Genomic DNA, 57671 nt, shown 5'->3' on the forward strand with positions numbered 1-57671 from the left:
ATTCAGGCTCATATTGGCCAATAACTTTTGAAACGAGTTTAAGGCAACTCCCTTTTCCAGAGGCAACTCCTCCAGTAGTAAATACAGCTACAGAGCGCTCTTTTTCAACATACTCTAATCCCTCTAAAGCACCCTGCTCACAAAGGTCATTAATAGATTCTGCCACCACCGGTTCAATTATTGCTCGTGCTCTCTGAGTATAAATCAATGCCATGCCTCGCTGAACACAAACCGCTTTAAGTAATTCTTTATCTGTACTCCATGGCTCTTTTCCTGAAATGGTCGCATGGAATGATTGTAGAGCTTCTAACTCCTCGGATGAAAAAGGATACACCTCTCTTGATTTTCCATGAGATAAGTCATTGAAAAATTCAATAACATCTATATTGGTATTCGCATGCATTGAAGCTACTTTGGACACTAATCCATCTAGCGACTTCTCTTCCAACTTTTTTTGTACCATCGTAAAAGCATGCCCAAATGTATCCATCTCATCATCAACATCCTTATCCAATTTGATTGTCGCTTGTAATTGTGCAAGAATCTCATGCTCAACAAGGCGTACAGGATACAAACATACTAAATTTCTAACCATGTCCTTAGGGAAAGCAACCGTGGTCTGCTCTAATAAAGCGATAGACTCCTCACTGCCACCAGTGCTTGAGTATGCTATTATCGTAAAATCTTCCGGGCTAACTTCCTGTTTTGATCTTATTCTTTCTTTTAGCTCAACAGTTGGAACAAAGAATCGTCCTTCATATGACATTTTGACCGCCTTTGATTTGACTATGTTTTTAACATATAGATCCACAAACAAACATAGTCAAATAAATAGTAACTCGTTGCGTCTCTGTTTCTCACTCATTATCTAATGACTGACCAGTGTTGAGTAAAAAATTAAAAAGATATCGATTTCCTATGGAATTTATTCTCTTTGTCGTATAGCTCAAACATCAATTGAATGGCGGCCATCACAAGATTAAAAAACATTTGCTTTATCGGGTTAGTCAGTACTAGCGTTTAATAAATTAATTGATATCCAATTAAAAATATTTAGTGCTTTAAAAATTACTCAAAGGAAGAATTATCATTAGAGGTTAGCTATCTACCATTAATTAGCACAATAAGTAATTCTCATGGTTTTGCAGTGATTCGGTTTGTAATTTACTTGACAGGTGACATTTTAGACCTGGCAGATACCAGTCATCCAAATTTACCCAAAGATCAGCAGTTCTTTTTCTTTTATGGAAAAAATTAGTTTCAAAATGAGTGGATTCTCTTGTGACACTCTTCTGTATAAAATATGCTCATTCAATATATTTTTATATCGATTTGTTTTGTATACACATATAGCGAGGAAATATCATGTCTTTTGAAAAGTTACCGGTGGAATTACAAGCTATAATTCTATCTAATCTTAATTCTTCAGATTTACAAAAAACAGCTCAGGTTTCAAAAATAATAAGGCAACAAAGTACAAAGTTATTAAATACACTTCATGCAGGATATCAGGAAGAAAAAATCTTACCCAATACGTCTGATTACTATGCTGTTGGAGAGAAAGTAATGGTCTCTCAACCTACAAATCCTTGGGACAAAGGTTTTCCTTATCGAAAAGAACGGAAGTCGATTCCTGAAAATGAAATAAAAAATGCCATACCAAAACAAGGTACAATGAAATTATTCCGCACCCAAAAAGAAGCACAAGACTATGCAATATGCACTTTAGATCAAGTTCATACTATTGATCGTATAGCGGCTGTTTTTCACGTGCAATTAAAAGAACCAATACTGAGCACCATTATAAAACAAGAAATCACACCAGTTGCATATCATATTTTTCGTTCGGGACCTAGGAGAAAAACAATTGAATATGTACTGGCAGATGTTAATAATCTCGAGTTCATTTCAGGTCAGGTTTCTGACTATGCTGAAATATCATTAGAAAATAAGAAGGAAGATAACTGTGCGTGTTTACTAATGTAAACTTTAAACCTCATTAATAGCCGAGGTTTTAAATAACCTTAAAAGATAAAGTTTTATTGAAACAAACCGCTACATGCACACAAATATCTTGATGTAGCGGTACCAAATTGTTGTAAGAATTATTAGAAAATAAGTAATATCAGTTAATGATTCTCATCGTTAGGCCCTGAAAGGATGAAGGATGAATTTACCTTCGCTTTTAATAGTTAAAATAAAGAATAACCCTATCATAATTAGGTTTAGCACTCCAAACTTGACGAAAAATCCACGATCTCCGCTCGGAAAATCTCCTATAACCTCATATAATAACAATACTTTAACGCTATGACAGAAATTAATTGTCAAAATGATTGATACAATGCAGAGTGAACTCAACAAGCATTTCACATATAATTACAAACAACCCGACGAATATCGTTTCAGTCTTGATTCAATTCACCTTGCAAAATTTGTCGCAACACAATTGAAATCCTACACAGATCTTGGTTCATTAAGAGTATTAGATCTCTGTGCAGGCTGCGGAGTCATTGGAATTGAACTATCGTGGCATCTTCCAGCAATCCGGCAGATAGATTTTATAGAGATCCAGGATATTTATACTGATTATTTCTATCAAAACATAGCTCATGTCAATCGACCTGAATTGCAATTTCGCTGGCATCTCTTAAATTATGATGAATTACATGAAAAAAAATGGGAAGGCAAATTTGATTTAACTATCAGTAATCCACCCTATTTCCAAGCAGGCCACGGAATGCTTTCCCCTTCCAAATTTAAAAATCGTTGCAGATTTTATTTAGATAGCTCTTTTCAGAGTTATATTCGAGCGCTAGAAAATTCACTTGCAAACAAAGGTAAAGCTTATTTTTTATTACGCCCATTAAAACATCATGGTCTTGATTTATTTTCTGATATGCAAAAAATACTACAGAAAACATCAGTAACAGTAAAAAAAATAGCGCATATCCGTGGTACGGATATTATTTTATTGGAAAAACTGATTTGAAATATTTAGTCTTGCAAAAAGATAAAAAATTCGTTCTTTATTGTCCCCACCATGAGATGTCTACCTTGGATTTCGCTGTTGTTCTATAATTTAAAAAATGGATTTACTTTTTGGTACTTATCAGAATGTTCACGTTTAAAAATACTTTTCTAACATTCATAATGGCAATTTTCTTATTTATTAATAATAATGTATTTGCCTGTCAGTGCTTTAATTCATTTTTTTTGAATTCAATTTTTTCAAATAACCAGGGAATTACATGTTCCCTTTCTACTGATTATGGCCGAGTCGTGAGAATGAGTCTTTCTGACGGAAGAAATAGTGCCGTTTCCTCAATTTATGGCTGTTCGTTAAATTCTGTCAGTAGTAACATCAGAAGAGACTTTTTTTATTATTCTAATAATAATGAATTGTGTGTTGAGGAAATTTTAAATGCTTGCCGCATGCTCAATATTGAAATTTATTCTTACTAATATTGACACGCTTGCTCAGAATATAGCAGTGAACACTTTTAAAAAGTATTGAGGCAAAATACCCAACTGAAGGAAAGGCTGCAACCCGTTAGAAACCCGTTTAAATTCCATACCTGATTTACTTGATCTTTTAAAAGCCCCGTCAGAACGAACTGACAGAGCTATTTAAAAGTCATTTACTATCTTAGGCCATAGCTGCCGCTTTCTTCTCTTTTTCTTTGGCAATTACTGTTTCAGCTACATTGTTTGGGCAAGCAGCATAGTGCGAGAATTCCATTGAGAATTGACCACGACCAGAGGTAAGGGTACGCAATGTACTGATGTAACCAAACATTTCTGAAAGAGGAACATCGGCTTTAATGCGAACACCAGCAGCACTGGGTTCCTGACCCGAGATCATCCCGCGACGACGGTTCAAGTCACCAATCACATTACCTACATCCTCTTCTGTACTATAAACGTCAACCTTCATGATAGGTTCAAGCAGTTGTGGAGCAGCTTTTGGTATGGATTGACGAAAAGCACTTTTTGCCGCAATTTCAAACGCTATTGCTGAAGAGTCAACGGCATGGTAAGCACCATCGGTGAGGTTAACAACAACATCCAATACAGGGAAACCTGCTAAGGTACCGGTATCCATCATTGAGCGGAACCCTTTCTCGATTGCCGGGAAGAATTCTTTAGGAACGTTTCCACCTACAACGGAAGTGATGAACGTGAATCCAGTGTTCGGTTCTCCTGGGGAAATAGTGTAATCAATCTTACCGTACTGACCAGCACCACCTGATTGTTTCTTGTGAGTATAGCTGTCTTGAATCGTTTTGGTTATTGTTTCGCGATAAGCAACTTGTGGCTGACCTACGATCAACTCAACATCGTATGTACGCTTCAGAATATCTACTTTAATGTCAAGATGTAATTCACCCATACCACGAAGAATAGTTTCACCTGAATCTTGATCTGTTTCTACTCTAAACGTTGGATCTTCTGCAACCATCTTACCAATAGCAATAGCCATTTTCTCGGTGGCGCCTTTATCTTTTGGCGTCACGGCAATAGATATAACTGGCTCAGGGAAAACCATCGCTTCAAGCGTACACTCATGATTAGGATCGCAAAGAGTGTGGCCAGTTCGAACATTTTTCATGCCTACTATCGCAATAATATCGCCTGCTTCAGCACTTTGTAATTCATTGCGCTCATTCGCCTGCATCTCCACCATACGACCAACACGTTCCGTTTTACCAGTAAAGGAGTTAAGAATTGTATCCCCCTTATTCAATTTTCCTGAGTAGATACGTACGAACGTTAGAGCACCAAAACGATCATCCATAATTTTAAATGCTAAAGCGCGGAATGGTTCATCTGGAGAAACAATAGCGAATTGGCCATTTGGCTCACCTTCAGCGTTAGTCAAAGGTTGCGGATTAACCTCATGCGGAGCAGGCAAATAGTCAACCACTGCATCCAATAACAGTTGCATCCCTTTATTTTTAAAGGCCGAACCGCAATAAGTAGGGAAGAAAGCTAATTCAAGCGTACCTTTACGGATACAACGCTTAATTTCTTCTATTGAAGGCTCCTCTCCTTCCAAATAAGCCATCAGCAACTCATCATCCATTTCAAGTGCTGTTTCAATTAATTGTGCACGATACATTTCAACGTCGTCATGCATATCGGCTGGTACATCAGTAATTTTGTAATTTTCTGGCTGGCCAGATTCGTCCCAAACATACGCTTTACGTGTTAATAAATCGACAACACCTACAAAGCTGTCTTCAAAACCAATGGGCAAAGTCATAATTAAAGGATGTGCACCCAATACTTTTTTAATTTGCTCAGTCACTTTCAAGAAGTTCGCGCCGATACGATCAAGTTTGTTTACGAAAATCAAACGAGATACTTTTGAGTTGTTTGCATAGCGCCAGTTGGTTTCTGACTGAGGCTCAACGCCGCCAGAACCACAGAATACCCCGATACCGCCATCGAGTACCTTCAGTGAACGATATACCTCTACAGTGAAGTCAACGTGTCCTGGGGTATCGATGACGTTAAAGCGGTAACCTTTCCAGAAGCAACTTACTGCTGCTGACTGGATGGTAATACCACGCTCTGCTTCCTGTTCCATGAAGTCGGTTGTTGATTCACCATCGTGAACTTCACCTATTTTGTGGATTCTACCAGTGAGTTTAAGAATACGTTCGGTAGTTGTAGTTTTTCCGGCATCTACGTGTGCGAAGATACCAATGTTTCTATAAAGGTTTAAATCAGTCATAGCGCTCTTATAAAGTTAATGGATAAAAAATTGTCACATATTGTACAGTATTTTATCCGGATTTGCAGCAAAAACTTCTTCCATTAACCTTTTTTTTTATGATTACTATACCTGGCAAACATTGTAGCCAACACTCGCGGCAAAATTAAGCGTGGCAGAATATCAATAGGAAGGATAATCGGATAGAAGCTGATCAAGGTAAGGACATTGTCGTTAATTTTTATTTTTTTACTATTCTTACTTGAGATATGGTGATACTCGTTCCTCATAAATCAATTCAAAACATTTTTTATACAGAAGGATTGTATCTCAAAATTATAAGAAGATAATCATAGAACCAAAATCAATTAACGAAATAATTAGGACGAGACAAAAAAAGATCCCAAATTTTTCCACTCTCTCGTTTTTTTGATCCTGAAAAGGTGCTAGCTATACTCGATTATTTAGACAGACAAAGACATCGAAACATTGTGTCTACCAACTTACAAGAATTTTTCTCTTAACTATTTAGCTTTTAGAGATATGCGAGTTGTTCTGATTAAACAATGAGTAGAGTTGAAACTGGAAAAGTAAATAAAGCAATGTATTTTTCACAATTGCGAGAATCTAAAGATAGTTGTAAGTCTACTACCTGCATGTATACTTTTGGTAGAACCGGTGGGAGCACTTGCAGTCTTTTTACCATCCTTCATCTTTAAAAAAAGATCTGTTATCAATACTAAGTAAGCTATTTTTACCCAATTAGCCCATGCTATTTTACCTGTGTACTTAACTAATGCGAAGATTGGACTTGCTACTCTAGAAATTTCATATCCCATGATAGAAATTAGATAAAAATAATTATAATTAATTACAGACCAACACTTATGCAAAATTTGTAACTTGAGGAATAGACTGATACCCTCCAAATCATAAAATAACCAAATGCCGAAATCTGCATTAAGTTGTTATCTTTTCCGAAAGATTTTTTTCAGCCCATTTTTGAAATAAACCAAGCAATTTTATACTTCCATACTCAGAAATATGGAGTTGATCACGATAGAAAGGAAGGCCGTTGGCATCTATCATTGAGCATTTTTTACTATCACAAAATAAATCATTCGGATCAAAAAAAATAACACTTGGGTTGGTTTTTGATATTGCTTTAATTACTGCTTGATGAAATGGAATGAGAGTGTTCCTTTCTTTCAAATCGGATATACATCCTTCAGCGCTGCTAAACGGTCTCATACAGCTTTTAACATCTTTTTTATTAAAAATAAGATGAGGTAAAAAAACGATAACTTTTATATGATTTTTTTCCAGGAAATCTATTCTGCTTTTCAAGCGAGCCAAGTACTCTTCTGACGCTCCGTATAAGCCTGCAATTATTGCATATTTCAAAGAGCCAACATTTTGTTTAATAATGTTATTTATAAACTTTTCTTGATGTAGGGGCCTATCCCCTGCACAAGGAAAAGCTGGATCTGCTGGCATATCGACTAAAGGAGTTGTCCCAACTTTTGCTGCATCGCAAGTGCCAATAGAAAGTATGGTCTCATTCGAGAATAGCTTATTATGTAATAACCCTGGATAAAGCTGGTTTGCAAAACTATTCCCAAGCAAAATAACAGTCGGCTTCTTGCTTTTATTGATCATACAAAACCACCATTGATAATCTTTTGCTTCATCAAAAGGATAGCGCTTTAAGCAAAGATCATTTTTTGTGTATTGCCAAGCAGGGCCAACAAACTGGGCGTTGACTTCATTAAAATTTTTCCAGAAGGGTCTATTTAAAAATCCCTCTTTGCTTTTACAATAAAACCCCACTAAAGCGATCACCAACATGATTAAGATCAATAAATACACAATAAATTTTTTTTGATTTAAGCGTATTGGCTTCTCAACAAAAGAGTAGGTTCCCCAGGCGAACAACATCGAGATTAAAATAATAATTAGTCCCGCTTTTATTCCTACATGTTCCCCCTTAAGAATGAATGCGAAAGAAAGGAGAGGCCAATGCCATAGATATAATGGGAAACTTATTAATCCAATCCAGATCAAAATACGACTGGATAAGACGGCTTTGTTAAACCAAGCTTTAGGCCCTGCTAGAATAATCAACAAGGTTCCAAGATTGGGTAAGATTGCCCACCATCCTGGGAAAATTTTTGTTTTATTAATAAATAAAAGGCTCATACCGAGTAATATAAAACCCGTTAGCGAGCTAACGTTTTGCAAAATAGAGTGTTTCTCATTTATATAAATCACGTTCTGAAATAGGGTTTTTCCTGATTTTAAGCGATAATTATTCAGTGCAGCTGGCTTTTGGGCGTTAACGCCCCCGCTGGCAAGTCTGTGCTCTGCGTCTTGTCCGTAGCGTGTAGTAGTGGCCGGAACGGCGGTCGAAGTTTGCTTTTTAAAGATAAAATACGCTAAAAGAGACCCTGTTATTAATTCCCAGAAACGTGTTTGCGGCGAGTAGAACGCAGCTACCAAGTCATAATGCACCACTTTAATATTTATGATTAAGGAAGCCATGAAAATGAGTAGCAAAACACCAGGGATAATAGCTGGCTTCTTCCAGATAAACCATAACAATAATGGCCAAATAATATAATATTGTTCTTCAACTCCTAAAGACCAAAGATGGAGTAACGGCTTTGTTTCAGCCAGATTATCAAAATACCCCGCTTCAAACCAAAAAGTAAAGTTCGAGAAAAAACCCGCACCACTCAAAACGTGCTTACCTAGTTGTGCGTACTCGTGTGGAAATAAAATGAACCATCCAACTATTAAACAGGCAAATAATGTAATTAGAAGAGCTGGAAAAATTCTTTTAATGCGTCGACTATAGAATTCAAAGATACTGAAATGATTATTAGTTAAATTATTAAGAATTATGCTGGAAATTAAAAAACCCGAGATCACAAAAAAAATATCAACACCGATGAAGCCTCCTTTTATCCAAGTTGGAAAAACATGGAACCCAACTACTGACAACACAGCGATTGCTCGCAAACCATCAATATCAGGTCGATAGTTGAGATGATAATTAGACATTCTAACTTCCTTTCAGAATCAAGGTGCTTTCATCATGTGCACATAACTAGCAGTAGATTATTCGAATTTTCAAGTTATTGATAGATGGATCATTAAAAAAATTACCAATAAGCCCTCACTTGTTTTCCTGTTCCCGCCAAAAAATGCAACCAAAGAAACTCCTTCTTTGTGTTCGGATTCTTGTGACTCAGAAATTATCGCAGGTTTTTCTCCTTGCAGTAAACTTGTGACTCTTTCTACTACCTAGCGTCATCAGGAGTAAAATCAATCTCATAAACCTTATGAGATGTAAAAGCATTGTTAGCAAAAACCCGCCAATCAATAGAACACTTTAACTGATCCGTATTGATTGAATAATAACTATTTTTTCCATCTTTAGTACGTAAACATGATGTTGAACCAGCGTGCAGGAATACACATTGTTCACCTTGGTTTTTGGTAACTAATGTTAAATTGGCATAATGCAGATGTCCTGTACAAACGATATGAATAGGGCTTTCTTTTAAATAATTTATAAATTTTTCTGCATTATTTAAGGGATGATGCATCCCTGAAAAATGTTTAAGGTTATGATGAAAAAATAAAATATTTAATTGTTTCGAAGTATATGAAAAATGATTTCTTATGCGACCTAATGTTTTATGGCTTAACCTCCCATCTTTAACTTGATATGGAGTGGCACTATTAACCCCAAGAATATTCACTTCTTTATTATTAAAACTTACCTCCAGCTGAGTAGAAATGTAGTTTTTGTAGCGTTTAAATGGATGTAAAAAACGGTAAATGGGATTATCAAATGGAATATCATGGTTGCCTGGAACAATGAGCAGAGTCATAGTTAAGCGCTGCAAGAATCCTAATAATTGTTTATATTGACCAGGACGGGCTCTCTGTGTTAAATCTCCGGATATAATAATAACATCAGGATCCAATGAGGTTAGATCTTCCAGAAGCGATTCAATAATTATAGGATTATGCATTCCAAAATGAAGATCTGAAATGTGTATTATTTTCATGATGAACGCTTCAAAAGAGTTAAAGAGCGAGATAATGTTCGATAATACAATGGAGTTTTTGTTTTAATGGTATCGCCATCTACAGAGATAGTAATCTCTTTCTCGTTATTAAAATGAATTTCAATAGGATGTTTTGATTGAGTTCTTTCAAAGAGATTTTTGCTGCAAAATATACTTTGGATTATTTTAAATATTTGTATCTTTCCCTTTTTAAAATAATAAAGTCCTAGCAACTCCTTGTGGAAACTCTCTCTTTTAATTGTTGCTGGAAATTTATAAGAATATAGATTATTACTGATCATCAAAAAAGAAGTGTGTAACGATAAATCTAGATTTTTGCTTTTTACAGTTAAAGTAAAGACTGGATGTTTTTTTAAACTCTCAATAAATCCGGGTATATAGCTTAACCATTTGTTATATTTTTTATTATACTGTTCTCGTTTGTCAGCAAATTTTGGATAAAAGCCAATGGAAGAGTTATTAATAAAAATAATATCATTGACCTTTGCTAAGTCGATTTTAATTGTATGAGGTTTTTTCAAACTAGCAACTATCTCATTAACACTGCTAGGTAAACCGAGTTCGCTAGCAAAATGGTTAAGTGTTCCTAAAGGAATGACCCCTAAAATTATTGGCTTATGGGCGCAATAATGAGCCGCCGTCCGTATCGTCCCATCTCCTCCACCTGCTAAAATAACTTTATGTATAGTAATACATTTTTTTATCGTTTTCGGCAAATTTCTTGGTGTAGTCTCATAGAGAGTATAAGAAATATCCGCAGCTTTTAAACCATCTAAATAAAGTATGGCATTAGCAGAATTTTTAGCCTTTTTATTTATGATAACAGCAATAGTATCCATCTATTCTCCTTTCGCTGTTAGAAAAAGAAAAATATCACCTGTCTAATTTCTCATAACAGATTGTTAAAATCTGAAATAAATGATCCTTTATAAAGTAATAGATTTCTTTTTGAATTAGTCAATAATTTTGTGGCAAATAAAGCATATCAATAAAAGATTCGCCTTTAATTTGCTGCGTCGACTGTCCTGGTTTGTACACGACAACTACTCTTCTCAGCAGTTCAAGTTATTTTTCTTCTTTAAGTTTTTTACGACGAGCAAGTTCTGCTTCTGATGGTTTATGTTGTGCAAATGACCCGGTCTTGACATCCCCTGCACGCACGTATACCGCGGCGATGACTCCACTTGGTGAAACCATACTTTCCAGCAACTTGAATCCAGCAGGCATTGTCCCTTTGGCAAACAGACGTTTACCGCCACCAAGCGTAATGGGAAATATTTTTAGCCAAAGCTCGTCAACCAGATCTTGCTTCAGAAGTGTTTGAATGAGATTAGCGCTACCATATACTTGCAACTCAGGTCCGTCCTGCTCCTTAAGCTTCCCAATTTCTTGCGTGATATTGTCAGTGATAAGCACAGAGCCAGTCCAACTAAGTTCCTTAAGAGTTGTTGAGACAACGTATTTTTTCACACCATTAAATTTATCTGCAATCAGATCATCTTGTACATATGGCCAATAAGCAGCAAATATTTCATACGTTTTTCTCCCCAGCAATAAATCAAAAGAACGAGACATTTGCTTGTCCATCACTTTGCCCAAAGAGTCATCAAAATAAGGGAAGGTCCAACCGCCGTATTTAAATCCGCAAGTGGGATCCTCTTCGGAACCACCTGGAGCCTGCATTACCCCGTCAAGAGTTATAAATGGTAGAACAATTAATTTTCGCATATTATTTTCCCTCATAAGCTCGCTTAAGCGTTGCGATATCGAATTTCTTCATCGGTAAAAATGCTTTCGTTACACGATCAATCTGCTTACGAGTGCCATTTCTCATCATTTCGTCCAAAGCTTTAGGTGCTACCTGCCATGAGAGGCCGTATTTGTCTTTGAGCCAACCACACTGCTCGGCTTCCGGAACAGCAGAGAGGCTTTCCCAATAATAATCAATCTCTTCCTGAGTTTCGCAATTCACTATAAATGATAGCGCTTCGTTAAAAACAAAATCATGATTTTGAGCGCTCTCCATTGCAGCGAACCATTGACCTGAAAGCATAAAATCTGCAAATGAAATTGTTCCTTCTTTTTCCTGATCCTGACCCGAACTATAATAAGTAAGATTGCCCCATCTTGAATTTTTGAATATCGACATATAGAAATTGATAGCCTCTTCTGCTTTACCGTACATACTCCCAACGAACAGAAGCGACGGAATGATATGAGAGTGTTCTTCATTCCCACTATCTGCAAGAATAAGTTGCCATGAAAGACCGAATTTATCCTGCACCCAACCATAGCATTTGCTGAAAGGATATTCTTGCAGCGGCATAAGCGCCGTGCCAGTGCTAATCAACTTGCTCCACAGAGTCTCGAGCTTTTCTTTCGCATTCTTTTCCTGTGCCCGATTGAAAGTTACGAGAAACGAAACAGAGGGATTGAGTTTGAAAAGGGGTCCTGCGCTAATTGCTATAAAAGACTGTCTTGAAAGCTCGAAAGAAACAATGTCACATTGTCCCGATGGTGTGTCATGAAGTGTTGTACTATTCGTAATTTTTGAGTTAGGAAACAAAGAAGTATAGAACTCTACAGCTTCCCTGGCTTCCTTATCGAACCATAAATGTGGTGTTATCTTATCCATGTATATGTCCTTTTAACTGATTTACTGCAGATCATTCATCGCCCTAACTTCAGTAGACTCTTCTTAATTAAATTTATACTACTCTGAGTAAATTATCCTAAGCAAGCATAGACCATTTGCAAGAAAGATTAGGGTCGTTAGCGATTCAGAATTAAAAAAACAAGGAGGGCGACAAAAACGAAGATCAAAAATAACAACCTATTGAGAACTTTTCAAACTACCTCGATTGAACTAAGAACCCCTATTTATATCTAAGTTTGGTCATAGCTAACTGCGGAACTCACATTTTCCTGTGTATCACACCAATCTAAATAACTCCTTTTTATTTCCTGAAATTGAGTTAGAGCTTTTTCAAACAGTTCTAACTCCTCGACACTCGCAATTGATAAAAGCATTGCTGTATCAATATTAGGCGTTACCATCTCATCACTTGAAATATATTGTGGAAAATCTAGAATTCGCTCCATTTCTTTTTCTGCTCGTAAGTATTCATCTACAAGTTCTTTTACGGAATAACCTGGAATTATGTTTGAATTAAGAATTAAAACTGGCAAAAGATTTTCACGCATAAATAAATATTGCGATAAAACCATGGAATATGTTCGGCCTACTCCATCTTGAAAAGGATGATGTAGTACAGCGTGTTTTAAATAAGTAAATAGAGCAGTCAACTTATCATGTTTCGTTCTGGCATTATCTAATGCTTCTTTTAGTTGTTGGATATGTTCTGAGCCTATTGCATGTAAAAATTGATCGGAGTCAATATGTTTTTTTTCTCTGGAATTAAAAAAAATGACAGCGCCATTATTTAAACTGCTCCATATTTTAGTAGCTAAAGAATGAGTGTCCTCTGTAAGAAAACTTGAAATAATTTCATGACAGTCCTTCGTTTCAATTGAGATATCAAAGCCAGCCGTTCCCATTTTTGACTCTACTGATTTTAGGTAATCAATCGTTTCGATTAATCCCTCTGGTGAATCATTTTTAAGATCCATTTGCCAAGAGGCACCGCTACTACGAAACTCACCCGGAGTTTGAGTCAGCATGTTCCTCACACCTTGGGTACAGGTTTTATGTAGCTTTTTAATAAAATCCAATGTAAAGGGTTTATCAAGTAATATATGTTCTACAGCGAGGCAAAAACCATTGGTAACATTCAATAAATAGCCTGGTTCATTATCCTCAAATCCCAACCAGCCTTGGTGTTTATTAAAAAGTGAGGTAATGCGTTCACCTTTCCTATCTTGGACATGAAATAAATTGTTTAGACCAGTTAAAGCTTCGTGGTCGCCTAAGTGCTCTGCAAGCTGGTATACTTGTCCTATAGTGACATCTTTTACAATATCTTCAATGACAGAAACTGGGATTGCTTTTACTTGTTCCTCAGGTATTCCGTTCATTTTGGCATGTAATTTTCGATATAATTCCTGTCTATAGTCATACCGCGCTCTCTCCACAAAAAATCTCCAAAACTCCTTTTCTGGAAAATTATTAAAAAACCGTTTTAGATTATATTCTCTAGATCTTTCTGAATCTTTCGAACTAAAAAATCTTTCATGCATAATACTCAATATCGTTTAAAGGAAATTAAGATTATTATAGATTAATTTATGAACAACTCGATCACAATATTTTCTTTTGCCGCATTTAGAAAAGAATTTTTAACCGATAAGCCTATTTAAAACCAAAATTAATCGTGAAAGCGAACGGTTCTATGCGTTTCTGGCCCTCATGAGGAAAGAAATAATTATCACTATCAGCCTCATTTGCCTGATTTTCTTCTTTATCTTGTTTTTTTAATCTAAAGTAGGGATCATTCTTGGATTTGCCTAGCTGGGACACCACTGATATAAAAAAACCGTTGTACGCTGAGTAAATTGTTAAGAAATTATTTAAGTTGCTTTCAATTATTGAAAACATGAATCGGATTATCTATGATTAAATAGTTATCACGATTTAAGGATTTTTGACATGCCAAACAGTATTGTTCCCTTCCGAGTAGATTTTGAGAAGAATGGAACCTCAGTTTCATCTAGGGATCAGGCAATTAAAATTCTGGATGAAGTAGCGAGATTACATGCTAATGGGGCTAAAACGGTTGGGATTACTTATTCTGCCAATAAAGGTCAAACAGATAAAATTATAGATACCTACAACAAAGGGGGGTGGAAAACAGGTACAGGTGGATCCAATCAGGCAACTGTAATATCCGAAATCGAGCAGCTACTCACAGAGCCAAAATATAAACATTTACAGAGCGTATACCGGACAGTTCCTATTACCACGATGGAATACGACAGCAAAGGAAAAGCTGTTCCAGCTAATGATACTGCGGTAAAGAAAAGTCTTGACCATGCTTCTCAATTTATGGAGAGTGGAGGCGTGTTACTCGGCTGGACTAATCAAAAAACACCTCCAGGAAAATTAGCAATTGGTGGTGGTGTTGCTGCTGGTTTGCAAACGCCAAGTCAAAAACAAATGATAAACAATTGGGTAAAGAACAATCTACCACCACCCTCTTTAGAAGACGATATACCATTAACGCCTCCTAAGAAAACAGTATCCGAGACTTCTCAGCTACATGCACTACAAACTCTCGAAAAAGAAGAATCTGCACGCAAGAAAAAGAGTACTACTGTTCAAAGTGAACAAAATGAAGCCTTGCTAGATGCCTATAAAAAACATTGTGGCGATGAATGGTTTAAAGATAACCCTCCTAAAAAAGATGATGAGGGTCGACTAAACCTATCTTTTAAATCTGATGAAGACATGGCTAACTTTTTTAAAAAGCAAGCTGACTCAGGAAAAAGTTTTATTATGATTGATGAAAAAACCAATAAAGTCATTGCTTTTTCTAATGGCGATGGAAAGCTCTATAGGCCAGGAAAAGATGGTCCGCAAGAGATTACAGATAAGTCCATTATGCCCAAAGAAAGTGACATGAAGGATCTTCCTGATCTTGATAATTTTAAAATTCCTGCAAAAGAAACAACACAAGAGTCCAATACTCAGCTTCAACAAGCCTAATACGTTCAGAGCCATTTGCTTTGCAAATGGCAACGCTATATTTTCATTCAACTCATCTGCATGAAGAGCACAGATGTTCCTTAGCTGTGGCTGATTAAAATTTGAATTAGGAGTCAATGTCTAGTTCGCAGAGGTTCTCTAAAAGGAATGACTCCTGTGACAGCAATGAACTATTATGGTTGTTATATCCGACTTTAAATAATAGTTATATTTTAACTACTGAGGAGAGTAAAATATGATTAATCCATCAAAAATACTGATGTCCTCAATTTTTTCGTCGCACAAGATTGCTTGATACGAATGATAGGATAGGCTCCTGATGCAACAAAAATAATTGAAGCCATTGAAGAAGTTAAAAAATGATGTGTCATCTATTGTCTTCAGAAAGTATCTCCTGGCTGCTTGCAACCTAATATACTGATCTTTTCCACAAACCAAAATGCAGAATAAAATCCTTGATGGCACACACTCATTCTCTTGGAAATGCATTAGTTACTAAGTTTAATTAAGAATTAATTAATATTTAATTGATATAGTTTAATGAGTTTTACAGGAGTCAATTATGATGAAAATATTAATTACTTATCTTTTTTCTTTAATGTTTTTTTCCCTATCTTTTGCAGCAAAGCCAACAGATCTTGTTTTGCTACTACGTGTCAATTCAGTTGATAGAACAAAAATTTATGATCAATTTGTAAAGGATACAATTATTGCAAAAGATAATAATACAGATAAAAAGAACATGCCTAACTATCATGTTACGGTAGGATGGATTGCAAACGGAAAAAGTGATAAAAATTTAGAAAAAATGATGACAGATGAGTTAAAAACTGAATCATCTATAAACTATTATTTTGGAGAAGCTGGTATTTACCAAGTATCTCCATCATGTCCTAAACCGGCACCAAACAATAAAAAATGTACTCGTAATGCTATTGTATTGTTTCCAGATGAATCAACTAAAGATGATTTAAAAAGCATTAATTTGAAATTGAATTTATTACTTAAAAAATACAATCAGGATTATCATACAAATTTTAAAATGTATGCGGATATTATTCCAGAAAACTATACCCCGCATATCTCTTTAGCAGCTACTAACCAAGTTCTTCCTAAGAATAGAGGGAATGCAGTAATTCAATTAAATAATAAAATAAAAGACAGTAGCTTTAAATATACTAAATTAAAATGAATTCCTTAAACAACATGAAGGCACGATGACTTCAGAGCTCAGGATGCTTTGAACAAAATTTGCTCCCCCTCTCTGAGTCTAAGCTATAATCTTTATTACTGGAAAAAATTCCACATCTCATGGAGTTATGATGAAAATTTCCCGGAATATGATCAATAAGGCCATTGAAGCCAAAATCATCACAGAAAAACAAGCCAATGATTTAATTGAATTTATAAAGACTCTCCCTGAACAAAGTCCAGGATTTAATCTCACTAATGTTCTTTATTATTTTGGAGGGCTTATAGCTATAGGTGCCATGACATTATTTATGAATTTGGGGTGGGAAATGTATGGAGGCTGGGGAATTTTATTTCTATCCGTGTGCTATTCCATTCTGGGTGTCGCACTGACTCATAAACTACATGATACTGGTTATAAAATACCCGCCGGAATATGTGCCACCTTTGTAATCTGTCTTACTCCCTTAGCCATTTACGGACTACAACAGGGCATGGGTTGGTGGCCACCAGATAATAGTGTGTATCAAGATTACCATGTCTATATTAAATGGAACTGGATCTTCATGGAGCTAGGGACTCTTATCGTAGGAATTATAATGGCCTGGATCTATCGCTACCCCTTTATGATTATGCCCATTGCAGTTACCCTCTGGTATATGTCTATGGATCTTACTTCAATCCTTGCGCCAGAAAATTACACCTATGAGCTAGGAGCTATGGTTTCTATGTATTTTGGCATAGTTACCATATTAATTGCTTTTTGGGTGGATGTTCGATCCAGTCATTCTGCAGACTTTGCTTTCTGGCTTTATATATTTGGTGTTATGACTTTTTGGGGAGGCCTCAGCGCACAACACTCAGATAGTGAACTTTCTAAATTTATATATTTGTGCATCAATCTTTTAATGATTTTGATTGGAGTTATTTTAAATAGAAAAGTATTTGTACTATTCGGCGCTTTAGGCAGTTGTTTCTATTTAGGGTATTTAGCATTCAAGGTATTTAAACTCAGTTACTTATTTCCTGTGGCATTGACTATTATCGGTTTTGGTATTATCTACCTCGGTTTGCTTTGGCAAAAAAATGAAGCGTTACTGACGCATAAAATTCGCTCAGTATTACCTCAACCGCTACAGGATTTATTACAGTCCAGGGATCAAATGGAATAAAGAGCCCTTTGAACCCTGTTAGCAATTTTTTTAAATTAGTGATGCATCGCAATGCATTCTTGGTCTTGTTTTAGGAGAATGATTTTCTCAGCAACTTCATTAATAAAGTCCTTTAATTTTTCAGGTTGTTCTACATTATTTTGTCGAATTTCAACTAATTTATCTTTCAAACCGAAAGTAACCTTATATTCAACCGTTGCACCACTTAATCGTTTAAACGGTCAGCATCAGTTGCTGTTATTCTAGCCTCAAGAAGCTTTCATTTCATAAATACTCTTAAAGTTGATTTATCACAGTTCAAAAATTGAGTATCTATAATTATTGTACAAACCACTTGTGTGAAGCTTATTCAATTAAGACTATTTTTTAAGCTTTCTGATGTCATGATTTATTAAGAGATTGCAGTTCTCTTATAAAATTTGTTGCAAGTCTCAAGCCTTCAGCTAATTTATTATGAATTTCTGGATGCATATTTTGATCTTGGGCTTCCATTTCATTATGTAAATCAAGGGCAATTTCTTCAAGTAAATGAATTTTTTCTTTTTTACTTATATTTCGATGATAAATTTCTAATACTTCTGCGTCCCTGTTCATATTTGCACCCTTTATGTTTATTGATTCCAATCAATTATAGTACAAGGAGTTCAATAGCATGCATAGCCATGATATTGCATACAAGACTATCAGCCACCCCAGAGCGTATACAGCATCACAATGTGCCCAGGCAGCACATATTAAAGGTAACTGTTTTGCCAAATCTATAGTGGTCAAGTTGGATGGAAAATTTGCACTAGTAGCAATTCCCGCCAATATTCGTCTGGATTTAAACCTTTTAAAAAAGAAACTCATACAAAGCGCGCCGAAATCGCTAAAGAATTTGAGTTTCAAGACAGGTTTACCGACTGCGAAGTTGGAGCGATACCATTGTTTGGCGAACTTCATGGTATGGATGTTTATCTTGCTGAGAGTCTTACACATAAAGAATGGTTTGTTTTTAATGCCGGCAACCATACCCAACTTCTAAAAATCAAAAGTGGTGATTTTTTAAATTTAGTGCATCCAAAAACATTATCGCAGTGTTAAGCAATAAAACCTATAGGCTGCATGTTAAGTAAACACAAGCAGGCCAGGAGGTGCAATTGGATCTCCGCAAGGCGCAGGGCCAAATAATGGCTATAATTAATACAAAGTAACTTATAAAAATATGACCGCTCTAATTACTTTTGATTTTTGAAGTATATTATTATTTGGAGTGTCAGCATGAGCATTGGGAATTTGCGCTTTTTTAGCACAAAACCACAAAGTATTAGTGGATTAGCATCAACTATAGAGCGTAACGCGCCCTATTATAGAATTCATAGCACTTTTCCAGCAGATGGCTTGCCAACAAGGGGCAATTTTGACAGAGTAACTATTGAGGCATTAACTCAATACTTATCAGAAAACAAACCACTAATAACATATGGTGGAGCTATTGTTCTTGATGATTTATTGACAGGCTTTTTAAAAGATAAAGAAATTGAAAATGGGAAGAGTGGATTAATCGTGGGAGTTGCGGAAAGATTAATTGTATTATCTTCGCTGGATTTAATACCAGAAGAATATACTCACGAAGCAATCATCGAGAGTTTACCTGCTGAGCGTATTGTTGCTTACATCACAGAGTTAAAAGACCTGCTTCATGGAGAAATTGTAAGAAATCACTTCGCAGAGGTGAACTCTTCATTGCCCCCAACAGTTACGTTGCCTGAAATAGAAGATTCTGACTTTGTGCACGATGTATGGGAATCTGCATCTACCAAAGATACATTGAAGAAATGAATTTAATGTACATTCACTAGCTTTCATTTAATATTTTCTTAATCTTTTGTCTATATATTTATCATTTCAATTAATAAAAGGATAAATATGAAATTTCAAAATTCCTGGTTTGAAGACCGCTACAATGAATACTGGAACAAGAATGTAGTAACATTGGATGAAACGATTCGCAGCACTTCTTTAGGTCTTAATCTATTTGAAAATCGAGCAAATGTAACTCAATTAATAGAAGCATATCAACAACATGTTTTAAATATTTTAACAAATTTAGACCGTCAGTCTTATCTGTTCGAAGATAAAGAATACGTGCAGACATACATGAAAAATACCGTGAGTCAAACAGGCGAAGATTTTTCAGTTTATGCCAAAATATTTCCTGAATCTAAAGATGTTTGCTCAAAATTTTTAAAAACCCTGGGTGTAAACTTACCATCAGAAACTGAAGAAACCTCATATGTTCCTATGCTGTAACAATTGATACTCATGGGTTTTCGCCTGTACCTAAGTCCAATTTAATACAGGCTAACCCTGGTTGATTGCAGTAATTAATTAAATGATTCTGCAGAGTATCTTCTTTGAGGCAGATCCAGATGATCAGAATCTTCTACATGATGCAGTCTACTTGCCTTATCTTCATCAAAGAAATAGGGAGAATACGCCAACTCAGTTCGTGAAGGTTGTTTTACAAAACAGAAAAATGTTGCTTTTGCTACATCTGTTGGAGAACGAATTTCTTCTTTAGCCAGAGTAAATCCAAGTTGATTGGTAATCCTATCAAGAATATTTTTTGAAAAATAAAGAGACTGATACTCAGATTTAAATTTTAAAACAGCCTGCATAGCCTCTTCAGGGGTAAGAACTTGCTTTTTATCAATGCTATACCTTAGGTTTAATAAAATATGAGATAAATCCAAGATATCCTCATCAAAACAATTTGCATGCTCCGATAAAAAGAGAATTCCTCCGGGCTCTAAAACTTGACTTGCCTGTTTTAAACTGTTGACTTGTGCTTGAAACGATGGGAAATGATGTAATGAATGATTATACATAACCACTGCAAATTTTTTCCCCTTAAGTGCGCCTAATAGATCACTGCCATCATACTCATAATAGTTATGAAGTTGTGCCATATAGTGATTTTTTCTCTTTTTATCACTGCTATTTTCACCACCCCAGTCAATCTCAGTTTGAATATCAATTGCATTTCCTTCCATGCCTAAATGCTTGCTTACCAAATAGGTCATTGCACAGTCACCAGCACCTATATCAAGAAGGGCTTTTCCCTTCAATTTTTCCTTCTGTTGAGGCGAAAAATGGGAAGTGATGATACGAGCTATGTTTGCAGATTTATAATGCTGATACTCAGTATCGGTCATTGAAAACTCTTTTCTATTCTGCATGCCAGCTGAAAGATACCATTGATGAATTAATGCAGCGACCTCAAAATCAGGGGTTGTCGAAGGTAATTCCCTTAGTGTTTTAATAAAATCTAATACCGTTTGCTTCTCTATATCTAAAAATGCATATAAAAAAGCTTTTTCTGCTTGTTTTTGGCGAGACCTCGATTTTAATAGTTTAATTATTTGATTAGGTTGAATAATTTGTTGCGGGGCTGAGTCTAGTGCTTTTTTTGTAACTTCAACCCCCTCATTATTATTCCTGTTCGTATTTGTTGGCATATCACCTCTATAATTAATTCCAGAAGTGTTCATTATATGTTAATTATTATTATTTTCAATACATACTGCTTCTTATTTTTTCATAGATCCGGGTTAATATTATTCATGTGAAAGAATTGGCGGAGACGCTAATTATGAAAGAACCTTATTTCCATTTCGCTACCTCTTTAGGATTATTATTTGTGAGTTTTCTCATATTTTTTATTCTTCTATGAATTTGGGATATACTCCAAAAAAGAGCACACTTTATTAAGAAACTTTCCCCTCATAAGTTATATATGCTTTATTTCTGAATCATTCGGTGTCTATTTAAGACGCTTTTTCTTACTCGAGACAGGGAAGAGTTACCTTTTAAGAACTCAGTAAAAAAGGCACATGCCAGCCATAAGATAAAAATTGCTCATCGGGAAGCGCGCTGAAAACAAAAGAAATATAGTGATTGAATTTACCAACCCTAAAGTAGCTCCTGCCTTTGTCCAGCCCGAGTAAAATCCTCTTTCCTTTCCCCTGCTAACTCCAGCAGACATCACTACAGCATCAGCCTATCCTCCTCCAACAGCGATACCTTGCATACATCGCAAAATCACTAATAAAATCGGGGCAAAATCCCTATTGTCTGGTAGGTCGGATGCAAACCGATTAAAAAGTGGATATCATACATAGTGTAATAACAAGCATGCTCTTTCGACTTAATAAGTCACCATAATGACCAAAAATAACACCACTAAGAGGTCTGGCAAAGAAACCAACTACATAGTCGTATATGCAGCCATAATTCCTTCTATAGGGCTGATTTCAGGAAAAAAAGTTTATTGAAAAATAGAGCTGAGCGGTACCAAAGAGATAAAAGTCATACCACTCGATTGTAGTTCCAACCATACTTGCGAGCGAGACTTTTCTTGATGCTTTAGATTGGGGATCTTGTCGTATTACTGCCATAATTCTTAATAGAAACAATAGGATATTATATTGAACCCCATACGAGTTATTTTCAGAGTGCGAGATTACTTCTATAACCTTGATTATGTTGGCAACCAAGTTTTAATTTTTTACACTGAAGCAACAAAGCCTCCAATCACATAGTTTATCTGGATCATACTAATTACTTTCTTTCAATTTTTTTTGCTACACTACAATTGATCTGAGTCAGAGTCTTTATATTATCGCAAATTGATAACTGTTCGGTAAATAACTAGAGTAGAATAAGGAAATTCGATATGAACTATTTAGAGCTTATTCTAAAAACTCTAAATAAATTTGCGCAAAATCTCATTGCGCTTATTCCCAATATCATTATTGCCATTGTTTTTGCTTTTATTACTTATTTTCTTGCTAAATTAATTAGTCGTATTGTGAGTTCGCTTTTACCGAGAATAGCGATTCGTGCAAATTTAGTAATAATTTTTCATAAGCTAACCATTATCATAGTGTGGTTTTTAGGAATATTAATTATTTCTGCCATCTTAATTCCTTCAGTAACAACCGCAAATATTTTGGCTACTTTAGGATTAACCTCTGTCGCAATCGGCTTTGCATTCAAAAATGTTTTTGAAAATTTTTTTACTGGTATTTTAATCTTGCTCAGAGAGCCTTTTAGTATTGGCGATTTTATTGAGGTCGAGTCACAACATGGGGATGCTAAAGGCTATGTTCATCGTATTTCTGTTCAAAATACTCATTTGCGTAAAACGGACGGTTCACGGGTATTTATCCCGAACTCTAAAATGTATGCTAGTATAGTACGGGTATTTACTGATGAATCACTCAGACGCGAAAAAATTATTTGCAGTATTGATTTTAATACTGATATAGAAAAAGCTCGTTCAGTCATTAAAAATGCTATGGAGCAGTGTAAAACAGTTTCTAAAGATAAGTACATTCAAGTCTATGTGGTTTCTTTTTCTTCTAATGGCATTGACTTTGCAATATATTGGTGGACAAATCCCGAACCCAGCCAACAACGTCGCTCGCTTGATGAGGTGCTCACCTCGATTAGAAAAGCGCTTGATAATGAAAAAATCCCGATGACCTATTCCACTCCAGTGAGCTTTATTGAGCCTTTGATGATTTATAGTAAAGAAACAAGTAAAAAACAAGGTAAAGATCATAATGAAAAAGAATAAAGATTCTGAGTCTTTTTAGGTCAACACTTGAGTAATTCAGCTTTTCCCGGACAAAATCAGCACTGTACTGAATCAATTAAAAAGAATAAAATCCCTCTTGTTTTATTATTTTAGTGTTCTGCACATTCGGATATTTCAAAAATGAGTCAGTTTTTAGATCTCTCACTTCTTAAGAGGAATCGAGACTTCAGATTACTTTATTTAGGTCAATTTATCTCATTTATAGGTACTATGATCAGCAGTGTCGCCCTGCCCTATCAAATTTATCAGATCACTCAGTCAACTCTTTTAGTTGGTTTACTAAGTTTGGTGCAATTATTGCCTCTATTAATCACTGCGCTGATTGGTGGTGTATTTGCTGATCGATACAATCGTCGCGGATTATTAATTATCAGTGAATTACTCCTTGCAGGAGGATGTTTTATACTTGCCCTTAATTCATTTCAGACCTCTCCTTCTCTAAGCCTTATTTTTATCATTTCAGCTTCTATGTCTGCAATTAACGGATTGCATCGTCCTGCTTTTGATAGTGTTTTGCAACAAATTGTTAATCCTAGTGATTACAAAAAAGTAGGTGCACTTGCTACATTTAAATTCAGCTTTTGTATGATTATTGCACCTGCTCTTTCTGGACTTATTATTTCCCAATATGGAATTGTTATTACTTATTTTGTTGATTTAATTACATTTTTTATGTCATTAATCTGTTTAGTTAGAATTCATACTATTCCTAAACCTACAACGCAAGTACATCCTTCCATTTTATCTTCCCTAAAACAAGGAATCTCTTTTGCATTTGATCGGCAGGAATTAATAGGAAGCTATACTGTAGATTTTATTGCTATGGTTTTTGCATGGCCTAATTCGTTACTTCCTGCTGTAGCCCAATCCTTTGGTGGTGCCGGAACTTTAGGTTTGCTCTACTCTGCACCTGCAGCAGGAGCACTGATTATTTCATTTTTCAGTGGTTGGACTGCAAAAATAAACCATGATGGTAAAGCCATTGCCATTGCCTCTATACTGTGGGGTGCTGCAATCATTGGGTTTGGCTTATCTAATTCACTTTGGCTTGTGCTGTTTTTCTTAGCACTCGCTGGCGCTTTTGATGGGATAAGCGGAATATTTCGTACTACTTTGTGGAATAATACTATTCCAACGGAATATCGGGGAAGGCTAGCCGGTATTGAAATGATCAGTTATTTGAGTGGACCTAAATTAGGTGATGCACGTGCTGGATTTATTGCTACCAGTTTTAGCATTACTACAGCTCTAATCTCAGGTGGTGTATTATGTATTATAGGGGTAGCTTTTTGCTGTTTGGCTTTTCCAAAATTTTGGCACTACCGCTCACACCAAGCAGAAAAGCCACCATAGATCGATAACTTCTAAAATCATTTAAAAACTGCAATAACTTCAGGCAAGTTTTTAAAAAAAAGAACATAGAAGCCTGAATAAAATTCAAGAATCAATAACTACTTTCCCAAGTATTTCAAAAATTGTTTATACTTGTTTTACTAAGAATATTAAATTCTTTTTATCGATATAATAAGGACATTCATGAAACAAACAATATTATTGTTATTATTTTTAACCTCTTTGTTAGCAGGATGTCATACACCAAAGCCTGGAGAAGTTTCTAAAATAGATAACAAAGGTTATGGTGGAGTTGGTGGCGCTGGTGGAAGCGGCAGCTCTGGGGGGCCAGGCAGCTCTGGAGGGCTTGGTGGAGTTGGTGGAAGTCGTTAAGTGATGCTTTTCAAGTTGATACTTAAGATAACTAGTAATTTTTTACCCACTTAAGTTCATCTTGAATATTCACATTTTTAGAAATTAATAAAAAAATTAATCGATACAATATTGCTTAAAAAGTCAGGGACTCCAAAACGTCGAATGTATTGATTCATATAACCAATTTCAGTAGTGGTTATTGGATTTATTTTATAACCAAAACCTATGAAAAATCGGTTTTGATCAAAACCACGACTGTTTTTACCCACAAAATTATTCTTATGCAGAAACAGTTCATCGCTCGCGACAAAACTAAATTTAGTATATTGTTTAATCGGCACCGAAATTTTAATAAGCTCTCTAAATCGATATGCCGTTTTAGGATTATTTTCTAGAAATCGCTGTTCTGTACGTGTTCGGCTGGTAAATGTCAAATAACGATTGGATTTAATCCATAAAAGTTGTTGCCAAATTCGATCTTCCTCAAATGGATTAGATGTATTAGGTATTCCCGTATATATCCAGGCGTATCCAACCCAAATACTCAGGTTCTCTGTTAATGCATAACCTAATCCTGGACGTACTAAAATCTGTGAAAAGCGGCTGCTATCATCGCCTATACGCTCTTGCGTTTCTAACCAATATAACACGCGACTCAGTATTTTGTCCTTACTATGAGTCTTACCAGTCGCAGTGACATTAAACCAAGATTGAAAATCACGCTCAATTGCACATTCTGCATTTTTCGGCCAACCCAAAGTAAATATGCCTACTAAAAACGAGAATAATATACATATCCTATGCATTATTATTTTTCAAGTTAAAAAAAGACACATTCTAATAGGTGTTGCGTGGATTGAAAAGTATTTTTATGTGCTTAATGATGTGACTTTTAGTTAAAGCTCTCTGGATAATGTTCTAATTAAGTTCCAAGAGCTCGAATAATAATTTAAGTTGAATACTTAAGCCAAAGTGGCATCACTTTATTAAGGTAAACCATAAATTTCCACAAGCCTACCTGAGATTCCACATTACCATAGGCATCTGCTTTGATTTCTGGATAGGCAATACCTAAACCGAAGAGCCCAGGCCCAATAATACCAACATAAGGATTATAGCGTACATGCTCATAATCACCGATAATAATATTTTTACGCTGTTCAAAACCTACCGCATAAATTACGTGGTTACATTCAGGCAAAAAACGTGCAATATTGGGTTCGCTGACATTGTAACGTACGAGATTGGAGGGCATAACTCCATCAATGTGTTCTCTAGCCCAGGCTGCACTCTGTCCCTTTAGCCCGGTATTATCAAAAAGAATCCAATCTTCCATCTCAACAGCGTAACAACATGGCGAACGATAAAAATTAATGACTTTTTTAACATCCAATTCTACAAGATATTTTAAAATAATAATTGCAGAATGAGAGGAACCAAATACCCCATAAGTTTTATCACGCTGAATAACAGCTGACAGCTTTTCCTTATCAATTGCTGTATCAAAAGGAATTACATTAACGCCAGGATAATTTAATGTTGACGGTAATGCACCTGTAGCCAGTATTACATTTTTAGCGTGGTAGGTTTGTGAATCCGAACTTAAAGACCACAGGCGTTTAGATAAAAACATTTTATGAATGGTCTTTTTTACTGCGTGGACTCTTTGTAAAAAGTTTTCTGTAATCCACTGCAAGGGCTCTGCCATGTAATTCAAAGTACATGTTTCATCCAGTGGTAAATGATTTAATTGAAAATCAACTGGAGCCTCTTGGTAATGAAAAGAATGAACTGCCGATAAAAAATCTTTAAAATACTTAACCTTAGTATTGCTTGACACATTACGCCAATAAAGGCCAAAATCTCCAACCTTAAAATGAGGGTCAAACCATAAAATATCCTCTGGCAAAATGCCATTATCCAATAATTTACCCACGGCTGCGATCCCTGAAGGACCTGCCCCCACTACTGCCCATTGATACATTTTTTTATGCATAAGCTTATTCTTGATCACAAGTATTTACCAGAACACAAGTACCTGAGCTACAATCATCTATTGTTTGGCATGAAGGATCATAATAACCTTCATTAGGTACCCCAAGAACCACATTGCTATCATCATTTAAATTATCATCATACCAAATACCATCATTCAAGGTATTTACATTGACACCTGCTCCATACCAGTCGTTATTTTGGTAATAATTACCATGGTAGCCATTATAATACCCATTATTATGATATCCAGTATTTGGAAGCGCGCCATGATAGCCTCCCCCATGTCCCTCAAAAGCAAAAGTAGAAGTACTGAGCAGGAAACATAAGGTAGATAGTAAAACACGAGCGCGGAGTTTCATTTTCTTTCCTTAGAGTTTAAAGAGTCAGTTTTTAATAAAGTATAGTACTTGAAATGAAAGTAAGCGCAACAAAATCTCAGGATGAATAAATAGAATTTTGAATCTTTATGGTACACTCAAGTAATTATTTGATCTAACGGTGGAGGCTCTATGATTTATCTATCAATTCCTACTGGTATGGTTTTTAGAAAAGTGGCTACTGGAGCAAAGATAAGGGATTGCCTTGTAGATCCCAAGGGAGGTGGAGTCATAGAACTGCAAGATTTAGTTAAAGAAGCTTTACGAAACAATACAGGACGAAAAAGCTGTATTGAGTTAAAAGAAAAGGGATTTACTATATATCTAAAGCTGCCACCTAACAGCGATGATTCTTTTTTGGCTTATGCTCCAAATCATAATGGAAAATATCCAACTGAAGTAGAACCAAAAATTGTAAGTGGTAAAACGGTTCAGAAATATGACCCCAAATACGACACAAGATACGGCTCTTTTTGGCATCAAAATATGTATTTAACTGCCAAGCAAGAACTGGAAATTGAAAATAAAATGTTAGAGCAGAGAGAAAATCGCAGGCATATCGGCAATAGCCCTAATGCAACCTAATTTTATTTTAGATGAAAAAATAGCATGGATGCAGCACTTTGCATCCTGCTTACTCCTTAACAATGAATCAAAAACCCAGCTAAAATTGGGTTCGGTGACATGCTTAATCAATTATGCTAATATTCTTTTCGTTCCAAAATAACTTTCATTTAACCTACACTATATATTGGAACAAAACATATTGGACAATCAAATAACACTTTTGGATTCATATGGCAGTTACTATAAAGACCCCTGACGAAATTGAGAAAATGCGTATTGCTGGCAGACTTGCTGCCGAAGTTCTTGAAATGATTGGTCCTCACGTACAAGAAGGCATCACAACTGACGAACTGAATACTCTTTGTCATGACTACATTGTGAATACACAAAAAGCAATTCCCGCCCCTTTAAATTATAATGGCTTTCCAAAGTCCATTTGTACTTCAGTAAACCACGTGGTTTGTCATGGGATCCCGGGAAAAAAAGTGTTAAAAGATGGGGACATAATTAATATTGACGTCACTGTAATTAAAGACGACTATCATGGCGATACCAGTAAAATGTTCATTATTGGTGCTCCATCAGTTAAAGCAAAACATGTAATTCAGGTGGCTCATGAGTGTTTGTTCATTGGAATTGATATGGTAAAACCCGGAGTTCAGTTAGGTGATATAGGTTATGCCATACAACAACATGCAGAAAAAAATCGTTGTTCAGTTGTTCGTGATTATTGTGGTCACGGTATAGGTCGCATCTTCCATGAAGATCCACAAGTATTGCATTACGGAGTACCTGGAACAGGAATGAAATTGGAACCAGGCATGACCTTCACTATAGAACCTATGATCAATGTTGGAAAACACCATACTCGCTTATTGCCTGATCAATGGACTGTAGTTACTAAAGATCATAGCCTTTCAGCCCAATGGGAACATACCTTATTGGTTACCGATGATGGTGTAGAAATTTTGACTCTGCGCGATGAAGAACGAAAATAAACAGACAAATGCTCATCTCTTTTCTAAGGAGCAGGATGCAGAAAAAAAGGGGATGACACTGGAGCTGCAACATATTAAAAACACCCTCAAACAATTTAAAGAAAAACTTCGCGAAGAATTCGATTATAAAACCAATATTACTACCATCATTCGTAAATTAGTTACCTTCATTGATGATTTGGTTATTCGTTTATTTATCAAAAATCAACTGGATCATGATGCTTTTTGTCTTCTTGCTCTTGGTAGTTATGGACGTCGGGAACTACAACTCTACTCTGATGTCGACATATTGCTCCTGCATACTGATAAAGTCTCTAAATCACAATTGCATCGTGCACAAAACTTTATCCAGGATTGCTGGGACGTTGGTTTGAATCTCAGCCATCAAATCACTAGTGTTTCATCTTGTGCAGAACTTGCAAGTCAAGATGTCACGGTAATTTCCAGTCTTATGGATATGTTTTTATTATGTGGCCGCGGTGCATTAATGGAAGAATTAATTTATCAAATCCATCCATTACACATGTGGACTAGCCAGGATTACTTTTTAGCAAAACTCCAAGAACAAAAAAAACGTGATGCGAAGTACGGTGAAACAGCTTATAACTTGGAGCCCAATGTCAAATATGGTCCTGGCGGCCTGCGTGATTTGCAGATCCTGCTCAGTATTGGCAAACGCCATTTTAGAATTAAAAAATTGGCTGATGGCATAAACTATGGATTCATTACTGATAAAGAATATGAAAAACTTACTTATTGTCAGCACTTTCTCTGGCGTGTGCGTTTTGCTTTACATGTATTAGCTGAAAAAGCAGAAGAACGCTTATCTTTTGATTACCAAATAAAACTAGCTCAGTTTTTTGGCTATAAAGATAAGCCTCATTCATTAGCCATAGAACAATTCATGAAGGATTACTTTAAAGTAATTAAACGTAACAGGGAGCTCAACGAAATGTTATTGCAAGGGTTTGATGAAACCATCGCCCACTCCCCAAAGCAAAAACTGTTTCATCTGGATAATGAATTTCAGTTATCCAACAATTACATTGAAGTAAGAAATACTCGCGTCTTCATTCACCATCCACAGGCACTATTAAAACTATTTCTTTGGATAGCAAAACGACCTGATATTGAAGGAGTTCGAGCAAATACTATCCGCTTAATTAGGGAGTCACTCTATCTGATGAATAAACGCTTTAAAGCGTCTTCAGAAACTGCAGAATTGTTTATGAGTATTCTTAAAACAACGGATGGACCTTATAAGGCTCTGCATCGAATGAGCCGATATGGTGTTCTAGCGCATTACCTTGAGTGTTTCGCTATGGTAACCGGACAAATGCAGTATGATTTATTTCATGTTTATACAGTAGATCAACATACTTTATTTGTAATTCGTAATTTATCCCGTTTTAAAGAAAAAAAATATGCAGACCAATTTCCCCTCTGTGTACAAATAATGCAAAATTTAAACAAACCTGAATTACTTTACTTAAGTGCATTATTTCATGATATTGCCAAAGGACGAGGTGGTGACCATTCAGAGTTAGGTGCGATTGAAGCGTCGCATTTTGCACAAAATCACAATCTCGAAAAAGAAGACCGTGATTTACTTGTTTGGCTTGTGCGCAATCACCTCATCATGTCACAAACAGCACAAAGACAAGATATTTACGATCCCAATACCATAAAAAATTTTTGCCAGCTTTTACCCCACCCTCACTACCTCGATTATTTGTATTTGTTAACCGTTGCTGACATTTGCGGTACCAATCCTACCTTATGGAACTCCTGGAAAGACTCGCTACTTAAAGAGTTGTATCGTGCAGCCAAGCATATGTTACATAGAGAACAAGAGTTGTTAGATGAAACTGCGCTCATCAAAGCACGCAAGCAATATGCATTATCCATGTTGGTTTCGGAAGGACTGGCAGCAACAACCGTAGAGGACTTATGGAAGCAATTTAAAGAAAGATATTTTTTACATGAGTCCCCAGAAATCATAGCACGCCATACCAAAGCGATACTTTCCTGCACTAAATTCCCTCTAGTCATGATTATGCCTCATCATAGTCAGGGCGGAACCGAAGTTTTTATTTATATGCCTCACCGCGATGATCGATTTGCTATTGCAACCACTGTTTTAAGCAATCACAATGTCACCATTCAAGAGGCAATGATTCTTACCTGTGATAATCAATATGATTTAGACACTTATATTATTTTAGAGGAGCAAAATCAGGCATTTTTTAATAAGCAACGTTCTCATGATATTCAACAGGCTTTATGTACTCACTTAGCAAAAATTGAACAATTGCCCGTGGTAGCACGAAAAAGACTTTCGCGTGCTCTAGCACATTTTAATGTCAAAACTCAAATCCATTATTATGATGACCTCACTCATCTTCAAACCCGTTTATTTCTAGTCACCGGAGATAGACCTGGATTACTTGCAACAATAGGCAGAGTATTTTCTACATTAAATATTCATTTGCATAACGCAAAAATTGTAACTGCAGGAGAACGTGCCGAAGATACTTTTTATATTACAAATCATCAAAATCAGTCGCTAAATAATGATGAGAAAGAAGTTTTAAAACAAAAACTAATTCATGAATTACAAATAAGTTCGAAGTAAAAGTGATACTAGTAATACTTGCAGTTGCCCAAAAGATAGGAAAGTAATTTTTTTACACACTTAATGTCTTTAAATTTTGCAATTAGATTGCAAATTGTCTATATTATACAAAATATTTATTCTTTGCATTGTATGAAAAAAAAGAGACTGACTTCATTTTTGAAGTTCTACCAAGACTCAAAGATTGATGAAATTGAAGAGCTAAGGAAAAGCTATGCTACTTTGGAAAATCTTGGCGACGAAGATGAAGTCCCTGAAAAAATAGAAGAAGAATATCATCATGTTGTAGAAGTCATAAATGAGCCTTCTTTACCTCACTACCCATTGTATTGGAAAGAATTTATTCCTGCTATTTCTGAGGATAACTTGGATGTCTTGTTGGCTGGGTTTGAAGAAGGAGATCTGGTTTATGGGATAAGCGGTTCGCGTATTAGTTTATTTCATTTTTTGAGGCAACAAGGGAAACACGATTTCGCAAACAGGGTTGATGATGTATTCGATGCGACGATCGATCCCTTTCTTGATCCATTACTGGATCCAAGCTTAGCAAAACCATCTAATCCCTTTTATACCCCTGCACAAACATTTAAATCTTATGCCGGTCTTTTAAAACCGGAAATAGAACAATACTCCCCCTCAAATCTATCAAAAGACAAAGCTCCCTTCATTAAGAAAATGTCCAAAATGGGCGTATTCTGGACACTCAGCAATGAGCATAAACTCCATTTTGTGTTAAACAAAATTGATTATAAGATGTGTTTTGAGAAAAAATTTGACAAGATAACTTTTGCAGAACTTCGTTTTCTTTATCGCTATTGGGAGCAATTTAAACCCTATTATGAACGAGGACAAATCAATTTTTACTTCTTAAACGAAAATAACCAATTACAAAAAGTAGAGGCGCCCTGGGAATCGAAACCAGACATCGTTGGGACTTATATACCCAAAAATATTCCCAATACCAAATATCATGCATTTTTTAATAGTTTTGTAATTGATCTGATCAAAAGTGAAATAAAAAATGGAATATGGAAGACAGGCCTCTTTGGAATTGGAGGGGGCAAGCCAATTATTGTTGATGGCCATGGCAAAACGGTTCCTCATCGAGTTGCACGTATTTATGAAGTTGCTGTCGACCCTACTTTGAGTCCAGCCGCTAAATACTTAAAAACTCTAGCACTTGCCGAAAAAGCAATTCGTAATCCTAAAAAATTACAAAAACCGGAAACTACTGAATTTTATCAAGCAATTCTGGATTTTGATAAAAAATTAGCACCTGTGGAAAAAGAGACATTAAGATTCTTCAAAGGGCAATCTGCATTGAAAAACCATCATGAAGCTTCTCAAAATAACCAACCTAAACTGAAATAAAGAAACATTGAGTTTTATAATTTTTATATTAGAAATTATATTCATTATCAGTTTTGCGTGTAATGATTATGCAATTTATTAATGCCCGAAGGCTCCCAAGCCCCAATACTCTCAAATAGAACAGCAGCTCTCGAAAAATTTATCGTAGTGTCTGAAAAAATTGAGTGAGTAATAAAGCACATTCTGCTTGCATTATTCCCTCATCAATTTGCACTTTATGGTTTAAAGGATAACCCTGTAATAAGTTGTAAACTGAACCCGCGGCTCCTGCTTTAAAATCTCGGGTTGCAAAAACCAGTCTTTTAATCCGTGCATGCACAATCAATCCTGCGCACATGCTACAAGGTTCAAGAGTAACATAGAGTGTTGTACCTAATAATCGATGGTTTTTTAACAGTTGTGATGCATGCCTGATTGCACGAATCTCTGCGTGATCCGATGGATCGTGGCTGTTTAGAGTGAAATTTCGTCCTGAGCTCAATAAATGATTGTCTTTGCTCACTAATACAGCACCAACAGGAACTTCCCCCTCAGCTTGGGCAAGAGTAGCCTGCTCATATGCTTTTTGCATCCAATAGTGATCGTTCATTTAATCAATTAGTGAAAATAAATTTTAACCTTGCAGCCTGGCTAACAAAGGGTCTCCTGATTTTCTCTCCTGCATACAGGAGAAAGAACCAGGTCTAATACCCTTTTTCGGGAGCTTCTTCCTGTAGGGGAAAGAGAAATCTACTAATTTAAAAGCACCACCACACTGTACCAAGAAAACTATTCCCATTCGATAGTAGCGGGTGGTTTGCCTGAAATATCATAGGTAACACGAGATACTCCATCTACTTCATTGATAATTCGATTGGATACATGACCTAGGAAATCCCAAGGCAATTGCGACCAATGTGCTGTCATAAAATCAACCGTCTCTACAGCACGAAGACATATTACATAATCGTATTTACGTCCATCACCCATCACGCCAACACTTTTAACAGGTAGAAATACAGCAAAGGCTTGACTGACTTTATGATAAAGATCGGCTTTCCTTAATTCCTCAATAAAAATAGCATCGGCACGACGTAAAATATCAGCATATTCTTTTTTAACTTCTGCTAAAATTCGCACACCTAAACCAGGCCCAGGAAATGGATGACGATATACCATTTCGTGAGGTAAACCTAATTCAAGACCGATTTTACGCACCTCATCCTTAAATAATTCGCGAATAGGCTCCAATAATTTCAAGTTCAATGTTTCTGGCAAACCACCTACATTATGATGGGACTTAATTACGACTGAAGCACCATTTGTACTCGTTGCTGCAGACTCAATGACATCAGGATAAATTGTTCCTTGTGCCAACCACGAAACTCCAGGAATTTTCAGCGCCTCTTCATCGAATACTTCAATAAAAGTACGTCCAATAATTTTTCTCTTTTCTTCGGGGCATATAACGCCTTTCAGCGCGTGCAAAAATCTTTCTTCTGCTTGAACTGAAATTACTTCAATACCCATGTGTTTGCCAAACATTTCCATAACTTCACTTGCTTCGTTAAAACGCAACAAGCCAGTATCAACAAAAACACAAACTAACTGTTTGCCAATTGCTTTATGTAATAAAGCAGCAACAACAGATGAGTCCACGCCACCAGACAAACCAAGCAAAACCTTCTCGTTTCCTACCTGAGATCTGATTTTACTGATAGCTTCATCGATAATAAGTTCAGACGTCCAATTGGTTGCCGCTTTGCAGATATCAACTACGAAACGATATAAAATGCGCATCCCTTGTAATGTATGGGTTACCTCAGGATGAAATTGTACTCCGTACATCTGGCGACGTTCATCAGCCATACCTGCAATCGGTGCGTTACGAGTCTCACAAATTACCTTAAACCCGGAAGGTAAATTCGTCACTTTATCTCCATGACTCATCCAGACATCTAATAAAGCATTTCCATCCGAACTAAGCCGATCTTCAATTTGTGAAAACAATTTGCTGTGACCATGTAATTTCAATTCAGCATAACCAAACTCTCTGATTGAAGAGGATTGCACTTCTCCCCCTAATTGCACAGCCATGGTTTGCATTCCATAACATATTCCCAAAATAGGAATGCCTACAGCAAATAACCATTGAGGTGCTCGAGGATTCTCATTGTGAGTGACAGTCGCTGGACCACCGGACAAAATGACACCACAAGGATTTAGAGCAGCGAATTGCTCTTGCGTCATATTAAAGGGATGGATTTCGCAATAGACACCTAATTCACGCACACGCCGTGCAATTAACTGTGTGTATTGAGAGCCAAAATCAAGAATCAGCAAAGGATGTTGTTTTAAATCACTCATTATTAATTATCCACCTGATAGTTTGGTGCCTGTTTTGTAATACTTACATCATGAACATGTGACTCCCTCATTCCTGCATTAGTCACTTGTACGAATTCAGTATTAGTATGTAATTGTTCGATATTTTCACATCCTGTATATCCCATGCATGAACGCAAACCACCTAACAATTGATGAATAATTGTTTGCGCCAGTCCTTTATAAGGAACACGTCCTTCAATTCCTTCTGGAACTAATTTTTCAGAACCTAATGATGCATCCTGGAAATAACGGTCACTAGAACCTTGTGATGAAGCCATAGCACCAATTGATCCCATACCTCGATAGCTTTTATAGGTTCTACCTTGGTATAATTCAATTTCTCCTGGAGACTCTTCCGTACCAGCAAACATGCTTCCAAGCATCACAGTATCTGCACCTGCAGCAAGCGCTTTACACACATCTCCAGAAAATCGTATACCGCCATCAGCAATTATTGGAATTTTTCCTTTAAGTTCTTGTGCTACATTCGCGATCGCAGTAATTTGAGGGACACCAACGCCGGTTACAATCCGCGTAGTACAAATAGAACCAGGACCGATACCTACTTTCACTGCATCTGCCCCCGCCTCACATAAATCTCGAGCTGCAGCAGCTGTTGCTATATTTCCTCCAATTACCTCTATATTCGGATAGTGTTTCTTAATCCATTTTACGCGATCAAGTACGCCTTGTGAGTGCCCATGTGCCGTATCAACAACCAGCACATCAACACCTGCTTCAATTAGCGCTTCAATACGTTCATCAGTGCCCTCGCCTACACCAACAGCTGCACCAACTCGCAATTGCTCTGCAGCATCTTTACATGCATACGGGTTTTCTTTAGCTTTTTGTATGTCTTTAACCGTTATCAAGCCACGTAATTGAAATGAATTATTAACCACAAGCAATTTTTCTATACGATGCTTATGTAATAAGCTGCGTACTTCTTCACGACTTGCGCCTTCTCTAACGGTGACCAATTTTGTCTTTGGGGTCATTACTTGCTCGACACTCAAAGATAAATTAGTTTCAAAACGAATATCTCGACTGGTTACAATACCGACTAAATTTTCACCATCAACTACGGGAACCCCAGAGATACTATATTTGGTCATTACGTCGAGCAATTCTTTCACGGTGATATTAGGAGTCACTGTAATTGGGTCTTTCACCATACCACTTTCAAATTTTTTAACTTTTCGGACTTCATCAGCCTGCGCTATAGATGTCATATTCTTATGAATAATGCCAATGCCACCTTCTTGCGCTAAAGCTATGGCTAAGCGAGCCTCGGTCACAGTATCCATTGCTGCTGATACAAGAGGAATGTTCAGGCTAATTGTACGAGTCAATTTTGTTTTTAAAGACACATCTTTAGGTAGTATTAAAGAGTGTGCAGGAACAAGAAGAACATCATCAAAAGTTAGTGATTGCTGCACAATAGAAAGAGCCATTTTATTCTCGTTACAGGAGTTAAATTAACCGAATAGTTTACTATAAATTGTGGACAAATTAAACAGATAATTTACAGAAAATAAAAAAAGTTCTTTGTAATTATAGAACGCCTTGATCCTATTTCTACCAAAACCTCCTCGTGATTTTATTGTGATTAGTATAATTTTTATAATATTTAATCTATGTAATTGAATAGTTAATGGTACTCATAGGAGGTAAAAAGTTAAAAATTTGTCCTTTAGGGTTCCCCTTTATTTTGGAAAATGTTTTTCCACAGAACGCTATTGCACTACTTGAATTAGTTATCAATTAACGTGTACACTGTTGGTTAAATATTGTGTTGAATCAAAAAAAATAGGAAGGGTTCAGCGTTGGCTAAAATAATTGTAATTACATCGGGTAAAGGCGGAGTAGGAAAAACCACTTCTTCTGCAGCTATTTCTTCAGGACTCGCCCTCTTAGGGCATAAGACTGTCGTTATTGACTTCGATATCGGTTTAAGAAACCTCGATATTATCATGGGCTGTGAACGTCGGGTTGTTTATGACTTTGTTAATGTCATCAATAAGGAAGCAAGCTTAAATCAAGCTTTAATTAAAGACAAGCGTGTTGCAAACCTCTCTATACTTCCTGCATCACAAACCCGAGATAAAGATGCATTAACTCTTGATGGCGTTGAAAGAGTCCTTAATGATCTCGCAAAAGATTTTGATTTTATTATTTGTGACTCACCAGCTGGAATTGAAACGGGTGCATTAATGGCGATGTATTTTGCTGATCATGCTATCGTTGTGACTAATCCAGAAGTTTCCTCAGTACGAGACTCTGATCGCATACTCGGTATACTTGCAAGCAAGACTAAAAGAGCCATTGAAAATCAAGAACCTATTCAAGAGCATTTATTATTAACACGTTATGATCCAGAGCGTGTTGAGCGCGGTGACATGCTTTCTGTTACTGACGTAAAGGAAATATTAGCCATTCCATTAATAGGCGTGATTCCTGAATCAAAATCTGTACTTAAAGCTTCGAACACAGGTACACCAGTAGTACTTGATGAAACAAGTGATGCCGGAATTGCTTATCAAGATGCGATTGCTCGATTTCTCGGTGAAGAGAGACCTATGCGTTTCATAAATAATGATCGTAAAGGATTATTGCGTCGCTTATTCGGCAAAAACAAGGAGGAAGTGACGGTATGAGTATTTTCAACTACCTGCGCAGAAGAACTGCTACAGCATCCGTTGCTAAAGAGCGTTTACAGATCATAATTTCTCATGAACGCTCCCAACGTAACACACCTGACTACCTGCCCAAGCTTCAGGAAGAGATTCTTACTGTTATTGCTAAATACGTACATGTGACACGTGATCAGGTCAGTGTGAATCTTGAACGTATGGGAGATAACTCAGTGCTTGAATTAAATATCACTATGCCAGATGATGTTAAAGAAAACGCTTAGAGAATTTAGAAAGATTTGAAATGAGGATATATTACTCATAACACGCTTACTCAGTAATAGTCTACTGTGAATCAAATTATTTTTTTTCAAAAATATAAAATTTCAGTACTTATTCTAAATTACAGCTTAACTTTCCAATAATTGCTTGCTTAGCATCATTTTCATTTTTGATTGCTTATTACTTCCACCACTGCGCGGAGTATATTGCCAGGGTAAACCAGAGCCCGTTCCCATAAATTTAACCATATCCATTGAACATCTTGTTGCTATGGAGCCCAATGAAACTACATTGCCGTTTAGCATCAAAACGAGAGTAACCAGGTTCGGTACTGTTAAAACTAAATTCGGTGTATCAACTTCATAAACTTGTTGACGCTTTTTGCGCTTGCTCCTTAATACAAGAGTTCCTTTCATGATTTGAAATTGTTCTATTTGCTCATCCAAATTCAAGAGTGTCAGATCGGTTTGGTTTCCTATACGCACAGTAGTTGCAGGCATCGCAATTCTACAAGAGCACCTGTATCTAGGTCATGTACAATTAAAGAAAAACCCGGGATCAATATCTTGGACACCCGGGTCACAGTTCAGCAAATATACTTATAGTTCATTACACCAGAAGTGAAAATCAAATCATTTCTGATTCTATATCATCTTTATTAACAACAACTTTTTTACCCCTGGGAGATTTTGTTGATGTTGTTCGACGTAAATCTTCATCATTGAAGTCATCTACCTTAATTACATCCTGTCGGGCAAGCTCTGCTTCTTTTAATTGCTTGGCCTCTTTCTCAGTTAGCAAACCACAAGCCAAAGCTTCATTAATTTGTTCCAGTAGAGTAAGTGATTTTAAAACATCGTCTTTTACTGCACGCATTACTTTTCTTTCCAACTCTTCTACTGCACAAATTTTATGAAAAGCTTCCTCTAGACGACCTAAAGGACAATTATCTCCAGCTTTGCTATAAACCAAACGGGTGAGGCGCATACGAGCTTCGCAAGGTTCAATGAGAATTCTGGCCAACTTATGGCCCAGCTGGTCATTTGGTTTATTTCTTCGATTACCTAAAGGTTTAATAATCAAACGTAAAACAACACGTGCCCAACGTAATGGGAAATTCACAATAACTCCATGCATTGCTGTCTCACATTCATACAACAGTTGTTGACAGCTCCAATCAACCAAAGGTAAGTCAGCTTCAGGTTCACCATCTTCATGAAAACGTTTCAAAACCGCTGAAATCAAATACAATGAACTTAGCATATCCCCAAGACGTGAAGATAATTTCTCTTTACGCTTTAAGTCCCCACCTAAAACACTCATTGAGAAATCAGCAAGAAACGCCAAATTAGCACTGTATTTATGCAACAGTTGATAATAACGCTTTACACTACTCACTGGTGCTTTAGATAAGTGGCCATCAGTCCAAGCAAAAACAACTGACTTTGTAAAGTTAGCAATAATAAATCCGGCATGGGAAAAAAATGCCTTATCGAATTCAACCAGATTATTGTTTCTGATACTTTCCAGTTCCTTAAATACATATGGATGACACCGGATCGCCCCCTGGCCAAAAATAATTAAACTTCGAGTGAGTATGTTCGCTCCTTCAACAGTAATTGCGATAGGAGATCCTTGGTAACCTCTACCCATATAGTTATTAGGACCAAGACATATACCTTTTCCACCATGAATATCCATTGAATCAAGTGATACCTGTCTTGCACGTTCTGTTGTGTGGTATTTTAAAATGGCACCGACTACAGAAGGTTTGGCCCCATGATCAATAGCAGCAGCAGCCATTGTTACAGCAGCGTCAATAATATAAGTATTTGACGCTAGCCTGGCCAAAGGTTCCTCTATCCCTTCAAACTTTCCAATTGCTTGATTAAATTGTTTGCGAACACGTGCATAAGCTCCGGAAGCCAAAGCTGCAGCCTGGGTACCTCCGTTAGCACTCGAAGGTAACGATATCGCTCTGCCAGCGCTTAAACATTCCATTAACATACGCCAACCACAACCGGCCATAGCTACACCACCGATTAGATAATCCATAGGAATAAAAACATCCTTACCTTGAGTTGGGCCATTTAAAAATCCGGTATTCAATGGGAAATGACGCCGGCCTTTTGTAATCCCTGGGGTGTTTGCTGGTATCAATGCACAACTAATACCTACATCCTCACCTTTACCTAATAAATTATTTGGGTCAAATAACCTGAAAGCCAACCCGATTACTGTAGCTACCGGGCATAAAGTAATGTAACGCTTATCCCAATTTAATCGGATACCTAATACCTTTTCACCATTAATTTCTTGATGACATACTATGCCTTTGTCTGGAATTGATGCGGCATCAGAACCTGCATTGGGGCCAGTTAAGGCAAAACAAGGGATTTCCCGTCCATCAGCCAGGCGTGGTAAGTAATAATTTTTTTGTTCTTCAGTTCCATATTTAAGCAACAACTCACCTGGGCCTAAAGAATTAGGTACAGATATAGTTGTGGCAGCAGTGATTGAGCGACCATAGATTTTGACTAAAATTGACATTTGTGCGGTGGCAGAAAATTCAAGGCCACCATAACGTTTTGGTATAATCATACCTAAAAAACGATTTTCTTTGATAAACTGCCAGATTTCTGGAGGTAAATCGGTTAGGTTATGAGTTATATCCCAATCATCGATCATCCCGCACAAGATATTTACGGGACCATCAAGAAAAGCTTGCTCTTCATCAGTCAAACGAATCGTTGGCGCATTTCTCAGTACAGAAAAATCTGGGGCACCACTAAATAAATCACCTTCCCAACTCACAGTGCCTGCTTCCAGAGCCTCTCTTTCAGTGGAGGACATGGCTGGCATGGCTTTACTTACTATTTTAAAAAAATATTTGGATAGTAATATTCGTCTTAAAGGTTTTATAGCGCCAGCAATTAAAATAAGTTCCATTAAAACAAGTACTATCTTAGTCGCCAATCCCGGAGAACCATACATGAAAACAAGAGCACTAAATAGAGCAAAGCTAATAGCCCACACTGAAATTGCTGCCTGCCTGGTAAGCAATATCCCTGCAGCACCAATGATTATGAGCACTAAAATAGCGTGTAGCACATTATTCTCCTTAATTATTTGAAGTCTTTCGACCACTTGTACTATTTAAGTATAAACCAGACACAATTTTTATAATCTGCTTTGCAACAACTTCCGGGTGTTCCATAGGAAATAAATGGGTCCCTTTGGTTTTAAGACTGGATACATTAAAATATTTTTTCATGTAGCGCACATCCATTTTACCAACCACAGTACTTTTGTCACCATAAATTAATGCTGCTGGAATGAATAACTTACCTTCATACTTTGGAATGACGTGTGGAATAGTTCGATAAATCTGATATTCAATGTGCCTATCAAATCGCAGATGGTAACCGTCATCTTTATACTCTAAACCGTAGGTAATATAATCGCTTAAGCAGGCATCAGTAAAGGTCTTAAATAATTCTCGCGTCTTTAAATAACTCATTAATTGATCATGATCTTTCCAATATATGCGCCGACTTCGGGTTCTAAACGCCGGAGTGACCCGATCAATAATACCCAGAGCTTTCGCTAAGCGAACCATGCTTGATTTAAAAGTACCAATTAAAGGTGAGTCTAACATAATTACCGCTTTAAATAACTCGGGTTGTTCAACTGCTGCTAATAAGCTTAAAATACCACCTAAAGAATGCCCGACAGCGATAACAGGGCGATCTGCTTGCTTTTTAACACTTGCAATGACCTCCGAAACCAGATTATGCCAGTTTTCACTAACTGGGAACAAAGGATCATGCCCAATTTTGTCAATATAACAATAATCGAATTCTTTCTCGAGCTGATCCAGCATCTGCTTATAACATAAAGCAGGGAAACCATTCCCATGGGCAAAATGAATCAATTCTTTCATAAAGTCACCACGCGCATATGCTCCAATATAAAAATCCTATTATTAATTCTGTAAGCAGTTTAATGCCAACCAAACGAAAATGCCTTAAAAAATACGATTTTCTTATAAAATGGCAACTCGTCTGCTTTCTGCGCGTAGAGAATAAAGCGCAAAGCTGTAATACAAAATAAGCAATGCGAATAAAATGTAACCCGAACCCATAAAAATTGAATTGAGTGTGAGCATGGTAAGTAGCAGTAATAACATAGGGGTTCCAGCAACAGCTAAAAGCCGACTTGATTGAGCAAAAGTGACATTAAAAGAAAAAAATATATTTGAAAAAACTTGTCCTAAAAAAGCTAAAACCAAGAAAAGAATTATGAAAATTGAAAATAACATGGCTACGACCATAGGATAAATCATTAATTCCGAATAAAATGTTACATTTTTAATTGAATCTTCTTCTGCAATTTTTTTCCCATCAAATACCAGATTAGTTCCTTTATCAAAAGTTTGGACTAATGGAGTGCCTTTACTGGGCTTTGTTTCCGCCATATTAAAAAGTTTCAAACTGGGCACTTTAAGAGAAATTTTATTTTTGTTAATCAAAATCGAAAGGTAAGGATAGTTGGAAGGGAAATCATTGATTTTTCCAGTTGTGTCAATAACAATAACTACTTGTCCCTGATCATTCTTGATCATATAAGGCATTGGCTTATCAAAAGAAACCTCCCCATTTTGAATATAAAAAACAGGAATTTTTGACAAAGGCTCAGTTATTTGCTCTTTAAAAGCTTGATTCAAACTAAAGCTCATTCTTACAGCAAAAGGAATTGTGAATAAGGCGATTGTCAACAAAAGATAAAGAATGCCAAGACCTCGCCAGCGTTTTCCAACATCCACATAAAGACGTCGTGAATAGAAAGACATATACAATGCTGACCAATAGCGATAGACAGGGGTATCAATTGGTTTTAGTTGTTTGTTTTTTTCTTTACTCACGCCCATTCTCCAATCCGTTTTCCAGATTTACGATGAAAAAGATGTAACTTAATTTTAGGTAACACAACCCAGAATTGTCCACTCGAAATTTGTTGATCTGCAGTAATACGCAAATTAATCAGCTGATTATTCTTGATACATTTCGCATGTATTAATTTGTCTGCACCCATATTATCTACAAACTCGACATAAATTGAGATGCTTTGCGGATCATTTTCAGAACAAAGTACAACATGTTCCGCTCGAATTGCTATAATCAACTCGTCCTTATCCTCAAGGTACTGTGCCAACTCTGGGATTGGATAATCAACTCCCAAATCTGTTTGTGCTGTTTTGCTGCTTTTATCAAAGACAGCAGATATTACGTTCAAAGAATAATGTCCCGTAAATCCAGCAACAAATAAGGTAGCAGGATTTTGATACAGTTCCTGGGGAGTACCTATCTGCTCAACAACCCCTTGATTAAGCACTATAACACGTTCCGCCATCGTCATTGCTTCAGTTTGATCATGAGTGACATATAAACTGGTGGTATTGAGTTGTTGATGTAAACGACGAATTTCATGGCGCATTTCAGTACGCAATTTCGCATCTAGATTAGATAAAGGTTCATCAAATAAAAATACAGCTGGGGAACGAACCATGGCTCTTCCCATCGCAACCCTTTGTTTTTGTCCTCCAGAAAGTGCCTGAGGTTTACGCTCTAAATAAGGAGTTAGATGCAATAATTGTGCTGCCTCATCTACTCGTTGCTTAATATCTGCCTTCTTAAAACGCCTCATTTTTAAGCCATAAGCCATATTTTCAAATACAGTCATATGAGGATAAAGAGCATAATTTTGAAAAACCATAGCCATGTCCCTTTTTGCTGCAGGTATTTTATTGACACATTGATCATTAATCAAAATAGAGCCCGAACTTAAATCATCCAAACCGGCAATTAAGCGTAATAAAGTAGTTTTTCCACACCCAGATGGACCAACAATCACCACAAACTCGCCTTTTTTAATGCTAACGTTTACTTTATCCAAAATCGTTGTTGATCCAACCCTTTTTGAAACTTCAATGAGACTTACTGTCGCCATGCTTACTTTAACCCTTTTTCAAACCAGCGCTGCATTAACATGACTACCATACAAGGTGGAATCAACGCGATTAATGCAACAGCCATAATGTAGTGCCATTGTGGAACTTGATCTGCCACTCCTGCTAAATAGCGAATCCCCATAACTACCGTAGCCATTTTTGTCTCCGTAGTAATCACTAATGGCCATAGATATTGATTCCAACCGTACACAAACAAAATAACAAATAATGAGGCAATCTGCGTTTTGGATAAGGGTAAAACCATATCAAAAAAGAAACGTACAGCCCCTGCACCATCGAGTTTTGCTGCATCAACAAGTTCAGATGGTATGGTTTTAAAAAACTGACGAAACAAAAATGTTCCAGTTGCAGATACAAATAGAGGTAAAGTTAATCCAGTAAATGAATTTAATAATCCAAATGAAGCAACCACCTGAAAGGTAGGCACAATTCTGACTTCTATGGGCAACATCATAGTAATAAAAATCAATGCGAAACATAATTTTTTAAAAGGAAAATCAAAATATACCAGAGCAAAAGCTGAACCTAAGGCAAGAACAATCTTTCCCAAAGCAATAGCCATAGCCATAAAAAAACTATTTAACAACATCGAAGTAATCGGTTCCCCACCTGTGACTGATAGACCTTCAGTCATCACAGCTTTCAAATTCTTGAATAACAAAGTCCCTGGAACCATAGGAATATGGGATTGCATCATGACACTCCCTTCATTACTGGCAGCGACAAGAGCTAAATAAACAGGCAACAACATCAAAATCACAAAAAAGCATAAAAAACTGTGCTGTAAAACGCGACCGAAATATGATTTCATGCGTAATGGACCTTTTTTTCGAGGTATCTAAATTGCACTAATGAAACAATAATCACAATAAACATCAGCAGTACTGATTGCGCTGATGAGCTTCCCAAATCCATACCCTCAAATCCATCTTGATATACTTTATAAATCAAATTAGTCGTACTATTACCAGGCCCGCCATGAGTCATCACCTGAATAATGCCAAAAGTATCAAAAAAACCATACATTAAATTGATAATGAGTAAGAAAAAAGTAGTTGGTGATAAAAGTGGAAAAATAATTTGCCAAAAACGTTGCCATACAGATGCACCATCAATCGTCGCCGCATCAATTAATGACGAAGGGACCGCTTTGAGCGCTGCGAGATAAAATAGAAAGTTATAGCTGAATTGCTGCCAACTGGCAGTGAGAATAATTACTGAAAAGGCCTGGTTTACATTATTTACGTAGTCAAAATTAATGCCGATTAATTGCAAAAAATGCGTCAGCCATCCTAAAGTTGGATGGCATAAAAAGCGCCATAGAATTGCTGCTACTGCAGGAGCTATAGCATAAGGCCAAATTAATAAAGATTTATAAACCCCTTGCGTCTTGCCTCTGTTATTCACTAATATGGCCATAAGGAGTCCTAAACTCATTGTGAAAAAAGTCACACTAAAAGCAATAATAAAGGTTACCCCAATTGCCTTGCTGTATGCCGGATCAAGAAAAAGATCCACAAAGTTGGCAAATCCTGCAAACTTTTTATGAAGGCCGAAAGCATCCGTGTAAAAGAAAGATTGCAGTAATGCATTACATGCAGGCCAGATAAAAAACATCAGGGTAACAATAAGTTGTGGAATTATAAAAAGCCAAGCAGAAAGACGTTGATGATTGAATTTAGCCATTGCCCAATATATAAGAGGGTCTGTATAAGCATTCATTATATAGGTATGTTTTTTTAAGTAAAGTGTCTGTGTGACGTGCGCAGCAGAATACAGACTTTATCGCATGAATTATTCGTGTGCTCTTCGCTCATTAAACCAAGGAAAAAATATTTTGCGCTACGTATACATAGAAAATCCAGGCCCACACAATCGCTTGGTCATCAAAAATGGCCCTAAGCCAGAGTACAGCAAGTCACAAATTTTAGTGAGTGTTAAAGCGACTGCACTTAATCGGGCAGATATCATGCAGCGTTTTGGCAAATACCCGCCCCCTCCTGGAGAATCGGATGTTCTGGGTTTGGAAATTGCCGGAGAAGTAGTTGAAGTCGGTGCACATGTAACGCAATTCAAACCAGGAGATAAAGTTTATGGATTGGTCGGTAGTGGTGCTTATGCTGAATTTTGTCCTGTAGAAGAATCACTTGCTCAGCACATCCCTGAAAATTGGAGTTATTCGCTTGCTGCAGCACTTCCTGAGGCACTGACAACTGTTTACGCCACTTTATTCGATTTAGGCAAACTCAAATCGGAACAAACATTACTTATTCATGGGGCAGGAAGTGGTATCGCCTCATTAGCAATCCAAATGGCAAAATTGACTCATGCTCATGTAATCACCACAGCAGGAACAGATGTTAAAGTAGAAAAAGCAATTAAACTCGGTGCCGATCAAGTATTTAATTACCATAAGCAGGATTTTGAAGACTTAATTGAAGATCATAGCGTTGATTTAATCATTGATTTTATAGGTGGTGATTATTTCAATAAGCATCTGCATTTATTGAGGCCTAAAAGTAAGCTCATCCAGATCGCCTGCCTCAAGGGAAGTTCAGTCGAATGCAATCTTGCATTGATTATGCGTAAAAGATTGCAAATCATTGGTTTTGTACTTCGCTCTCAATCGCTTGAAGAAAAAAATAAATTATGGAAACAAGCACATAAAGAGTGGTTAGAAGATTTGAGAATAAAAAAATTGGCGCCTATTCTTGACTCAGAATTTAAACTGGAACAAATTGAAGAAGCACATCAATACATGCAATCAGGAGCACATTTCGGCAAAATTGTTGTTCATGTAGATTAAGACCGTGTGTATTGTTGTTTTTAGCTTGGGTAAAGCACTGCACAAGGCTGCAATACACGTTAGTTAGGTGCAATTTTCTTAGTGTGAAGAGCACGATTTAATAATTGCTCATAGATGGGGCCATTTGGGGTGAGCTGAAGCACAATAGTTGCGGTAATGCATGCCATCATTACAGGAAAGATTAAATAATAATTATGAGTCATTTCTACCACCAATACTGCTCCGGTTATTGGTGAACGCGTCGAGGAAGCAAAAAGTGCAGCCATCCCCGCAATCGCAAACATCCCGGGTTGGGTTAAAAATTCAATATGCAAAATCTCTAAAATATGGAATATAGCTAAACCAAGAAGTGTACCTATAGAAAGTATAGGAGCAAAAATCCCTCCTGGAACGGCTGTTCCATAGCATGCCATGGTTCCTATAAATCGAACTACTAAAAGAAAAAACAAAAAACCAAATCCTGGAGACAGGGTCAATGCCTGATGAATAATGTGCATTCCCCCACCTACGGCAGCGGGATGATGCACGGCTAAATAGCCAATCAAAAATCCTACAGTCAGCACATAATATGTTTTTTGTCTTGAAGTGAATTTATCCAGGAGCGTTAGCGTGCCTATCAATGAAAGATTAAATAAAAGTCCTACAAAACCCACCACAATACCAAACAGAGCAAATAACCATAAAGAATCAAGATGAGGAAATTCAAATACATCCATGGAGATCGTTGGCTGGGGACCAATGATCAAATCAAGAATGATTGTAGCTGTGATACAGCAAATAACCACCATGCTGAAACTGGTAAAAGAATAGTTAAACTGATTTCGCATTTCTTCCATCACAAAGATCACTCCAGCTAGAGGCGCATTAAATGCAACTGCCAAACCTGCAGCAGCCCCTGCAGCAATTAAACTATCCTTTCTACGCCGCGTCAGGTTAAATAAGCCTCCCAGCATTTCTCCCAAACTACCTCCAATGTGGATAGTAGGTCCCTCTCGTCCTAAAATCATTTTGGCAGAGAGTACCAAAATACCAAAAAAGAATTTTACAGGTAATAATCGGCGCCAGGATATGCGTCTTAAATGAAGTAATGCGCCTTCTATCTCTGGCACACCACTTCCTGATGCCTCAGGTGCATACTGCTTCACAACAAAATATGCAGTGTAAACCATAATCATCGAGACCAAGCCTGAAATCAATCCGGCCGGCCATCCATGAAGGCTAAGAAAATGAAAAGAATTATCCAATAAATTAGCCAACACATCGATTGACAATCGAAATGTTGAGCCGACAAGGCCAACTACAATCCCCAAAACAAAAGATACAGCATAAAGCATTAATATCTTATTGCGCATTACGTTAAATCATCCTCATTAAATTATTAATAATTTTAAATCCAGCCTGATTAACTAAAGACAATATCGTTTCAGGATGAAATTGAACTGCGTGAATAGGTAATTTCCGGTGCGAAATAGCCATAACAATTCCATCATCACTCATAGCTGTAACCATCAACTCTTTTGGTATCGCGTTTAAACGTGCATAGAGCGAGTGATACCTCCCTGCCTTAAAAGACTCCCCCAAGCCTGAAAATAATTGGGGATCATCTGCGACTTTTATGATGGATGGCTTACCATGCATGGGATATTCTAGAACATCCAAAATACCGCCAAAATGTTCAACAATTCCTTGCAAGCCCAAACACACTCCGAATAAAGGAATACACTGAGAAACAGCGGCAGCAATTGTTTGAGATAGGTTAAAATCACTAGGTTTACCAGGTCCTGGAGATAAAACAACAAGATCATATTTTTGGTTTTTTAAATACTGCAACGCCTTATCAAACCGAATTGTACTCACCTGCGCTCCGGTTTGGCGGAAATAATTTGCTAAAGTATGAACAAAAGAATCCTGGTGATCGATAAGTAAGACGCGTTTACCCTTTCCAACCAAGGGCAATTGCACTGTTTCTGCCTGGATTTTGCGCTCTCGCTTTTGTAACATGTCTAAAAAAGCAGATGCTTTTAAGCGCGTTTCCTGTTCTTCAGATTCAGGGACTGAATCATAAAGCAAAGTAGCACCAACACGAATCTCAGCAACTCCATTTTCGATACGTACAGTTCTTAAAACCAACCCTGTATTTAAATTTCCGTCGAAACCAAACCAACCCACTGCACCTGCATACCACTTGCGTGGGGATTTTTCATATTTTTCAATAAAATTAAGAGCCCAAATTTTAGGCGCACCAGTCACAGTAACGACCCACATATGAGTTAAAAAAGCATCTACCGCATCAAAGTTTTCCCTTAAAATGCCTTCAACATGATCTACGGTATGAATCAATCGCGAATACATTTCAATTTGTCTTCGTCCAATAACTTTCACAGAGCCTGCTTCACAGATACGGGATTTATCATTTCTATCCACATCAGTGCACATTGTTAGTTCAGATTCCTCTTTTTTGGAGTCCAATAAGATCTGAATATTTTCTGCATCTTCAATTGCATCAGCGCCGCGTTTAATCGTTCCGGAAATTGGACAAGTCTCCACCCTTCGTCCCTGGACTCGTACATACATTTCAGGAGACGCACCAACTAAATACTCTCCATCACCTAAATTAATAAAAAAACCATAAGGGGAAGGGTTTAATCGACGCATCTGCTTGAATAAAGAAGAAGGCTGTTCTTTATAATGGGTATAAAAAGTCTGGCTTGGAACTACTTCGAACAAATCACCACAAGCAAAACGCTCCTTGGCTGTATTTACAACCTGAGCATATTCACCTGGCATATGATCACATTCTTTTTCGGGTTTATTAGGTGATTCGTATACTGCAGAAGCTCCCTCTCTCGCCAAAGATTTTGTGGATTGACCCTGAAATTGAAAATCATAACGCCGAAGCATAGCTTCTTCTTTACGATGATTCACTATATAAATTTCATCAGGTAGGTAAAGAACCATATCTCTTTGAGAAAGCTCTCTTTCTTTCTGCTTTTGTAGCGCTTCAAATTGAAAAATCAAATCAAAACCCAAAGCCCCATATAATCCCAAATAAGATTCATTTTCCAATTTGAAAAAAGACAATATCAGACGGATAACTGTAAATACTGAAGGCTGTTGACTACGTTCTTCTTCGCTGAATACTTTTTCAGATGGCTTAATTTTGATTTGTAATAATTTATTATTATGCGCTGTAATTTCTAAAGTTTCTTCATTTTCCAATAATGGAGTAATAAAAGTTAATAATATTTTGCCGCGATGATTTAAAGCATCAATTTGAATTAAATTCTGCTTGCAGATAACAGCCAGAGGCGGATTATAAAAGCCGATATCCCAACATGTGTAACGCCCTGGGTATTCAAAGCTTGAGGCAAATAATGCCCCCCTTTGTGAATCTAAATGCTCAAGAAGATTTTCAATACCTTGTTGGTACTCTAGAGTGGTTTGAGAACACTCTATTTCCACCCCCCCTTGGGTTTTGTAATACTGCAACATGAATGATTAACTCAAGTGAATAATTATGATCTACCATTCTACTTTAAAAATGATGTTCTGCAATAATCTCGACATTTAGATGCAATGTAGCCTGGGTACAACGAACTTAATTTTCTACACTCGCTGAAAACCAGTCCAACCTTATTCCTACGCCCAACCTCGCGACTTGTTCCTGGGGACGAGCGTGGCAGGAAGTATGCTCAAGAGACAGGTCTTGCACCCAGGCTGCATTTTTAAGATGGATTTCTAATGATCTCATCAAGAGAACAATTTTTATCTATTGCTTCCTGCACCCACAAACCAACCTGATGATGTGCATCCCTAAAAGGTACTCCTTGCAATACTAAAGACTCTAGAACCGCAGTAGCATTCAAGTAACCTCTGTTTGCTTTCTGTTCCATCAATTTTGTATTAAATTGCACGCTTTCAAGAAAAGGAGCAATTATTTCCAAGCACGCAGTCAAGGTATTTACAGTGTCAAAGAGGCATTCTTTGTCTTCTTGCATATCCTTATTATATGCAAGGGGCAATCCTTTCATTACTGTTAGAATACCCATTAAATGCCCAAAAACTCGCCCGCTTTTACCTCTGATTAACTCCAATACATCTGGATTTTTCTTGTTGGGCATCAACGATGAGCCGGTAGCAAAAGCATCATCTAGAGTAATAAAACCAAACTCTTGTGTAGCCCAAAGAATCAAATCCTCGGCAAGACGTGACAAATGCATCAAAATGATAGAAGCAACAGAACAAAATTCAATAATAAAATCCCGATCGCTTACTGCATCAAGTGTATTCGCGATCACTCCGTTAAAGCCCAAGGTTTCTGCAACCCATGCTCGGTCTAAAGGAAGCGAGCTTCCTGCTAAAGCCCCAGCGCCTAACGGAGAAAAATTCATTCGTCTATGCCAATCGTGCAAACGGCCTAAGTCGCGTTGAAACATTGCTAAATAAGCAGCGAAAAATTGCCCTAAATAAATTGGCTGAGCTTGCTGCAAATGGGTATAACCTGGGACTTTATCTTCAGCATGGTGGTTTTCCAGCTTTTCTAAAACCTGGTTTAAACGCTGTAAAAGCAGATTAATCTGCACTCCTGCATCACGAGAATACAATCTTAAATCTAGGGCAACCTGATCATTACGACTTCGACCTGTATGCAGCTTTTTACCTACATCACCAATTTTAGCAATAAGTAATTGCTCTACAAACATATGAATATCTTCACAAGACTCATCAAATTCATGGACTCCATTTTCTATTTCATGGCTTATTTCTTCCAGTCCATTGCATATCAAATCTGCTTCACTGTCAGAAATCAGCTTTTGTCGTGCAAGCATTTTTGCATGTGCTTGACTCCCCACTATATCATGAGCATAAAGCACTTTATCAAAGGCCAAAGAAGCATTAAAATGCATTACCCCCGGATCGAGTTCTTTTTTGAATCGTCCTCCCCATGTTTTATGAGCCGCCATTATTTATCTCCTTTATGTACCTTGCCATACACCTGCGCTGATAAAGAGAATAAATTGATGAATCCTTCAGCATCCTGTTGGTTGTAAACACTGTCCTCTTCAAAAGTAGCCAATGCAGGATCATGCAAACTAAATGGAGAATGCATTCCATAAGGAATAATGTTCCCTTTAAATAATTGCAAACTTACAGTGCCAGTCATATGCTGTTGTGTTACATCAATCAATGCATCCAACGCATTTTTGGCTTGGGAAAACCATCTTCCCTCATAAACAAGATTGGCATAAGTTTGCTGTAAGGACTGCTTTAAATGCAAGGTCGCCCGGTCAAGACACAAACTTTCAAGCATCTGATGTGCCTTATAAAGAACTGCTGCCGCAGGCGCTTCATATATTCCTCTTATTTTCATCCCGACGAGTCGATTTTCTACAATGTCCGCTACCCCAATTCCATGGGCACCTGCAATTTTATTTAACTCTTTGAGCAATTCCACTGAATTCATTTTTTTTGCATTCAAGGCAACAGGTACACCATGGTCAAACTCAATGTTCACTAATTCAGCATTATTTGACGATTGTTCTAAAGATGCAGTCATCAATAATAAATCATCAGGCTGAGGCTGTCCTGGATCTTCTAAGACACCACCTTCATGAGAAATATACCAAAGATTATGATCGCGTGAGTAAGGTGACTTAGGTGTAACTGGAACTTCAATACCGTGTAATTTGGCATATTCAATTGCCTCTTGTCTGGACTTAATTTTCCAAGATCTCCAGGGAGCAATAATTTTAAGTTCTGGAGCCAAAGCTTTTACCGTATATTCAAAACGGACCTGGTCATTACCTTTTCCAGTAGCGCCATGAGCAACAGCATCTGCTTTTTCCAACATGGAAATTTCAACCAGTTTTTTTGCAATGAGCGGTCGAGAAATAGTGCCTAAGACATATTGGTTTTCATAAAGTGCCCCTGCCTTGACCAATCGCCACAGATAGTCGCTAACGAATTCATCCTGGACATTCATCACGTAGGCTTTTGAAGCACCGCTTTTTATTGCTTTCTCTTTAATCGCCGTTAAATCTTCATTTTGTCCTAAATCACAAACCATTGCGATAATCTCTGCCTGCTGGTAATGTTCTTTAAGCCATGGAATCATTACCGAAGTATCCAGGCCGCCTGAATAGGCAAGGACAATTTTTTTAATCGATTCAGTCATGGTTTACTCCTGGTAGTATTGTTTTAAATGTAAAATAGGTTCAGCCAACTCCTTGGGAACTACATCCGCGACTAACTGCCCTCCTTTTAGAACAATTAATCGATCTGACATTTTGCTTAAGAAATCAAGATCGTGAGATGCAATCACCATCGTAACTCCTAAAGATTTCACTGAATTTAATAAACTAATCACTTCATCAATCGTTGCCAGATCAAGACCTGATGTAGGCTCATCACAAAGTAATAAATTGGGTTTCATCATTAAGCTTCGTGCTAAGGCAACACGTTGCTTTTGCCCACCAGACAATAGGTGGGGATAGGCAAATGCTTTATCTTCAATTCCCAAACTCAGCAGTAACGACTGTGCCTGTTCTTCATGATTCAACATTTTATTGTGTAAACGAGGAGCATATACCAAATTTTGCATCACCGTCATATGTGGAAAAAGCTGGAAATCCTGAAACATAAAACCACTTTGACCTGCTACTTCGATCGTACCTGAATCCAAAGTTTCTAATTGTTGTATACAACGCAATAACGTGGATTTCCCACTCCCGGACGGCCCCGCCAAACCAACCACCGTTTGTGCTTGCACGTTTAAGTTAATATTATTTAATACGGTAAGTGGACCAAAATATTTACAGGCTTGATTAATGGCTAACATAAAGCCTCCTTTGTTCCATTTTCTTGCCCAGGAACTCAATCAAAAGCACCATGCCATAGTAAAAACAACCCGCAATACATAGTGGAACAAAATAGGTAAACTGTTCTGCAGCCACCGATTGAGCTCTGCGCATCAAGTCCATTCCTCCTATAGTCGCAATCAAAGCAGTTTCTTTAAGCAGTGCAATCATTTCATTAATGTAGGCAGGAAAAATATTCTTAATCACTTGTGGCAAGACAATATCCTTCCATAGATAAAAGCCAGGTATTTGCAGCGTTTTTGCTGCCTCAAACTGTCCCTTTGGCAAATGCTCTATTCCTGCTCTCAGAATCTCGGCAATATAAGCGGAGCTGTTTAAACCAAAGGTTAAAAGTCCTGCTGCTAAAATATTTGCCTTAATACCAATTAATGCAGGAGCAGCAAAATAAATAAAACTAAGTTGTAAAATTACTGGAGTCCCTCTCATTAGCGAAATAAATCCATTGATTATTGGCTTCATAATCCCTTGGTATCGCAGTAAAGCCAGTGTTGTTCCTAATAAAGTCCCTATTAATAACCCACCAAATAACAGAATCAAAGTAACTAAAGTTCCCTCGCCAATATAGAGGACATTTTGTTTTAATTCTTCCATTTTGTGTCCTCCAACCATTTTTTCTTGAGTGCAGCGAGCTCACCAGTTTGCTCCAGCTCATATAAAACATGATTTATTTTGTGAGTTAATTTAGAGTTCTTTTTTAGTGCCAGACCATAACCATCGGTTGATTGAGCAAGAAGCTCAAAAGATAATCCAGGATTTTTCTGACTAAATACCGCACCTTGCACTCCATCAACGAGAACTAAATCAACATGACCTGCCTTTAGGGCTGCGATGGTTTGATTGTTATTATCCATTACGAGAAGGCTGGCATTTGGCATATTCTTTTTTAGCCAAATTTCCATGGTGCTCCCTAGTTGAACCGCTATTTTTTTATCAGCTAATTGTTTTAAATCGTTAATCGGCTTTTTTTCGGGAAAAACAACAGCCATACTTTCGAAATAATAAGGATTAGTAAAATCAAAATTCTTTTTTCGCTGTTCTGTAATCGTAATCGTAGAAATTGCTGTATCAACCTGTCCTGTACTTAAAGCAGGTAAAATACTGCTGAATTCCATGGTATCAAACATTGCTTCCTTACCAAGTTTTTTTGCTATCAAGCGTGCTAAATCAATATCTAACCCTTTAATTTCACCATGATCGTTATATTCAAATGGTGGATATTCTGCGGCTACAGCAAAATGAATATATGGAACACTCTCATTGGGAATCTTTGCATAGCAAAGAGAAACCAAAAGAGCAAAACCTGCTAAAAATGTAAAGAATATTTGTTTCATTTGAATATAAATCCAGTTTTTATGCGTTTTTTAAATTTATCAACCTTGACTTGCCCTGTCAAGATATTTTGAATATAATTTCATTAAAAATGATTTTGTATTCACGCGATATCATTAAGTGGAGAAATAAATGAGCCAAGATGCTGCTCTTGATGGGCATATATTAAATATTGTGCAAACAGAGAGAATTGCGGAACAAATTGATTTACAAAACAGTTTAAAGGAACGAGGTTATACTATTCCTCAGGCAACTCTATCTCGAAGATTGAAAAAATTAAAAATCGCGAAAATAGGAGGTACTTATCAAGTAGTAGATTTCAATATCCCTAACCTCCCTTTGGTATTGAACATGCAAGTATCTGATTATGGCCTTATCGTACTGCATACACATCCTGGCAATGCGAATAGTCTGGCTTTCTTTATTGATAGAAAATTCGTATCATATTCATCACAAATAGCCCAGAGCTCAGGTATATTAGGTACAATTGCTGGTGATGATACCGTGCTTCTTATTGTAAAAAGCAAGGAACAACTACACCATGTAATTCACCTATTGCAGGATGAATTTCCTTACCTCAAAATGTAATTCGATTATTTCAATAATTGCAGCCTGGGTTTCGCGCGATCGCACCCCAGACTACAATTATATTTATAAGTTATTACATCCTCGTTATAATATGGCGTTAACTCTGTGGGGTACCATTTTATGACCATCTCAGCAAAAGATTTAGAAAAAATTTCCCAACTAGCTTATCTGGATACAGAGCATTCGCCAAAATTAATTGAAGATATTAATGCAATCATGAATTTTGTCGATCAACTGCGCTATGTTAATACCCAAGAAGTGGAGCCGCTTTTTCATCCACTTGCCTTAAGTCAACGATTAAGGCCTGATACGATTACTGAAGTAAATTGTCTGGTTGAATTAGAGTCCCTTGCACCACAATTTGAACAGGATCTTTATCTAGTACCCCAAGTTATAGACCAGAGCAAATAATCATGGAAAATTTATCATTAAAACAATTATCTCAGGCTTTACATCATCGCAAACTCTCTAGTGTTGAATTAACGCAACACTACCTAAAGCAAATTCAAAGAAATTCCGATTTAAATGCTTTTATCAGTTTAGATGAAGAACATGCTCTTCTTGAAGCCCAAAAAGCAGATCATCAATTAAAAAATGGGGATGATAGAATCCTAACTGGCATTCCTATGGCTCTGAAAGATTTATTTTGTACCAAGCGTATGCCCACTACTTGTGCATCGAAAATGCTTGAACATTTCCAGTCACCCTATGAGGCAACTTTAGCCAGTAAGCTACTTGAACAAGGATCGATTCTGATAGGTAAAACAAATATGGACGAATTTGCCATGGGCTCGTCCAATGAAAGCAGTTACTTTGGCGCGGTAAAAAATCCATGGAATAAAGAACGGGTTCCTGGCGGTTCTTCTGGTGGTTCAGCTGCAGCCGTCGCGGCCGGTTTGATCCCTTTCGCTATAGGCTCTGACACTGGAGGTTCGATACGCCAACCTGCTGCCCTCTGTGGAATTAGTGGAATTAAACCCACTTATGGGCTTATTTCTCGCTATGGAATGATTGCTTATGCATCCAGTCTGGATCAGGCAGGACCTTTGGCAAGAAGTGCTGAGGACCTTGCATTGGTGCTTCAAGCTATAGCAGGCTTTGATCCCAAAGACTCTACATCATCTGATACAACAATACCTGATTATTATGCTGAACTCAATAAACCTATATCGAGATTAAAAATTGGCCTACCTTCGTGTTTTTTTCAACCCCAGGTAGAGCAAGAAATACAAGATGCAATTCTTGAAGCAGTAAAAGTTTTTGAAAGCATGGGCGCTGAAATTATTCATTTTAATTTAGAACTCCAACCTCTATGGGTACCCTGTTACTATGTAGTTGCATGCGCTGAAGCTTCATCAAATTTATCACGTTATGATGGCTTGCGTTTTGGTTATCGCAGTGCCAATGCATCAACATTAACCGATCTCATCCGCAATACTCGCAATGAGGGCTTTGGTATCGAAGTGAAACGTCGAATTCTTACTGGAACTCATGTACTTTCATCAGGTTATTTTGATGCCTACTATTTGCAGGCACAAAAAATTCGTCGACTTATTCAGGAAGAGCTCATCACAAAATTGAATTTTGTTGACGTTATTCTGGGGCCAACATCTCCT

The 57671-nt window shown here is 37.0% G+C and carries 50 protein-coding genes and 2 pseudogenes (1 of these 52 cut by a window edge); 21 read left to right on the forward strand and 31 right to left on the reverse strand.

Annotation, left to right across the window (positions count from 1 at the left end; genetic code table 11):
- A pseudogene (locus Lpar_RS19425) lies at positions 1-766 on the reverse strand (hypothetical protein); the annotation flags it as partial.
- Positions 767-1365: 599 nt separating this feature from the next.
- Between Lpar_RS19425 and Lpar_RS13965 the strand changes: the two are divergent.
- On the forward strand, positions 1366-1986 hold the full coding sequence (locus tag Lpar_RS13965) for an F-box protein (protein ID WP_058518498.1): 621 nt from the start codon (positions 1366-1368) through the stop codon (positions 1984-1986).
- 346 nt (positions 1987-2332) lie between these two features.
- Positions 2333-2992: a methyltransferase gene (locus tag Lpar_RS13970; protein WP_058518499.1), complete on the forward strand. Its 660-nt coding sequence runs from the start codon at positions 2333-2335 to the stop codon at positions 2990-2992.
- A gap of 657 nt (positions 2993-3649) precedes the next feature.
- Here the strand turns inward: Lpar_RS13970 and fusA are convergent.
- The 7 genes from fusA to Lpar_RS14010 all read right to left on the reverse strand — a co-directional run bounded on the left by fusA (position 3650) and on the right by Lpar_RS14010 (position 13911).
- The gene (gene fusA / locus Lpar_RS13975; RefSeq protein WP_058518500.1) at positions 3650-5740 is read right to left on the reverse strand and encodes an elongation factor G; all 2091 of its coding nucleotides are present in this window, start codon (positions 5738-5740) and stop codon (positions 3650-3652) included.
- Between the two features lie 939 nt (positions 5741-6679).
- Positions 6680-8782, reverse strand: coding sequence for an acyltransferase family protein (locus Lpar_RS13985; RefSeq protein ID WP_058518502.1), 2103 nt, complete (start codon positions 8780-8782; stop codon positions 6680-6682).
- 239 nt (positions 8783-9021) lie between these two features.
- On the reverse strand, positions 9022-9798 hold the full coding sequence (locus Lpar_RS13990) for a metallophosphoesterase family protein (protein ID WP_058518503.1): 777 nt from the start codon (positions 9796-9798) through the stop codon (positions 9022-9024).
- Entirely contained in the window at positions 9795-10658 is an 864-nt protein-coding gene (locus tag Lpar_RS13995) for a diacylglycerol/lipid kinase family protein (protein WP_058518504.1), read from the reverse strand. Before Lpar_RS13995 ends, Lpar_RS13990 begins: the two co-directional genes overlap by 4 nt.
- A gap of 226 nt (positions 10659-10884) precedes the next feature.
- Positions 10885-11547, reverse strand: coding sequence for a dihydrofolate reductase family protein (locus Lpar_RS14000; RefSeq protein WP_058518505.1), 663 nt, complete (start codon positions 11545-11547; stop codon positions 10885-10887).
- 1 nt (position 11548) lies between these two features.
- A complete protein-coding gene (locus tag Lpar_RS14005; RefSeq protein ID WP_058518506.1) occupies positions 11549-12454 on the reverse strand; it encodes a VOC family protein in 906 nt (301 codons plus the stop codon).
- A gap of 251 nt (positions 12455-12705) precedes the next feature.
- Positions 12706-13911, reverse strand: a complete 1206-nt coding sequence (locus tag Lpar_RS14010; protein WP_133133911.1) for a hypothetical protein — start codon at positions 13909-13911, stop codon at positions 12706-12708.
- A gap of 514 nt (positions 13912-14425) precedes the next feature.
- Here Lpar_RS14010 and Lpar_RS14020 point away from each other — a divergent pair.
- From Lpar_RS14020 to Lpar_RS14030, 3 genes are all read left to right on the forward strand, one after another.
- Positions 14426-15481 (forward strand): hypothetical protein, encoded by a 1056-nt coding sequence (locus Lpar_RS14020; protein ID WP_058518509.1) that lies wholly within the window; start codon positions 14426-14428, stop codon positions 15479-15481.
- Positions 15482-16043: 562 nt separating this feature from the next.
- The gene (locus tag Lpar_RS14025) at positions 16044-16673 is read left to right on the forward strand and encodes a hypothetical protein (protein WP_058518510.1); all 630 of its coding nucleotides are present in this window, start codon (positions 16044-16046) and stop codon (positions 16671-16673) included.
- Between the two features lie 130 nt (positions 16674-16803).
- Positions 16804-17844, forward strand: coding sequence for a hypothetical protein (locus Lpar_RS14030; protein ID WP_058518511.1), 1041 nt, complete (start codon positions 16804-16806; stop codon positions 17842-17844).
- Positions 17845-17879: 35 nt separating this feature from the next.
- Here Lpar_RS14030 and Lpar_RS19565 read toward each other — a convergent pair whose 3' ends face one another.
- Both Lpar_RS19565 and Lpar_RS14035 read right to left on the reverse strand, forming a co-directional pair.
- A complete protein-coding gene (locus Lpar_RS19565) occupies positions 17880-18014 on the reverse strand; it encodes a hypothetical protein (protein WP_272947097.1) in 135 nt (44 codons plus the stop codon).
- Positions 18015-18225: 211 nt separating this feature from the next.
- Positions 18226-18438 carry a hypothetical protein gene (locus Lpar_RS14035; protein ID WP_058518512.1) on the reverse strand — a complete coding sequence of 71 codons (213 nt, stop codon included), beginning with the start codon at positions 18436-18438 and terminating at the stop codon, positions 18226-18228.
- Between the two features lie 58 nt (positions 18439-18496).
- Here Lpar_RS14035 and Lpar_RS14040 point away from each other — a divergent pair.
- From Lpar_RS14040 to Lpar_RS14050, 3 genes and pseudogenes are all read left to right on the forward strand, one after another.
- Positions 18497-18927: pseudogene (locus Lpar_RS14040) on the forward strand (aminoacyl-tRNA deacylase).
- Positions 18928-19104: 177 nt separating this feature from the next.
- On the forward strand, positions 19105-19665 hold the full coding sequence (locus Lpar_RS14045; RefSeq protein WP_058518513.1) for a hypothetical protein: 561 nt from the start codon (positions 19105-19107) through the stop codon (positions 19663-19665).
- Between the two features lie 87 nt (positions 19666-19752).
- A complete protein-coding gene (locus Lpar_RS14050) occupies positions 19753-20136 on the forward strand; it encodes a hypothetical protein (protein ID WP_058518514.1) in 384 nt (127 codons plus the stop codon).
- Positions 20137-20210: 74 nt separating this feature from the next.
- On the opposite strand, the gene Lpar_RS14055 is transcribed toward Lpar_RS14050, so the two are convergent.
- Positions 20211-21344 (reverse strand): class I SAM-dependent methyltransferase, encoded by a 1134-nt coding sequence (locus Lpar_RS14055; RefSeq protein ID WP_058518515.1) that lies wholly within the window; start codon positions 21342-21344, stop codon positions 20211-20213.
- A gap of 1217 nt (positions 21345-22561) precedes the next feature.
- Here Lpar_RS14055 and Lpar_RS14060 point away from each other — a divergent pair.
- The 3 genes from Lpar_RS14060 (at position 22562) to Lpar_RS14070 (ending at position 25213) form a co-directional block, all read left to right on the forward strand.
- Positions 22562-23467 carry a mechanosensitive ion channel family protein gene (locus Lpar_RS14060; protein WP_058518516.1) on the forward strand — a complete coding sequence of 302 codons (906 nt, stop codon included), beginning with the start codon at positions 22562-22564 and terminating at the stop codon, positions 23465-23467.
- Positions 23468-23608: 141 nt separating this feature from the next.
- Entirely contained in the window at positions 23609-24841 is a 1233-nt protein-coding gene (locus tag Lpar_RS14065; RefSeq protein WP_058518517.1) for an MFS transporter, read from the forward strand.
- 183 nt (positions 24842-25024) lie between these two features.
- Positions 25025-25213 (forward strand): hypothetical protein, encoded by a 189-nt coding sequence (locus Lpar_RS14070; RefSeq protein ID WP_058518518.1) that lies wholly within the window; start codon positions 25025-25027, stop codon positions 25211-25213.
- Between the two features lie 77 nt (positions 25214-25290).
- Here the strand turns inward: Lpar_RS14070 and Lpar_RS14075 are convergent, their stop codons facing one another.
- The 3 genes from Lpar_RS14075 to Lpar_RS14085 form a co-directional block, all read right to left on the reverse strand.
- Positions 25291-26001: a DUF2490 domain-containing protein gene (locus Lpar_RS14075; RefSeq protein WP_058518519.1), complete on the reverse strand. Its 711-nt coding sequence runs from the start codon at positions 25999-26001 to the stop codon at positions 25291-25293.
- A gap of 143 nt (positions 26002-26144) precedes the next feature.
- Positions 26145-27191, reverse strand: a complete 1047-nt coding sequence (locus tag Lpar_RS14080) for an FAD-dependent oxidoreductase (RefSeq protein ID WP_058518520.1) — start codon at positions 27189-27191, stop codon at positions 26145-26147.
- A gap of 4 nt (positions 27192-27195) precedes the next feature.
- Entirely contained in the window at positions 27196-27552 is a 357-nt protein-coding gene (locus Lpar_RS14085) for a hypothetical protein (protein ID WP_058518521.1), read from the reverse strand.
- Positions 27553-27702: 150 nt separating this feature from the next.
- On the opposite strand from Lpar_RS14085, the gene Lpar_RS14090 reads away from it, so the two are divergent.
- The 4 genes from Lpar_RS14090 to Lpar_RS14105 all read left to right on the forward strand — a co-directional run bounded on the left by Lpar_RS14090 (position 27703) and on the right by Lpar_RS14105 (position 33141).
- Positions 27703-28155 (forward strand): hypothetical protein, encoded by a 453-nt coding sequence (locus Lpar_RS14090; protein ID WP_058518522.1) that lies wholly within the window; start codon positions 27703-27705, stop codon positions 28153-28155.
- Between the two features lie 212 nt (positions 28156-28367).
- Complete coding sequence (gene map, locus Lpar_RS14095; RefSeq protein WP_058518523.1) at positions 28368-29135, forward strand: type I methionyl aminopeptidase; 768 nt, start codon at positions 28368-28370, stop codon at positions 29133-29135.
- A gap of 52 nt (positions 29136-29187) precedes the next feature.
- Complete coding sequence (glnD, locus tag Lpar_RS14100; RefSeq protein WP_172465792.1) at positions 29188-31770, forward strand: [protein-PII] uridylyltransferase; 2583 nt, start codon at positions 29188-29190, stop codon at positions 31768-31770.
- Positions 31771-31902: 132 nt separating this feature from the next.
- Positions 31903-33141: a hypothetical protein gene (locus Lpar_RS14105; RefSeq protein ID WP_133133912.1), complete on the forward strand. Its 1239-nt coding sequence runs from the start codon at positions 31903-31905 to the stop codon at positions 33139-33141.
- Positions 33142-33280: 139 nt separating this feature from the next.
- Here Lpar_RS14105 and tadA read toward each other — a convergent pair whose 3' ends face one another.
- The 3 genes from tadA to guaB all read right to left on the reverse strand — a co-directional run bounded on the left by tadA (position 33281) and on the right by guaB (position 36962).
- Positions 33281-33730, reverse strand: coding sequence for a tRNA adenosine(34) deaminase TadA (gene tadA, locus Lpar_RS14110; RefSeq protein ID WP_058518526.1), 450 nt, complete (start codon positions 33728-33730; stop codon positions 33281-33283).
- Positions 33731-33909: 179 nt separating this feature from the next.
- Positions 33910-35487 carry a glutamine-hydrolyzing GMP synthase gene (guaA, locus tag Lpar_RS14115; RefSeq protein WP_058518527.1) on the reverse strand — a complete coding sequence of 526 codons (1578 nt, stop codon included), beginning with the start codon at positions 35485-35487 and terminating at the stop codon, positions 33910-33912.
- A gap of 2 nt (positions 35488-35489) precedes the next feature.
- Positions 35490-36962: an IMP dehydrogenase gene (gene guaB / locus Lpar_RS14120; RefSeq protein ID WP_058518528.1), complete on the reverse strand. Its 1473-nt coding sequence runs from the start codon at positions 36960-36962 to the stop codon at positions 35490-35492.
- A 372-nt stretch (positions 36963-37334) separates the two neighbouring features.
- Here guaB and minD point away from each other — a divergent pair, with 372 nt between their 5' ends.
- Together minD and minE are read left to right on the forward strand one after the other, a co-directional pair.
- Positions 37335-38165, forward strand: coding sequence for a septum site-determining protein MinD (minD, locus tag Lpar_RS14125; RefSeq protein WP_058518529.1), 831 nt, complete (start codon positions 37335-37337; stop codon positions 38163-38165).
- Positions 38162-38425 (forward strand): cell division topological specificity factor MinE, encoded by a 264-nt coding sequence (gene minE, locus Lpar_RS14130; protein ID WP_058518530.1) that lies wholly within the window; start codon positions 38162-38164, stop codon positions 38423-38425. The genes minD and minE overlap by 4 nt, the downstream gene beginning before the upstream one ends.
- Positions 38426-38551: 126 nt before the next feature.
- On the opposite strand, the gene Lpar_RS14135 is transcribed toward minE, so the two are convergent.
- From Lpar_RS14135 to Lpar_RS14165, 7 genes are all read right to left on the reverse strand, one after another.
- Positions 38552-38923: a hypothetical protein gene (locus Lpar_RS14135; protein ID WP_058518531.1), complete on the reverse strand. Its 372-nt coding sequence runs from the start codon at positions 38921-38923 to the stop codon at positions 38552-38554.
- A gap of 127 nt (positions 38924-39050) precedes the next feature.
- A complete protein-coding gene (locus tag Lpar_RS14140) occupies positions 39051-41534 on the reverse strand; it encodes an acyl-CoA dehydrogenase (protein ID WP_058518532.1) in 2484 nt (827 codons plus the stop codon).
- A gap of 10 nt (positions 41535-41544) precedes the next feature.
- On the reverse strand, positions 41545-42366 hold the full coding sequence (locus tag Lpar_RS14145) for an alpha/beta fold hydrolase (RefSeq protein ID WP_058518533.1): 822 nt from the start codon (positions 42364-42366) through the stop codon (positions 41545-41547).
- A gap of 102 nt (positions 42367-42468) precedes the next feature.
- Positions 42469-43347, reverse strand: coding sequence for a DUF1189 family protein (locus Lpar_RS14150; protein WP_058518534.1), 879 nt, complete (start codon positions 43345-43347; stop codon positions 42469-42471).
- Positions 43344-44432 (reverse strand): ABC transporter ATP-binding protein, encoded by a 1089-nt coding sequence (locus Lpar_RS14155; RefSeq protein WP_058518535.1) that lies wholly within the window; start codon positions 44430-44432, stop codon positions 43344-43346. The genes Lpar_RS14150 and Lpar_RS14155 overlap by 4 nt, the downstream gene beginning before the upstream one ends.
- Before the next feature lie 2 nt (positions 44433-44434).
- The gene (ugpE, locus tag Lpar_RS14160; protein WP_058518536.1) at positions 44435-45265 is read right to left on the reverse strand and encodes a sn-glycerol-3-phosphate ABC transporter permease UgpE; all 831 of its coding nucleotides are present in this window, start codon (positions 45263-45265) and stop codon (positions 44435-44437) included.
- Complete coding sequence (locus tag Lpar_RS14165) at positions 45262-46140, reverse strand: carbohydrate ABC transporter permease (protein WP_058518537.1); 879 nt, start codon at positions 46138-46140, stop codon at positions 45262-45264. The genes ugpE and Lpar_RS14165 overlap by 4 nt, the downstream gene beginning before the upstream one ends.
- A gap of 151 nt (positions 46141-46291) precedes the next feature.
- On the opposite strand from Lpar_RS14165, the gene Lpar_RS14170 reads away from it, so the two are divergent.
- Positions 46292-47260: an NAD(P)H-quinone oxidoreductase gene (locus Lpar_RS14170; RefSeq protein WP_058519284.1), complete on the forward strand. Its 969-nt coding sequence runs from the start codon at positions 46292-46294 to the stop codon at positions 47258-47260.
- A 59-nt stretch (positions 47261-47319) separates the two neighbouring features.
- Here the strand turns inward: Lpar_RS14170 and clcA are convergent, their stop codons facing one another.
- The 7 genes from clcA to Lpar_RS14205 form a co-directional block, all read right to left on the reverse strand.
- Positions 47320-48612 carry a H(+)/Cl(-) exchange transporter ClcA gene (gene clcA, locus Lpar_RS14175; RefSeq protein ID WP_058518538.1) on the reverse strand — a complete coding sequence of 431 codons (1293 nt, stop codon included), beginning with the start codon at positions 48610-48612 and terminating at the stop codon, positions 47320-47322.
- A 4-nt stretch (positions 48613-48616) separates the two neighbouring features.
- Positions 48617-50752, reverse strand: coding sequence for an anthranilate synthase component I (locus Lpar_RS14180; protein ID WP_058518539.1), 2136 nt, complete (start codon positions 50750-50752; stop codon positions 48617-48619).
- Between the two features lie 233 nt (positions 50753-50985).
- Positions 50986-52224, reverse strand: a complete 1239-nt coding sequence (gene argH, locus Lpar_RS14185) for an argininosuccinate lyase (protein ID WP_058518540.1) — start codon at positions 52222-52224, stop codon at positions 50986-50988.
- On the reverse strand, positions 52224-53435 hold the full coding sequence (locus Lpar_RS14190) for an argininosuccinate synthase (RefSeq protein ID WP_058518541.1): 1212 nt from the start codon (positions 53433-53435) through the stop codon (positions 52224-52226). Before Lpar_RS14190 ends, argH begins: the two co-directional genes overlap by 1 nt.
- Before the next feature lie 3 nt (positions 53436-53438).
- Entirely contained in the window at positions 53439-54098 is a 660-nt protein-coding gene (locus Lpar_RS14195; RefSeq protein ID WP_058518542.1) for an amino acid ABC transporter ATP-binding protein, read from the reverse strand.
- Positions 54085-54729, reverse strand: coding sequence for an amino acid ABC transporter permease (locus tag Lpar_RS14200; protein ID WP_058518543.1), 645 nt, complete (start codon positions 54727-54729; stop codon positions 54085-54087). Before Lpar_RS14200 ends, Lpar_RS14195 begins: the two co-directional genes overlap by 14 nt.
- Complete coding sequence (locus Lpar_RS14205) at positions 54717-55469, reverse strand: substrate-binding periplasmic protein (protein ID WP_058518544.1); 753 nt, start codon at positions 55467-55469, stop codon at positions 54717-54719. Before Lpar_RS14205 ends, Lpar_RS14200 begins: the two co-directional genes overlap by 13 nt.
- A gap of 130 nt (positions 55470-55599) precedes the next feature.
- Here Lpar_RS14205 and Lpar_RS14210 point away from each other — a divergent pair, with 130 nt between their 5' ends.
- From Lpar_RS14210 to gatA, 3 genes are all read left to right on the forward strand, one after another.
- Positions 55600-56055 (forward strand): arginine repressor, encoded by a 456-nt coding sequence (locus tag Lpar_RS14210; protein ID WP_058518545.1) that lies wholly within the window; start codon positions 55600-55602, stop codon positions 56053-56055.
- A 120-nt stretch (positions 56056-56175) separates the two neighbouring features.
- Positions 56176-56466 (forward strand): Asp-tRNA(Asn)/Glu-tRNA(Gln) amidotransferase subunit GatC, encoded by a 291-nt coding sequence (gene gatC / locus Lpar_RS14215; RefSeq protein WP_058518546.1) that lies wholly within the window; start codon positions 56176-56178, stop codon positions 56464-56466.
- A 2-nt stretch (positions 56467-56468) separates the two neighbouring features.
- Positions 56469-57671, forward strand: partial view of an Asp-tRNA(Asn)/Glu-tRNA(Gln) amidotransferase subunit GatA gene (gatA, locus tag Lpar_RS14220; protein ID WP_058518547.1) — the 5' portion only. It continues 243 nt past the right edge of the window; 1203 of the gene's 1446 nt are visible here — the first part of the coding sequence; it begins with the start codon at positions 56469-56471; the stop codon falls past the right edge of the window.

This window comes from Legionella parisiensis (assembly GCF_001467945.1).
Lineage (GTDB): Bacteria > Pseudomonadota > Gammaproteobacteria > Legionellales > Legionellaceae > Legionella > Legionella parisiensis.

Excerpts from the sequence above, each read along its gene's own strand:
- Lpar_RS13965 (WP_058518498.1), top strand. The coding sequence starts at position 1,366 with ATGTCTTTTGAAAAGTTACCGGTGGAATTACAAGCTATAATTCTATCT.
- Lpar_RS13970 (WP_058518499.1), top strand. The coding sequence starts at position 2,333 with ATGATTGATACAATGCAGAGTGAACTCAACAAGCATTTCACATATAAT.
- fusA (WP_058518500.1), bottom strand. The coding sequence starts at position 5,740 with ATGACTGATTTAAACCTTTATAGAAACATTGGTATCTTCGCACACGTA.
- Lpar_RS13985 (WP_058518502.1), bottom strand. The coding sequence starts at position 8,782 with ATGTCTAATTATCATCTCAACTATCGACCTGATATTGATGGTTTGCGA.
- Lpar_RS13990 (WP_058518503.1), bottom strand. The coding sequence starts at position 9,798 with ATGAAAATAATACACATTTCAGATCTTCATTTTGGAATGCATAATCCT.
- Lpar_RS13995 (WP_058518504.1), bottom strand. The coding sequence starts at position 10,658 with ATGGATACTATTGCTGTTATCATAAATAAAAAGGCTAAAAATTCTGCT.
- Lpar_RS14000 (WP_058518505.1), bottom strand. The coding sequence starts at position 11,547 with ATGCGAAAATTAATTGTTCTACCATTTATAACTCTTGACGGGGTAATG.
- Lpar_RS14005 (WP_058518506.1), bottom strand. The coding sequence starts at position 12,454 with ATGGATAAGATAACACCACATTTATGGTTCGATAAGGAAGCCAGGGAA.
- Lpar_RS14020 (WP_058518509.1), top strand. The coding sequence starts at position 14,426 with ATGCCAAACAGTATTGTTCCCTTCCGAGTAGATTTTGAGAAGAATGGA.
- Lpar_RS14025 (WP_058518510.1), top strand. The coding sequence starts at position 16,044 with ATGATGAAAATATTAATTACTTATCTTTTTTCTTTAATGTTTTTTTCC.
- Lpar_RS14030 (WP_058518511.1), top strand. The coding sequence starts at position 16,804 with ATGAAAATTTCCCGGAATATGATCAATAAGGCCATTGAAGCCAAAATC.
- Lpar_RS14035 (WP_058518512.1), bottom strand. The coding sequence starts at position 18,438 with ATGAACAGGGACGCAGAAGTATTAGAAATTTATCATCGAAATATAAGT.
- Lpar_RS14045 (WP_058518513.1), top strand. The coding sequence starts at position 19,105 with ATGAGCATTGGGAATTTGCGCTTTTTTAGCACAAAACCACAAAGTATT.
- Lpar_RS14050 (WP_058518514.1), top strand. The coding sequence starts at position 19,753 with ATGAAATTTCAAAATTCCTGGTTTGAAGACCGCTACAATGAATACTGG.
- Lpar_RS14055 (WP_058518515.1), bottom strand. The coding sequence starts at position 21,344 with ATGCCAACAAATACGAACAGGAATAATAATGAGGGGGTTGAAGTTACA.
- Lpar_RS14060 (WP_058518516.1), top strand. The coding sequence starts at position 22,562 with ATGAACTATTTAGAGCTTATTCTAAAAACTCTAAATAAATTTGCGCAA.
- Lpar_RS14065 (WP_058518517.1), top strand. The coding sequence starts at position 23,609 with ATGAGTCAGTTTTTAGATCTCTCACTTCTTAAGAGGAATCGAGACTTC.
- Lpar_RS14070 (WP_058518518.1), top strand. The coding sequence starts at position 25,025 with ATGAAACAAACAATATTATTGTTATTATTTTTAACCTCTTTGTTAGCA.
- Lpar_RS14075 (WP_058518519.1), bottom strand. The coding sequence starts at position 26,001 with ATGCATAGGATATGTATATTATTCTCGTTTTTAGTAGGCATATTTACT.
- Lpar_RS14080 (WP_058518520.1), bottom strand. The coding sequence starts at position 27,191 with ATGCATAAAAAAATGTATCAATGGGCAGTAGTGGGGGCAGGTCCTTCA.
- Lpar_RS14085 (WP_058518521.1), bottom strand. The coding sequence starts at position 27,552 with ATGAAACTCCGCGCTCGTGTTTTACTATCTACCTTATGTTTCCTGCTC.
- Lpar_RS14090 (WP_058518522.1), top strand. The coding sequence starts at position 27,703 with ATGATTTATCTATCAATTCCTACTGGTATGGTTTTTAGAAAAGTGGCT.
- map (WP_058518523.1), top strand. The coding sequence starts at position 28,368 with ATGGCAGTTACTATAAAGACCCCTGACGAAATTGAGAAAATGCGTATT.
- glnD (WP_172465792.1), top strand. The coding sequence starts at position 29,188 with ATGACACTGGAGCTGCAACATATTAAAAACACCCTCAAACAATTTAAA.
- Lpar_RS14105 (WP_133133912.1), top strand. The coding sequence starts at position 31,903 with ATGAAAAAAAAGAGACTGACTTCATTTTTGAAGTTCTACCAAGACTCA.
- tadA (WP_058518526.1), bottom strand. The coding sequence starts at position 33,730 with ATGAACGATCACTATTGGATGCAAAAAGCATATGAGCAGGCTACTCTT.
- guaA (WP_058518527.1), bottom strand. The coding sequence starts at position 35,487 with ATGAGTGATTTAAAACAACATCCTTTGCTGATTCTTGATTTTGGCTCT.
- guaB (WP_058518528.1), bottom strand. The coding sequence starts at position 36,962 with ATGGCTCTTTCTATTGTGCAGCAATCACTAACTTTTGATGATGTTCTT.
- minE (WP_058518530.1), top strand. The coding sequence starts at position 38,162 with ATGAGTATTTTCAACTACCTGCGCAGAAGAACTGCTACAGCATCCGTT.
- Lpar_RS14135 (WP_058518531.1), bottom strand. The coding sequence starts at position 38,923 with ATGCCTGCAACTACTGTGCGTATAGGAAACCAAACCGATCTGACACTC.
- Lpar_RS14145 (WP_058518533.1), bottom strand. The coding sequence starts at position 42,366 with ATGAAAGAATTGATTCATTTTGCCCATGGGAATGGTTTCCCTGCTTTA.
- Lpar_RS14155 (WP_058518535.1), bottom strand. The coding sequence starts at position 44,432 with ATGGCGACAGTAAGTCTCATTGAAGTTTCAAAAAGGGTTGGATCAACA.
- ugpE (WP_058518536.1), bottom strand. The coding sequence starts at position 45,265 with ATGAAATCATATTTCGGTCGCGTTTTACAGCACAGTTTTTTATGCTTT.
- Lpar_RS14165 (WP_058518537.1), bottom strand. The coding sequence starts at position 46,140 with ATGGCTAAATTCAATCATCAACGTCTTTCTGCTTGGCTTTTTATAATT.
- clcA (WP_058518538.1), bottom strand. The coding sequence starts at position 48,612 with ATGCGCAATAAGATATTAATGCTTTATGCTGTATCTTTTGTTTTGGGG.
- Lpar_RS14180 (WP_058518539.1), bottom strand. The coding sequence starts at position 50,752 with ATGTTGCAGTATTACAAAACCCAAGGGGGGGTGGAAATAGAGTGTTCT.
- argH (WP_058518540.1), bottom strand. The coding sequence starts at position 52,224 with ATGGCGGCTCATAAAACATGGGGAGGACGATTCAAAAAAGAACTCGAT.
- Lpar_RS14190 (WP_058518541.1), bottom strand. The coding sequence starts at position 53,435 with ATGACTGAATCGATTAAAAAAATTGTCCTTGCCTATTCAGGCGGCCTG.
- Lpar_RS14195 (WP_058518542.1), bottom strand. The coding sequence starts at position 54,098 with ATGTTAGCCATTAATCAAGCCTGTAAATATTTTGGTCCACTTACCGTA.
- Lpar_RS14200 (WP_058518543.1), bottom strand. The coding sequence starts at position 54,729 with ATGGAAGAATTAAAACAAAATGTCCTCTATATTGGCGAGGGAACTTTA.
- Lpar_RS14205 (WP_058518544.1), bottom strand. The coding sequence starts at position 55,469 with ATGAAACAAATATTCTTTACATTTTTAGCAGGTTTTGCTCTTTTGGTT.
- Lpar_RS14210 (WP_058518545.1), top strand. The coding sequence starts at position 55,600 with ATGAGCCAAGATGCTGCTCTTGATGGGCATATATTAAATATTGTGCAA.
- gatC (WP_058518546.1), top strand. The coding sequence starts at position 56,176 with ATGACCATCTCAGCAAAAGATTTAGAAAAAATTTCCCAACTAGCTTAT.